This window comes from Enterococcus sp. NBRC 3427 (assembly GCF_007996925.1).
GTDB lineage: Bacteria > Bacillota > Bacilli > Lactobacillales > Enterococcaceae > Enterococcus_B > Enterococcus_B lactis.
This window is the reverse complement of sequence record NZ_BJLL01000013.1, coordinates 1-51,536: the sequence shown is the minus strand read 5'-3', so window position 1 is coordinate 51,536 and position 51,536 is coordinate 1. Positions and strand designations below refer to the sequence as shown.

Sequence of the window (51,536 nt, the reverse complement as noted above, 5' to 3'; positions counted from 1 at the left end):
GCTAGAATAACATCAAGGAATAATAAGTTTTGGTTTTCAGATAATAGTCGATAAGTTGTGTATTGGAATTTTAGATACAGTAATAAAGTATTTTTCATGAAATTTTGTGAGAATCACTATTACAAGTATCTTTAATAAAATTAATGGTTAAGGAGGAACTTAAAGTAGAATGTAAATGAATAGTTGTAGTCAGTCGATTGTGATACTAGACTCAAAGTTGCAGGAATAAGTTTTTCAATTTGTGATTGGAAGATAAAAAATGAAAAAGAAGGGCTTTTTTTTATACTTTGTTGATTGTAGTGTTTATTTTCCCTCTGTTTAGCCAAGTAACATTTTCTATGACTCAACCAGTTTCAAGTGAGGAACATGATAACCTTTTTCGTGCTACAGAAGAGTTTAAGAAATATCAGGAAAATATTGTTCCGGAGACTCCATTAGCTAGTGAGCCAATTACTGATATTGATGGAAACCAAATAGGATGGTATATACAGTACGAAGTTATGGTGGTAAATAATGACTCAATAGTAAAAAATACAGTAGGCTTAGAGCTAACACCGATTGAAAAGGTGAGTTCATTGTTAACGTATATTTATACTGATGAAAGTGACGAGACTGAGATCATTTTAACGGATTACTCAAAAATTGCTACTGATAAAAAGTATATATTGTGGATGTAGACACTAGTGAAATACTTTATGATATAGAAATTGATGAAAATTTACTAGATGTAGCACAAGAAATCGATCATCAAAAGCAGGAAGCTATTCGATATGCTGGTAGAAAAGGGAAAAGAAAATATTTATTACGTGAATGTAGCAAAAGTTAGAGAAGATGAAAATGAGTGGAAAGAATTCAAGAGTCGCTACTCAATTAACTCGACTCCGACATTTACAGTTTACAGAGAAGGATCGATAGAAAAAACTGTTTTTTGGACTAAAGAAAGTGGAATGTCTTTAGCTGAAGTAGAAGAGTTTTTGGATTATGTTAGTATGCAACAGTAAGGGAGTTCTTATTATGAAAAATTTTGACACATATTATGTTATTGTTTTTTCGATATCTTTGCTGTTAATATTACTAACTTTAATGCAGTATAAAGAGTATCCAGAGTATTTTATTTTAACTTTTGTATATTTAGTAAGTAGCTACACACTTCTATATAAATTCAGAAGTTCTTCTAGAGTTTCTAAAGTTTGTTTCTTAATTAGCTTATTGATTCTATAATATTTTTGATTTATATAGGAAATTAAAAATATTATAGAATCAACACTCAGAGAACGGGTTGGTTTTTAATAGATTTAATAAGTACTGATAATGAAATTTCTCCTGGTTGGGAAAACGAAGTTGGTTACCCTGTAGAAGAATTTTTTCAAGATTACTTTGCGGAGTATGCCTATAGGATAATGAGAGATTACGTAACAGATAAAACTCAAGAAGTCATCAATCAATCCCAGTCATTAAATGAATTATCTGATAAGGCGAAAGAAGAAGCAGTTGCCATTATTTCTTCAGGGATTAGTGACTATATTGATATGAGTGGTGAAATCAATTATGGCGATAAAGACAAAATTGTACGCATGATAAAAGCTTTTATCAAAACTTTTGATGTGAAGGCAGATCTTAAGTTTAATGATACTTACCTAGTAGGAAAATTAATTAATATCCTTGGGACAGAGAAAGATACGGAAACGTTTATTTCCTCTTTGTCTATGTTGTTTACAGATAAGCATTTTTCAACTCAGCTTGGTGGAGAGGAACTAGTGGAAATCTTTTAACCATTACGCCCAGCATTAATAAAAGTATATCAAAAAAGTACTCCTGATGATTTTTAAGATTGGTTTGAGAAATAATGTGAAAACACTATTTTTAATGTTAATTATAGATAGAGATGAACGCGTCATATGGTTAAAAGAATGAAAAAGTCAAAGATACACTGCTATATTTCACTAAGGATATAGCAGTGTATCTTTCATGTCGTTTCACTGGCAGTTTTTTATAAAAGGAGGTGTGCATTTCAGTTGCTTTTCTTTGGTAGTTAGTTGAATCGTTTAAGAATTAACGGATGTGGCAGACAGGTGCTCTGTCCAAAAACCAGTAAAATCTTTGATGGTTCCATCTTTATTTAGCTGTGCCTGTTCAAATACTGTTTTGTTTTTACCGAATGGATCAATTGCAATAATTGTTCCGATCCCCGCACGTTTGGCAGCAAGTAATCCTGAGTAAGCATCTTCGATAACAAGACAATCAGCCGGAGCTAAGCTCAGTTTGTCTGCCGCTTTAAGAAAAATATCCGGTTGCGGTTTCCCAGGGAAAGAGCCGTCGTCATAGACAATCTTGTCCCAGTCAAACCAGCGGGCTAAATCGAAAATATCAAAATAAAAAGCAACATTCTCTTTGACAGTAGCCGTGGCAATCGTTAATGGAATCTGTTGGTCAGTCAGCTGGTCAAGAGTCGCTTCAAGCCCTTTTGTCAACTGAAGCTCGTTTTCATTTTGCAAGCAAAGCATACGATAATAGCTTTCTTTTTCTTCTGACAATACGGCGATCTCAGAGGCGGTCAAATGCTCTGAAATGAAATGTTTCAAAATCTCCGTATTCGTCCGACCATGAATATTTTTTAAAATATCCTCGTCTGATAAACCATCTTTTGTATGATCATGTATCATATGCAGCCAAGCAGCTTCATGCAGATGAGAGTCCAAAAACATTGTTCCGTTGAAATCAAATATAATCCCTTTCATAGTTACGCTCCTATAGTGGTATTTTCGGTTGAATCAGCAATTTGCAGATCGACATATTGTGCATAGTGCTCTTGAACCTCCCGCGAGATCTGGCGATCCGTAATGAGCAGATCGAAATCATGCAAATTATAAAACACATAAAAATCATCTCGATTGAATTTTTTATTATCAACGAGTAGATATTTCTTACGGGAATTATTTAGAGCGATCTGCTGTGCTTCTCCTTCTTCGGTACTGTAAGTAGAGATCGCTTCGTTGTGAACGCCATTTGAACTGATAAATGCTTTTGTAAACTTTAGTCTTCTTAAATTGTCGTTGGTGATCGGTCCGACAAATGCGCCGGTATTTTTCCGGAAATCACCGCCAATCAGTAGAATTTCTGGTCCATCTGCTTGAGCAAGAATATCAAAAACTGGATAATTATTTGTAATGATCCGAATTTTCTTGTTCAGTAAATGCGTCGCCAATAGTTCGATTGTTGTACCTGGTCCTAAGAAAATCGTTTCTCCCTCGTGAATCAAGGAGGCTGCTGTGGCAGCAATTTCTTTTTTTTCTTGAATCTGCAGAGTGGCTTTTTCAGTGTGAGAAAGTTCTTGATCTAAAGTGTAGGAAAGACTTTGAGCCCCTCCATGGACACGCAGCAGCTTGCCCGATTTTTCTAATTCATCTAAATCTCTGCGAACGGTCATATCAGAAACATCTAATTGATTGATGATTTCATTAACGGTAAGGATTCCTTTTTTATTGACCATTTCTACGATAGTAAGCAATCTTTCTTTTTTCAACATTGTCTTCACCTCTAATTTAAGGATAATCTATCATATAAACGGACAACAGTCAATCTAATTCAAACAAAAGTAAACATTTAGGGTGGTTTTTATGTTTGTTACAATAGATTTTATTGCTGTTTTCTGGTTTTTATGATTATTTGTGTTTGTTTTTGTTGAAAAATGTTTTGGATGCGTTTACAATGCAATCAGTTAGAAAGAGCGAAAACTGATTATAGATTTGAGGAGAGATGTACATGCTTAAATTACCAGAAGATTTTATTTTTGGCGGAGCCACAGCAGCCTATCAGGTTGAAGGAGCCACTAAGGAAGGTGGCAAAGGCGCTGTTGCTTGGGATGACTTTTTAGAGGAACAAGGGCGATTCAGTCCCGATCCGGCAAGTGATTTTTATCATCAATATGCAAAGGACATTGAATTGTGTGAACGTTTTGGTGTAAATGGTCTAAGATTATCCATTGCTTGGAGCCGCATTTTTCCTGATGGAGCTGGGAAACCAAATCCAGAAGGAATCGCTTTTTATCATCGTGTGTTCGAAGAATGTAAGAAAAGAAACGTAACGCCGTTTGTGACGTTGCATCATTTTGATACCCCTAAACGTTTGTTTGACCATGGAGATTTTTTGAATCGAGAAACAATAGAAGCATTTGTTTCCTATGCCATTTTTTGTTTTCATGAATTCAAAGAAGTCAAGGTGTGGAGTACCTTTAATGAAATCTATCCAGTTGCAACCAATCAATATTTGTTAGGTGTTTTCCCACCAGGAATCAAATATGATTTTACAAAGATCGTCGCCTGTCTTCATAATATGATGGTTGCTCATGCCCGTGTAGTGAACTATTTCAAAGAAAACGAACTTCCGGGTGAAATTGGTGTAGTTCACTCATTAGAGACGAAATATGCGGCAACAGACGCGCCGGAAGATAAGCATGCTGCCTTTTTAGACGATGCATTGTCGATCCGTTTCTTATTAGATGCTACCTATTTAGGCTATTATTCAACTGAAACCTTGACTGCTCTTGATGAGATATGTGAAGCAAATCAGGCCAGCTATCATTTTCCTGAAGAAGATTTCGTTGAATTGAAAAAAGCATCCACGCGTAATGACTACTTAGGGATCAATCACTACCAATGCCATTTTGTCAAAGCTTACGATGGAGAAAATGCAATCCATCATAACGGTACGGGTGAAAAAGGGACCTCTGTTTATAAAGTGAAGGGAATCGGAGAACGTATTTATAAAGAAGGAATTCCTCGAACTGATTGGGACTGGCTGATTTATCCAGAAGGTCTATATGACTTGTTGCTGCGAATTAAAAGCGATTACCCACATTACAACAAAATCTATATCACTGAGAACGGGATGGGGTATAAAGATCAGTTTGAAGATGGCATTATTATGGATCAGCCGAGAATCGACTATTTGAGAGTCTATTTGGAATCCTTAAGCAAGGCGATAACAGCCGGGGTAAATGTGAAGGGGTATTTTTTGTGGTCGCTTATGGATCTTTTCTCATGGACAAATGGGTATAACAAAAGGTATGGCTTGTTTTATGTTGATTTTGAAACCCAGAAGCGTTACCCAAAAGAATCAGCTTACTGGTACAAGTTGGTCAGTGAAACCAAAACGATTATTTAATAAGTGATAATGGAGGAAGAAAAGATGAATAAAGAGGAATTACAAATGCTTGGTTTTGAGATCGTTGCATATTCAGGCGACGCTCGCAGTACATTATTGAAATTATTGAAAGAAGTAAGACAAGGAAACTTTGAACATGTTGATTCGGCGTTGAAAGAAGCCGACGAAAATTTAACCCTTGCACATAATTCGCAAACAAAAATTTTAGCGGAAGAAGCATCTGGGAAAGAGATGGAGATGGGATTCATTTTTATCCATGGGCAGGATCATTTAATGACCACTTTATTGCTGAGAGATCTGATTCAAGACTTTATTGTACTGTACAGACAGAATCAAGGATAGGAGAAGAACGCTATGGATGGAATCATTAAACAAATCGAAAAAGGGAAACCATTTTTTGAAAAAATCTCACGTAATAGTTATTTAGGAGCCGTTCGTGACGGATTTTTAACAGCGATGCCAGCTATTTTATTTTCAAGCATTTTCATTTTGATTGCTGCGGTTCCTGAGATTTTTGGTTACCAATGGCCTGAATCTGTCTCCACATGGCTATGGAAAGTCTATAATTATTCGATGGGTGTTGTAGGGTTACTCGTTTCAGCAACCACTGCTCGCTGCTTGGCTGATTCGATGAATCGTCGCTTACCGAAAAACAAAGTAATCAACACCACCTCTGTGATGCTGGCCTCTGTGGTAAGTTTCCTGTTGTTAAGCGTCTCTCCGATTGAAGGTGGATTTTCAACGGAATATATGGGGACAAAGGGACTACTGGCTTCCTTTGTCGCTGCATTTTTAACAGTTAATTTATATAAGTTTTGTGTGCTGAAAGATATTACCATTAAAATGCCTAAAGAAGTTCCTGGAACGATTTCGCAAACCTTCCGAGATATTTTTCCTTTCTCTTTTTCAGTATTTGCGGCCGTTTTAATTGATTTAGGCATTCGACAAATCTTCCAAATCTCATTTGCAGAAGCAATCATTACGGTGCTGCAGCCGCTATTTACAGCAGCTGACGGGTACTTAGGAATCGCTATTATCTGGGGAGCGATGGCGCTGTTTTGGTTTGTCGGTGTTCATGGACCGTCGATCGTGGAGCCGGCAATTGCGGCAATTATCTATGCCAATGTGGAAACCAATCTGCAATTGTTCAATTCCGGTGAACAAGCTTCTAAAGTACTGACGGTGGGTTTAGGGAATTTTGTAGGAACTATGGGAGGAACTGGGGCAACATTGGTTGTTCCTTTTATCTTCCTACTCTTTGCTAAGTCTAAGCAGTTGAAGGCAGTTGGGAAAGCTTCCTTTATTCCAGTAAGTTTCGCTGTCAACGAACCATTGCTATTTGCGGCACCCATGATTTTGAACCCTTATTTTTTTATTCCATTTTTGTTAACACCTGTTGTAAACGTTTGCTTGTTCAAGTTTTTTGTCGATGTATTGGGCATGAACAGCTTTATGTACGTTTTGCCTTGGGCAACTCCAGCACCGATCGGTTTGGTTCTAGGAACGGGCATGGGTATCTTAGCTTTTGTTCTAGCAGCGGTTCTAATCGTCGTTGACTTCCTGATCTATCTACCATTTTGCAAAGCATACGATGCTGTCTTAGTAGAGAAAGAAGCACAAAAAGCAGAGGTGATCGCAACCGAGGAAGGTGCTTCTGCCGATGTACGTGAGGAAGTACCTGTGGCAGCGAGTCAAGTTATCAGCGATGCAAATAAAGAAATCAATGTGTTGGTACTTTGTGCTGGCGCAGGGACAAGTGCGATGTTAGCTAATGCTTTAAAAAAAGGTGCATCTGAATCGAAAGCACCGATCAGTGCAATGGCGGGTGCTTATGGTTCTCATTACGAAATGCTGCAGGATTTTGATATGGTGGTCTTAGCACCGCAAGTCAATTCTTACTATGATGATATCAAAGAAGACACCGATCGCTTAGGAATCAAGCTGGTTGCGACAAAAGGAGCAGAATATATCGGATTAACGAGAGATCCTGAAAAAGCTGTTCAGTTTATTCTGAACCAATTTCAATAAAGGAGGAGCCATAATGAAAATGGGAATTTGGTTGCGTAAAGCTGTTTTATTTGCAGCTGTGTTAGGGGCTTTGGGGGCTGTTTCAAAAACTGTTGAAGCATCTGCCAGCGAATTTATTCGCGGAGCAGATATTTCGATCCTGTCAGATATGGAAAAATCTGGTGCAAAATATTATGAAGACGATATTTCAAAAGATGCCTTAGAGATTTTAAAAAATAATGGTGTCAACTATGTTCGACTGCGTTTGTGGCAGGATCCTTATAATAGTAATGGAGAAAGTTATGGAGCAGGGACAAATGATCTGGAAACGACGATTGACCTTGCAAAACGAGCAAAAAATCTGGGACTTAAGGTGCTGCTGGATTTTCACTACAGTGATTTTTGGGTTGATCCTGGGAAACAGAATCTTCCTAAAGCATGGCAAGGTCTGACCTTTGAAGAAATGAATACGGCATTGTACGACTATACAAAGAACGTTCTGTCGGAAATGAAGCAGCTGGACGTTTATCCTGATATGGTTCAGATCGGCAATGAACTGAATAGCGGAATGCTCTGGCCTTATGGCAAGTCTTGGGGAGAAGGCGGGGGAGAATTTGATCGATTGGCTGCTTTTTTGAAGTCTGGTATCCAAGCTGTTCGAGACACTCAACCTAAAACAACTCCAGTAATGCTCCACTTAGCTGATGGTGGCGATACAGGAGCATTTACTTGGTGGTTTGATGAAATCACGAGTCGAGGTGTGTCATTTGATTTAATTGGAGTGTCGTATTATCCGTATTGGCACGGTTCAATGAATGAACTTCAAACCAATATGAATGCGATCAGCCAACGGTATGGTAAAGAAGTGATCGTAGTTGAAACAGCTTATGGGCATACAACAGCGAATGCCGATACTATGCCAAATGCTTTTGGCGAAGCCGAAGCAGCTGCGGGGGGATATGAACCAACACCGACAGGACAAGCAGAGTATTTGCTGGATCTTGCCGATCGGATTCAGGCAGTACCGAATAATCGCGGGGCGGGCTTCTTCTATTGGGAACCTCTTTGGTACAACGGAAATGTGAGTTGGGCAACACAAGCAGGTATGAATTATCTCAGTGTTCAATCCACTATGGGAAACGAATGGGACAACCAAGCGATGTTTGATTTTGCTGGAAACGCCTTGCCAAGCTTGCGTGCGTTTAAACAAGCAGGGGCGCAAATAAATCTAGTTAAAAATGCAAGTTTCGAAAGCGATGGACCAACGACCAGTCCTTCCAATTGGCAAACCTGGTTTCAACAAGGAACCGCTAAGGGTACGATCAAAACGGAAGCGGGCACTTTTTTTGGGGACTACAAACTAACTTTTTGGCAGGATCAAGCATACGAGGCATCAGCTTATCAAAATGTTAGTGGCATAAGCAAAGGAACTTACACATTGAGTGCCTATGTAATGTCTGGGGGAGAGTTTGATACTAATCAGTTATATATCAAAAATTATGGTGGAGCGGAACTAAATACTGCGGTTGTTAAAACAAGTGAATGGACAAAAATTACAATCAAAGACATTCCAATTACAACAGGTGTTTGTGAAATTGGGGTTTATAGCAAGGCTTCAGGAAATGCTTGGACGAACGTTGATTTTGTTTCATTGGTGAAACAATAGACTGCGGATCGTTTCGATTCAAGATCGGAGGTTCCCTTCAGCCACATCGTTAGCGTAGAAGGCAGGAATCGAACCTGCACCTCGCCTTTGCCAAAAATAACCAGAAACGATTTCCAGTCATTTTTACCAAAACGAGTAAAGCACCAGACTTCATCTACACTTTGTATTATGCTAAAGAGAGTTCAACGATTTCGTAAGAAGCAATGAAAAAATTGCAAAAAGTTGTGCAGATAACATAAAGTTTGTTTAAGAAAGGGTAACCTTAGAATTCCGTCGTGAATATGATTTGAGCACTTAGATGGATAGAAAAAAGTTCTCGGAAAACAGTTCGTTTTTCGAGAACTTCTTTTTATGATAAGAATGAAACAAATTAACTTATATTATAGTCTCTTTTGGTAGGGAACCATCTTATTTTTAATGAAAATCAAGCATTTTAGCTATTGAAGAATGTTGATTTATAGGGATTCCCCCTCCATATTATGTTGGCTCTTTATTCCCACTCCACTGTTGCTGGTGGTTTAGAAGTGATGTCATACACGATACGGTTGACGTGGGCTACTTCGTTTACGATACGTACAGAGATTTTTTGCAAGACTTCCCATGGGATACGGGCAAAGTCAGCGGTCATTCCGTCGATTGAAGTTACAGCACGGATACCGACTGTGTAGTCGTAAGTACGTCCGTCACCCATAACACCGACAGAGCGGATCCCTGGAAGAACAGTGAAATATTGCCAGATATCACGGTCAAGTCCAGCAGCTGCGATTTCTTCACGCAAGATAGCATCAGATTCGCGTACGATTTCTAGCTTGTCTTCAGTGATTTCGCCAAGAACACGAATACCAAGACCAGGACCAGGGAATGGCTGACGCCAAACGATTGAATCAGGCATGCCTAACTGAGTCCCTAATTCACGGACTTCGTCTTTGAATAATGTGTTTAATGGTTCGATCAATTCAAATTGCATATCTTCTGGCAGTCCACCTACATTATGGTGAGATTTGATCGTCTGTGCTGTTTCTGTACCAGATTCGATAACGTCAGTATACAACGTTCCTTGTGCTAGGAAAGAGACGCCTTCTTCACCAGCAAGTTTTGTTGCTTCGTCATCAAAAACATATACGAATTCATTCCCAATGATTTTACGTTTTTGTTCTGGGTCAGATACACCTTTCAACTTGTCTAAGAAGCGATCTCTTGCATCGACTTTGATGATGTTCAAGCCGAATTTTCCGCCTAGACTTTCCATTACTTGTTCCGCTTCGCCTTTGCGTAGCAGACCGTGGTCAACAAAGATAGATGTCAATTGGTCACCGATCGCTTTTTGTAAAAGAACCCCAACGACACTAGAATCAACGCCACCTGAAAGACCAAGCAAGACTTTTTTGTCACCAACTTGTTCACGGATTTTTTCTACTTGCATATCGATAAAGTTATCCATTGTCCAGTTACCTTCACAGTGACAAACATCAAAGGCAAAGTGGCGCAGCAATTCGATTCCGTATTCGGAATGACGTACTTCTGCATGGAATTGGATACCATAAAAATTACGTGTTGTGTCTTGGATAGAAGCAATCGGACAATCTTTGCTTGTTCCGACTGTTTCAAAGCCTTCAGGAACTTTAGTTACCAAGTCACCATGGCTCATCCATACTGTTTGTTGTTTTGGTGTTTCTTTAAACAAGACAGCTTGATCGCTTGTTACTTCTAACAAGGCTTTCCCATATTCGCGGTTTTTAGCAGGCTCTACGGAACCGCCAAGTTTGTACGTGATCAATTGCATACCATAGCAAATCCCTAATACAGGAATACCTAAATTGAAGATCTCAGGATCGATCCCAAATGCATTCTCATCATATACACTGTTTGGTCCGCCAGAAAGAATGATTCCCTTTGGATTCATCGCTTTTACTTCTTCTGCAGTAATGCGGTGGCTCAATAATTCGGAAAAGACTCCAAGATCACGAATACGTCTTGTGATCAATTGGTTATACTGACTACCGTAGTCTAATACGATAATCTTTTCAACGTTCGTCATATCGGCAACGTTTGTCAAATTTATTACCCCTATCCCTTTAAATTTTATCTCAAAATAGTCAAACTATTTTAAAATGCTAATATTTTCGCATGAAAATCGAATCGATGATATGATTTTCAGTTTTATGGAGAATTATATCGGCTCTTCCTCGTGTAGGCAAGATATATTCCTGTAAATTTTTCAAATTCACATTTTTCCATACATCTTTTGCCATTTTAAAGGCTTCTTCACGATCTCCGATAGCAAAACGATAATAATAATTCTCTGGATTTTGGAAAGCCGTATCCAGTAACGCACCAAAACGATCCAAATACCATTTTTCGATCAGCACGGGATCGGCATCGACATAGACAGAAAAATCAAAAAAGTCGCTGACGTAGATTTGCTGATTCGCAGGTAATTGAAGCGTATTGATCCCCTCAACGATCAAGATATCAGGTTGCTGGATCAGCTCGTACTTATCTGGAATGATATCATATACATCATGTGAGTAAACAGGTACTTTTATCTCTTCCTGACCAGATTTTACACGATTCAAGAAGTCGATCAGCATCTCCATATCATAACTTTCAGGAAATCCTTTGCGATCCATGATTCCACGCTCTTTTAATATACGATTTGGATAAAGAAATCCATCAGTCGTGATCAGCTGAACATTTCTTCGTTTGAAGGTACGAGACAAAATCGTCTGCAGCAGTCTGGCTGTGGTACTTTTTCCAACGGCTACGCTTCCGGCAATCCCGATAATAAAAGGCGGTACTTCTACATATTTATGAAGAAATAAACCTTTACTCAAGAACAAAGATTCAAATTCTTTCATATATAGATATATCAGATGAGCAAGAGGTACGTAGATATCTCGAACATCCTGCATGGAAATGCGGTCATTCAAACTTTTGATATTATCTAGTTCATCTTGTGTCAAAGGTGCTTGCCCATTACGATAAAATTCTCGCCATTCTTCTCTTGCCACACGGTAGTAGTTCATTGGATCATTCATATTAGCCTCCTGCGTTCTCCCATCAATGGAACTATTTTAACACAAAATAAACACAAACCCCACCACTTAAGAGAGATTGCCAATCTTTTTGTACAATCTTTATAATAGAAAGAAAAGGAGTTTTATTCTTGACTTGCGCACGGATACATAAAAGGATAGACTGTTGACATGAAAGAAATGAGAAGGATGGAAGACATGACAAATCATTACTATTCTGAACGCCCAGATACGGCGCACGATTTTGAACAATGGGCTTTTGAGTTAAAAGGCAGAACCTTTCAATTTGTAACTGATTCTGGTGTATTTTCACGTGAAACAGTGGATTATGGTTCACGTGTCCTGATTGATGCTTTTGATTGGGAAGAGTTACCTGATGAAGGAAAGATCTTAGATGTGGGATGCGGGTATGGACCGATTGGGCTAGCTTTGGCATTTGCGACACAACGGTTTGTTGAAATGGTCGACATTAATGAGCGAGCTGTGAGTCTAGCGCAAGGAAACGCAAAGCGTAACCAAATCGAACAAGTGGACATCCATCAATCGAATATCTATGAAGTACTTCATGAAGAAACCTATGCAGCTATCGTCAGCAATCCGCCAATCCGTGCTGGAAAAAAAGTCGTACATGAAATCTTGACAGGCGCATATCCTCGATTGAAGCAGGGCGGTACACTGACAATTGTGATCCAGAAGAAACAAGGAGCGCCGAGTGCGCAAAAGAAGATGGAAGAAACATTTGGCAATGCAGAAATCGTTACAAAAGATAAAGGATATTATATCATCAAAAGTGTGAAAGAATAACTAGCTGAAAAATAATAGAGCGGCGAAAAAGTGGAACTGGGCGTGCATGTACGGGTACGTATCAGTTCTTTTTTTGTTGAGAAGTTTTTAAAAACAAAGAACTATTTTTTCTTCGAAAAGAAATAGTAGGAACAGAGTCGTTGTTTTTTACGATAAAATAAATAAGATACAGAACTTGTATAGAAGGCTGCCAAGTTGGTAGATAAAGGAGATTTTTATCAAAAAACATACTTTCTTTTTTTCTCTATTCTTTTCTTGGGGGGTTTGGTACACTGATAGGGAATTTAGATAGAAGGGAGCCACTAGGGTGAAGCTGACCATCAGAGATATCGCAGAAATGGCAGGGGTCTCAGTAACAACTGTCTCACAGATTTTGAATAACAAAGGAAGCCGATTTAGTGATAAGACAAGAAAAAAAGTGTTGTCGATCGTGAATGAACATCATTATAAACCCGATTATTTCGCCTCAAATGTAATCAATCGACATTCAAAGACCATCGGAATGATCGTCCCTGATGTCACCGATTTCTTCTTCTCCAAACTGATCGAAGGTGTAGAGAGCTATTTGAATCCTTTGGGCTATGTGATCATGTTATGCAATTCTCGTCATAGCCAAGAAAATGAGATCAAGTATTTACAAGAGCTTTCCCACCGCTCAGTGGACGGGATCTTGCTGGCAACACCAAATATTTTACCTGAGAAATACGCATTAGACAGCGGATTTTATCAAAAAATGCCGATTATTTTAATCGATCGCGGATTGAATCGTCGGGATAACGGACGGCTTATCGTAAAGGAATATGAGGGCGCCTATCAAGCCGTTTCACTATTTATTGAAAGCGGCCATACGAAGATCGGCATGCTGAAGGAAACCACTGGATACTATCAATTAGAAGAACGTTTCAACGGATATCGTCATGCGCTGAAAGATCATGGCCTGCCTTTTAATGGGAAATTTGTTGAACATGGAGAGTTGACTGTCCAAGGTGGATATACTGCATCAAAAAAATTACTCAAACATAAAGATATCACGGCTATTTTTTGCGGAAATGATGCCATGGCGATCGGATGCTATCAGGCGATAGATGAATTGGGCAAAAAAATCCCAGAAGATATCTCAGTCATAGGATTCGATGGATTAAAGCTCTCAGAATACATGATTCCGCAATTGACGACAGTGCAGCAACCAAGTTTTGATATTGGATTTTATGCTGCACGTTTCCTGATTGATACGATCGAATTTCCTCAAAGAAAAGTTCCGAACAAAGTGTTCGAAACAAAATTAATTATTCGTGAGAGCGTAAAAGTATTGACAAAGGGCTAACTCGGCGGTATATTGCTTATGTAATCATTTACAAAGGCGAGTTAGTGCTTTTTTTATTTTTAGTAAACCAGTTTACTAAAGTGGTTTACCTTTCCTAAAAATAATGTATAATACCGAATGAAGACAAGGAGGATCAGGCAATGCGAATGGTGGATCTGATTGAAAAAAAGAGGGATGGAAACGAGCTGTCGAAAGAGGAAATCGAGTACATCGTCACGAACTATACGAATGGAAAGATTCCAGATTATCAAGTCAGTGCATTATTGATGGCAATTTTTTATCAAGACATGACAAATGAAGAAATCACGAACTTAACATTGGCGATTGCTAATTCTGGTGATGTCATCGATTTGAGTTCTCTTGAAGGAATAAAGGTAGATAAGCATTCGACAGGTGGCGTTGGTGACACGACCACATTGATTTTAGCCCCCCTAGTAGCTAGTGTCGGAGTGACAGTGGCTAAAATGTCTGGACGCGGTCTAGGTTACACAGGTGGTACGCTAGACAAGCTAGAAGCAATTCCCGGATTTCAGATCGAGCTTTCGGATGAAGCATTCGTGCGCATTGTCAATGAAAGTAAAGTAGCAGTAATCGGTCAATCAGGAAACTTGGCACCGGCGGACAAAAAATTGTACGCTTTGCGTGACGTCACAGCGACCGTTGATTCTCTTCCGCTGATTGCTAGTTCGATCATGAGTAAGAAGATCGCGGCAGGAGCAGATGCAATCGTTTTGGATGTGACCACTGGAGACGGTGCTTTCATGAAGAATATCGAAGATGCAAGACGTCTGGCAAAAACCATGACAAGCATTGGCAAACTAGCGAACCGAGAAACAGTGGCGGTAATCTCGGATATGTCAGAACCTCTTGGCGAAGCAATCGGAAATAGTCTAGAAGTTGTCGAGGCAATCGAAACATTACAAGGAAATGGTCCAGAAGATCTAGTAGAAATGTGCTACGCTTTAGGAAGCCAAATGGTTGTTCTTGCTGGCAAAGCTAAAACAATCGATGAAGCAAGAACGTTGCTTCAAGAAGCTCTGGAATCAGGTAAAGCGTTAGCAAAATTCAAAGAAATGATCCAAAATCAAGGGGGAGACCCAACGATCGTGGAACAACCAGAACGAATTTTGACTGCACGTTACACAATGGAGCTTCCTGCTAAACAAAGCGGAGTCGTGTCAAAAATCGTGGCAAACGAATTAGGAATTGCTGCAATGATGCTAGGTGCTGGGCGTAAAACCAAAGAAGACGATATTGATCACGCCGTTGGATTGAAACTGCATAAAAAAATCGGGGACACTGTGACAAAGGGCGAGTCATTATTGACAATCTATAGTAATGATGAAGAAATCTCTTCGGTTATTGAATTATTATATAAAAATATTGAAATTGGCGAATCAGCAATGAAGCCAACATTGATTCATGACATTATCACAGAATAAAAGGAAAAAAGCGGATTTTACCGTTTGAAAGAAAAGGGGAAAAGAAATGGAACTAAACCGAATGATCGACCATACTATTTTGAAAGCAGACGCATCTAAAGAAGCTGTGATGCAAATTATCGAAGAAGCGAAAAAATATCATTTTTACTCTGTCTGCATCAATCCAGCATGGGTTGCGCTAGCAAAAGAACAATTACAAGGTGAACCAGTAGCCGTATGTACAGTGATCGGGTTTCCTTTAGGAGCAAACACATCCGAGACAAAAGCATTTGAAACGACAGATGCCATCAATAACGGTGCAGATGAAGTCGATATGGTCATCAATATCGGTGCGTTGAAATCAAAAGATGATCAAAAAGTTCAAAAAGATATCGAAGCAGTTGTTGAAGCAGCAAAAGATCGTGCACTTGTCAAAGTGATCATCGAAACATCTTTATTAGATAGAGAAGAAATCATCCGAGCATGCGAATTAGCAAAAGCTGCAGGCGCTGATTTTGTCAAAACATCAACTGGTTTCTCAACGGGTGGTGCAAAGGTAGAGGATGTCCGCTTGATGCGTGAAACGGTAGGACCTGAAATGGGCGTCAAAGCTTCTGGCGGTATCCATAACGAAGAAGAAGCAATGGCAATGATCGAAGCGGGTGCTACAAGAATCGGAACAAGCGCAGGAGTAGCAATCGTATCTGGTTCAACTGGCGAAAGCTATTAATTTTCAAAGGAGAAACTCATGGCAGAACTCAAACAAGAATGGATCAACACAGCTATTGAAGCGTTAGATAAAGCATACGTTCCTTATTCCCATTTTCCGGTAGGTGCTTGTCTCGTAACAGAATCAGGCAAGATTTATCAAGGAATCAACATCGAGAATGCATCATTTGGATTAACGAATTGTGCTGAGCGCACAGCTTTCTTCAAAGCCGTATCAGAAGGAGAAAGATCGTTTACCCATTTAGTCGTAGCAGGGCACACCCCTGATCCTATTTCTCCATGTGGGGCATGTCGGCAAGTAATGGCAGAGTTCTGCGCCCCTGATATGCCGGTTACGCTTGTGGGAGACGATGGTGTGACGAAGGCAACGACCGTTCGAGAACTACTGCCTTATGCATTTACTGAAAAAGATCTATAACTCATGTTCATTCAGTCAGCTGACTGTTGAAAAATAAAACAATTATTTTAGGAGGCTTTACAGAAATGAAAAAAGCAAAATTATTTGGTTTAGGTGCTGTCGCACTAGCAGCAGGGTTATTTTTAGGTGCATGCGGCAACAACGGCTCTACTGATTCATCCGGTGGCAAAAGCTCATCAGACGCAACAACTGCAGCATTGATCACAGATACAGGTGGTGTAGACGACCGTTCATTCAACCAGTCAGCTTGGGAAGGATTACAAAAATGGGGGAAAGATCAAGGTCTTTCACGAGGCAATGATGGCTTCCAATACTTCCAATCTTCAAACGAATCAGATTATATCCCAAATATCGACCAAGCATTGAATGCTGGATTCAAAACGATTTTTGGTATTGGTTACAAACTAAAACCAGCGATCCAAGAACAAGCAACAAACAATACAGGTACGAACTTCGTTATCATCGATGATGTGATTGACGGATTAGATAACGTTGTATCTGCAACATTCAAAGACAACGAAGCTTCTTATCTTGCAGGGATTGCAGCAGCTTACACGACTGAAACGAACGTAGTCGGCTTTATCGGCGGCGTAAAAGGTGAAGTAATCGATCGTTTTGATGCTGGATTCAAAGCCGGCGTTGATGCAGGTGCGAAAGAACTAGGAAAAGAAATCAAAGTATTGAACCAATATGCTGGTGACTTCTCTGCTCCAGATAAAGGACGTTCAATTGCTCAAGGTATGTATGCACAAAATGCAGATATCATCTTCCATGCTTCAGGTGGTACAGGTAACGGTGTATTCCAAGAAGCAAAATCATTGAACGAATCAGGCGACAAAAAAGTTTGGGTTATCGGTGTTGACCGCGACCAATCAGACGAAGGCGAATACACATTGAACGGCGAAAAGAAAAACTTCACATTGACATCTACACTGAAAGCAGTTGGAACAGTAGTGGAAGATTTGGCACAAAAATCAGCTGACGGTAAATTCCCTGGTGGTGAACACACTGTTTATGGATTGAAAGAAGACGGTGTTGGTCTAACAGAAGGACAACTTTCTGACGAAGCGAAAAAAGCAGTGGATGAAGCAAAAGAAAAAATCATTTCAGGTGACGTAAAAGTTCCAGAAACTCCTGAAGAAAACTAAAACCATTTCTATAGCCTTGTTAGACACATGTTTGACAAGGCTATGGTTTGATTAGAACAAGAATTGTTCATTTATCCAAGCTGCCTTGAGACAGTTTGGATAAGGGAACAACTCCCTGAAGTAATGTTTGTTTCAAAAGAAGAACGCTCACTAAGCGTGAATCTTAGTCAATCGTTGCCCTAGATAGAAATCGTTAGGATGTGAAAAAAAGGTGGTTCAAGAAAATATTGTCATAGAAATGCAGAATATTACCAAAGAATTTGGAACATTCAAGGCAAATGACAACATCAATTTACAAGTAAAGTCAGGAGAGATTCATGCGTTGCTTGGAGAAAACGGTGCTGGCAAATCTACATTGATGAACGTGCTTTCCGGATTATTAGAGCCGACATCAGGGAAAATTTTGATGCGTGGGAAAGAAGTACAGATCACAAGCCCGACAAAAGCCAATCAATTAGGGATTGGGATGGTCCATCAGCACTTTATGCTTGTTGATGCCTTTACTGTAACAGAAAACATCGTGTTGGGAAGCGAACCTAGTCGTGCAGGGATGCTTGACCATAAAAAAGCGCGAAAAGAGATCCAAAAAGTTTCTGAACAATATGGATTATCAGTCAACCCAGATGCTTATGTTCGTGATATTTCAGTTGGGATGGAACAACGGGTAGAAATTTTAAAAACACTTTACCGAGGAGCAGATGTACTGATTTTTGATGAGCCGACAGCTGTATTGACCCCTCAGGAAATTGATGAATTAATCGTGATCATGAAGGAATTAGTCAAAGAAGGCAAGTCAATCATTTTGATTACGCATAAGTTAGATGAAATCAAAGCAGTAGCTGACCGCTGTACAGTTATCCGCCGTGGAAAAGGAATCGGTACAGTCAACGTTAAAGACGTTACCTCACAGCAATTAGCTGATATGATGGTCGGAAGAACGGTTTCATTCAAAACGATGAAAAAAGAAGCGAAGCCTCAAGAAGTCGTTTTGTCTATTGAAAATCTAGTGGTGAAAGAAAATCGTGGATTAGAAGCCGTGAAAAACCTGAACTTAGAGGTTCGTGCTGGCGAAGTACTTGGTATCGCTGGAATCGATGGAAACGGGCAGTCGGAGTTGATCCAAGCTTTGACTGGTTTGCGAAAGGCAGAAAGCGGACATATCAAGCTAAAAGGGGAAGACATCACCAATAAAAAACCTCGAAAGATCACTGAACATGGTGTAGGACATGTGCCAGAAGACCGTCATAAATACGGGTTAGTCCTAGATATGACATTGTCTGAAAACATTGCCCTGCAAACGTATCATCAAAAACCTTACAGTAAAAACGGTATGCTTAATTATTCAGTGATAAATGAACATGCCAGAGAATTGATCGAAGAATATGATGTTCGAACAACGAATGAACTTGTTCCTGCAAAAGCTTTATCAGGCGGAAATCAGCAAAAAGCAATCATCGCTCGGGAAGTCGACCGAGATCCTGATCTGTTGATCGTTGCAAATCCAACTCGTGGACTGGATGTAGGTGCGATCGAATTTATTCATAAACGTCTGATCGAACAAAGGGACAAATACAAAGCAGTGTTATTGATTAGTTTCGAATTAGAAGAAATTTTAAATGTTTCGGATCGTATTGCTGTTATCCATGAAGGAGAAATCGTCGGGATCGTTGATCCGAAAGAAACATCTGAAAATGAATTAGGTCTATTGATGGCGGGCTATACCTTAGAAGAAGCACGAAAAGAGTTAGAAAAGGGGGCTGGCGCACATGAATGATCGCAGCGAGAAATTCCGTAATTTATTAGTGCCTGTACTTTCAGTTGTTTTAGGATTGATCTTAGGCGCGATATTGATGGCTGCTTTTGGTTTTCAGCCCATCCAAGGTTATTCTTCTATGTTAGATGCAGCTCTTGGTTCGCAAAGAGGAATCGGTGAAACATTAAGGCAAGCAACGCCGTTGATTTTTACAGCATTAGGGTTTTCTGTAGCTAACTCAGCTGGGTTCTTCAATATCGGGCTTTCTGGACAAGCGCTTTGCGGATGGATCGTCAGTGTCTGGGTGGCACTTGCTTTTCCAGATCTTCCAAAAGTCGTTTTGCTTCCATTGTGTGTGATCCTAGGTGCCTTAGCAGGTGCGATGGCAGCGGCTGTTCCTGGGTTGCTACGAGCATTTTTTGGAACAAGTGAAGTGATCGTAACGATCATGATGAACTATATCTTATTATACGTAAGCACATTTGCTTTACATGAAGTGATGCCTGAAAGCTACCGATCAAGTTTGGACTCTTCCAATATGATCAGTCAAAATGCATCGTTGCGGTTACCTTGGTTAACACAAGCTTTTGGCGGCTCTCGCGTAAACTCAGGTTTGTTTTTAGCAATCATCGCGCTTATTTTCGTTTGGCTATTGATGAAGAAAACGACTTTAGGATTTGAGATCCGTTCCGTTGGTTTGAATCCTTTTGCTTCTGAGTATGCAGGGATGAGCAGTAAACGTACGATCGTTTTGTCGATGGTCATTTCTGGCGCTTTGGCAGGGCTTGGCGGTGTGGTTGAAGGATTAGGAACGTATCAAAACTTCTTCGTTCAAACGACCTCGCTATCTATTGGATTTGACGGAATGGCTGTCTCCTTACTTGGATCTGGATCAGCAATCGGTATTCTTTTATCAGCGATTTTGTTCAGTATTTTGAAGATCGGCGGACTTGGCATGCAGACAGGAGCTGGTGTTCCGTTTGAGATCGTCAATGTATCAATTGCTCTGATTATCTTCTTTGTTGGGATCAATTTCTTGATTCGTTTCGTCATGGCTAAGTTCTTCCAAGGAAAAAAACAAGAAGAAATCGTTGCGACAATCGAAGCGAAGCCAACGAATCAAAACCATGAAGGAGGCGAACTATAATGTCGACTATCGAATTAATTGCCTTGATTCTTACTTCAACACTGGTTTATTCAACACCGTTAATTCTAACATCACTAGGCGGAACGTTTTCTGAACGCAGCGGGATCGTAAACGTAGGGTTAGAAGGAATCATGGTCATGGGTGCTTTTAGTTCCATCGTTTTCAACTTGACGATGAGCCCCTCACTTGGTTCCATGACGCCATGGATTGCTATTTTAGTGGGTGGCGTCGTAGGTATCCTATTTTCTTTGATCCACGCAGTAGCAACAGTCAGCTTGCGTGCTGACCATATCATCAGCGGTACAGTGATCAATCTGATGGCACCAGCTTTAGGTGTTTTCTTGATCAAAGCATGGTATGGGAAAGGTCAAACAGATAACATCACGCAGAATCTGGGATATTTCTCTTTCCCAGGTTTAGCAGATATTCCGGTCATTGGACCAATTTTCTTCAAAAATACATTCTTGCCTGCTTATTGTGCAATTTTGATTGCTGTCATTGCTTGGGTGATCATCTTCAAGACGAAATTCGGCTTACGCCTCCGTTCAGTTGGTGAAAACCCTCAAGCTGCCGATACATTAGGTATCAATGTATATGCTATGCGTTATTCAGGCGTGCTGATTTCAGGTTTGTTAGGCGGTATGGGCGGTGCTGTTTTTGCTCAGTCGATTTCCGGTAACTTTTCAGCTGGTACGATCGTCGGACAAGGGTTCATCTCTATGGCTGCTATGATTTTTGGTAAATGGAATCCTTTAGGCGCAATGGGTGCCTCACTGTTCTTTGGTTTTGCACAAAGCTTGAGTATCATCGGTGCACAATTACCAGTTATTTCTTCGATTCCACCAGTATTGCTGCAAATTGCTCCATATTTGCTGACAATCATTGTGTTGGTTGTTTTCTTAGGGAAAGCTTCTGGACCAAAAGCAAACGGGAAGAACTATATCAAATCAAAATAATCTTTTAGCGAATAAAAAGGGTGGGTTACGGGAAGTGTTTTTCGTCTCGCCCTTTTTGTTTTAAAGGTAATAAAAATAAAAAGAAAGAAGGAATAATCATGTTTAAACGCGTACATCTGATCGTCATGGATTCAGTAGGAATTGGAGAAGCACCAGATGCCGAGAAGTTCGGTGACGTTGGTTCTGATACATTAGGACACATTGCAAAAGAAGCAGGATTGAACATTCCGCATTTAGAGCAGCTTGGTTTGGGAACGATTCGTCCTCTTGAAGGTGTGGAATCAGTGAAAGATCATCAAGGCTATGCGACGAAATTAGAAGAAGTTTCTGTAGGGAAAGATACGATGACAGGCCATTGGGAAATCATGGGATTGAATATCAAGACGCCGTTTCGTGTGTTTCCGAACGGATTCCCTGATGATCTGATCAAACAAATCGAAGAGTTTTCTGGCCGTAAAGTCGTATGCAACAAACCATATAGCGGAACGGCTGTGATTGACGATTACGGTGAACACCAAATGAAAACAGGCGATTTAATCGTATATACTTCTGCCGATCCTGTCCTTCAGATCGCGGCACATGAAGAAATCATTCCTTTAGAAGAACTATACCGGATTTGCCAATTCGTTCGTGATATAACAAAAGATGACCCGTACATGATCGGTCGAATCATTGCACGTCCATATGTGGGAGAACCAGGAGACTTCACACGAACAAGCAATCGTCATGATTATGCGTTGGATCCATTCGGACACACCGTCCTCGATTCTTTGAAAGAAGCAGGAAAAGACGTGATTGCTGTTGGAAAGATCAACGATATTTTCAATGGACAAGGAATCACTGAATCTGTCCGCACGAAAAGTAATATGGATGGCGTCGACCAGTTGCTGAACGTTATGAAAAAAGAGTTTACAGGTATCAGCTTTACCAATTTAGTAGATTTTGATGCATTATACGGTCATCGCCGGGATGTAGTCGGTTATGCGCATGCGATTGAAGAATTTGACTTGCGGATCCCAGAACTGCTTGAAGCTATGGAAGAAGACGACTTGCTAATGATTACAGCCGATCACGGAAACGATCCGACATTTACTGGTACCGATCATACGCGAGAATATGTACCGTTATTGGTTTACAGTAAAAAAATGAAAGAACAAGGGGCGTTGCCTCAAGGATATTATTCCGATATCTCTGCAACGATTGCTGAGAACTTTAGTGTTTCTTCGACTGAAAATGGCGAAAGCTTCTTAAAATTATTAAAATAATCTTTTTAAAATAGGAGAAAGCAAATGACCAAGTTAAGCGAGATGTTACAAGAAACGACCCAGTTTATCCTTGATAAAGGAGTAAAAGAAATTGATTTTGGTTTGATCCTAGGTTCAGGATTAGGTGAATTAGCAGATGAAATCGAAGATGCTGTAATGATTTCTTATGATGAGATCCCGTTCTTTCCTGTTTCGACAGTAGTTGGACATGCAGGACAGCTAGTTTACGGATCTCTAGCAGGCAAGAAAGTGTTAGCCATGCAAGGAAGATTCCACTACTATGAAGGTCATTCCATGCAAACAGTGACCTATCCAGTACGTGTGATGGCCGGACTAGGTGCCCATTCAGTCATTGTGACCAACGCATGTGGCGGTGTCAATGAATCCTTCGTACCAGGAGATTTGATGCTGATTACCGATCACATCAATTTTACTGGTGAAAATCCTTTGATCGGCCCGAATGAAGATGAAATGGGTCCTAGATTCCCAGATATGAGTCAAGCTTATACGCCTGACTATCAAACAACAGCAAAAGCAGCAGCAGAAAAACTAGGTTTGGATCTTAAAGAAGGCGTATATATGGGCTACTCTGGACCAACTTATGAAACGCCTGCTGAGATTCGGATGTCTCGGACAATAGGAGCCGATGCAGTAGGGATGTCGACTGTTCCAGAAGTCATCGTAGCAGCTCACAGCGGATTAAAAGTGTTAGGAATCTCTTGTATTACCAACTTAGCAGCAGGCATGCAAGCGAATCTGAGCCATGAAGAAGTTGTAGAAACAACTCAGAGAGTCAAACAATCTTTTAAAGCATTGGTTAAAGAAACATTGACACTATTGTAATAGGAGGAACAATAAAATGAGTGTGCATATCGAAGCGAAAGAAGGCGAGATCGCCGATAAGATTTTACTTCCGGGAGACCCTTTGCGAGCTAAATATATTGCGGAGACTTTTTTAGAAGAACCAGTTTGTTACAATCAGGTCCGCGGCATGTTAGGCTTTACCGGCAAATATAAAGGAGAACGTATTTCTGTTCAAGGAACAGGGATGGGGATGCCATCAGCCACTATCTATGCCCATGAATTGATCCAGTCATATGGCGTAAAGAAATTGATCCGAGTAGGTACATGCGGGGCATTGTCAAAAGATGTCCATGTTCGTGATTTGGTACTAGCGCAAGGCGCAGCGACTAGCTCTTCGATGATCGAAAAAAATTTCCAAGCCTTTCATTTTCCACCGATCAGTGATTTCAATCTATTACTGAAAGCATATGAGATAGCTAAAGAAAAAGGCTATACGGTTCATGTAGGAAATGTCCTTTCGGAAGATTCTTTCTACAAAGATGATTTGACAGAGACATTCCAATTAGCTGAACTTGGCGTCTTAGGAGTGGAAATGGAAGCAGCGGCTCTTTATTACTTAGGCGCGAAATACCATGTGCAGACATTAAGTTTGATGACCGTTAGCGACCATTTGATTACTGGGGAAGAAACAACAGCTGCAGAACGTCAATCGACGTTCAATGAAATGATCGAAGTAGGATTGGAAACGGCGATTCAATGGTAAAGTAATAGCTAAATAGCAAGAAAGTGTGACTGCCTAAACTTCTATTAATAGAAATTTGGCAGTCACATTTTTTTGCAGAAACTGTCTCACATAACCTGAAATCAATGACAACCGTTGCTTCAGTTACTTCGAGAGTCCTCCTAAAGTCAACCATTTGAATGTCTAAAATGTGAATCGACATCCCTTTTAAATTGCAGACGAATGGCACAATCTTAATCAAATAAAAAAGAACAGAAAGAAGCAAGTTACGCTCTTTCTGTTCCGAACTAGGCCACCAACAGGATGTGACAAATGAGTCATCTCCTGTTGGTGGCTTCGTCTAGATGAATACCTTAATCATTCAATTGCTCATGTGATGATGCTTGAAGAATGAAAAATTCAACTTAAATCAAGTCTGCATCAATAATAAGTGTTTCGAATAATACAGCGTGCTCAAGTGAGGTGCCTGATCCAGGACGTCCTGGTAGGCGATATACTTCTACTCGCTGTCCTGCTTTTCCAGGAATTCCGTGACGTATTTGAATATTACCATCAACTATTCTTGGAATGCTATAGTATGCTGTGCCGTCAAATGTTCCAAAACGATATCTTCCATCAATGTAAACGACCCATCTGTCTTGATTATTGTGAAAAAGTTCAGGTGTCAATGTTAAATAAGCAAATGCTTGAGAGCCTTCTCGCCCTACAGACAACATGTTTGTTTCTGTTACGCCTGTTTCCACTTGGATATTGTCATATTTCGCCCAACCATTCCATGTAGAAGCAAATCGTATAAGGTATGTATTTTCATCGTCTGGAGTCGTAAAAGTAAGTTTGCTACGTTCCCAGTTCTCATTCTTATGTTCACTACTCTCTAATACATCAAAACCGACATCATGATTCATGATCCCTAATTCAACACGTCCTGGTGCTGATTCGCTTGCTGCAACATCATAACTAAATGTATACGTGGTACTTGGTTTTAATGTCACGTATTGATGAACATTTTCACCATTTTTTGCTAAAGCAAAGTTATTTCCATTAACGGTTTGAAGTGTGGGATTATTTGGCTCTTGGCCACTAGTGATCCAATGATCAAACCCGTCATTAAAGTCACCATTATGGATATACAATTGTTGCTCAATGGCCTGTTTACTTGTACTAACGAAGTCAGTTGTTGATAGACTTGTTGCGAATGTCGAAACGGATCCTCCTAAACTCAAAAATACCATACCTGCTGCCATCACTGTTTTTAAATTACTTTTGATCATCTTGTATCTCCTCACTCTATATTTTTATTTTTTGATTTTGTTTGTAAGATGCAGCCGTGTAGTCTGTCTGTATCTCACAAATTAATCATAACCGAGAAAATAGCGGTCGTGTAAACACTTTTTTCTATATAACATTTATTATTAGAAAAAAATGATAAAAAAATAGTTTTATGAGGTTGACTTTTATCTAAACTTCATTTATTAGCAACATAAGAAAAGATGGAGAGTTGTGGTGATAGCTCATACAAATGAAAACTTCCTCTTAGAAACAGGATAAAAGAATGAAATTTAAATAAGTTTCTACAAAAAATGTTCGCTCCACATCTGAATGATTGTCAGACATTCTTTTTTCTCTCAATGCTACGCCTTCTCTCTTCATTTTTTGTTTATTCAAACAGTACTTACTATTATAATCATATAGTTATTATGTAAATTGATGTCATTCGCATTAGATAGCCAAGACTACCGTCTTCCAATATCTAAAAAAACAGCCCCTTCATCTCTTACAATAATAGGAGGTGAGAGGGCTGTCTTATTTACAATAGAGTATCTATTATAGGTAGTATTTTTTAGCCACTGTTAAGTCATCATTTAATTCATAAACAAGTGGTTGACCTGTTGGGATTTCAAGATCCATGATGTCTTCGTCAGAGATACCTTCGATATGTTTAGCTAGAGCGCGTAATGAGTTACCGTGTGCAGCTACTAAAACAGTTTTGTTGTCTAGTAATGCTGGAGCAATTTCATCTTGCCAGAATGGCAAAGCACGTTCTAATGTCACTTTCAAGTTTTCGCCACCAGGAATATCGCGTTTGTCTAACATTGCGTAACGACGGTCGTTTGCTGCAGAACCTTCGTCAGTTTCTTCCATTAATGGAGGAAGAGTATCGTAAGAACGACGCCAGATGTGTACTTGTTCGTCGCCGTATTTTTCAGCTGTTTCTTTTTTGTTCAAACCTTGTAATTTACCATAGTGACGTTCGTTCAAGCGCCATGATTTGATTTGTGGTACCCAAAGTTGATCTGAATATTCTAAGATCAAGTTACATGTTTTGATTGCACGAGTTAAAACAGAAGTATAGGCAACATCAAATTCGATTCCAGCTTCTTTGATTTTGCGTCCGCCTTCTTTTGCTTCTTCGATTCCTTCTGGTGCTAGGTTTACATCAGCCCAACCAGTAAATTGGTTCAATGCATTCCATTCACTAAGACCGTGACGAGAAAAAACTAATTTTGGCATGTTTAGCTCTCCTTTAAGATAGGTTTATATTTCTGAAAATTTCAGTTCTGTTTTATTGTACAATTTTTTGGAAGAGATTTCCATCGAAAAATTGGATAAGATTCTATGAGAAAACGAGTAGAGAAGATAAAAAAACGAACAGCTGCGAAAGCACTGTTCGTTTTTAGGCATTAGATGCATAATTGCTCGATTTCTTTTTCAGGCAAATTGATATATTTATAACATGTTCCAACTGAAACACCGCATTTTGAAGAAATAAATTGGATTGTTTCTTTTTTTTCATAATAGAGACGTCGGATTTTTTTGATCGTTTTTGCATCGATTTTTGGTCTTCCGCCGATTTTTCCTTTTTTACGAGCTTCATCTAATCCAACTAATGTACGTTCTTTGATCAATGCGCACTCCATGTTTGCCAGGTTTTCCATCAATTGGAAATAGATTTTTCCCATTTCGCGCGTATCGATTCCTTCATCAATGCTAATCAAGTGCAGCCCGCGGTCTTTGAATAATTGCGTAAGTTCTGTTAATTGCCGTGTAGATTTGCCCAATCGATGAAGTTGGCAGACGACTAGTGCATCGCCTTGCTGCATGTCAGCAATCACTGACTCCAAATGAACAGCAGTAGCATCGTTTTGTTCCACTTCATATGTCTCATGGAAAATTTCTTGACAACCAAAGTCAGATAATTGTTCAACCTGAGTTGTTAAATCAACATCATTTATGGTTGTGCGTGCATAACCAATAATTTTCATGGTGATTCCTTTCTAGCAGTGATTTTCTAACTGGATATAACAGTAAAAATGTAGCATAAAGTACGTCAAAAAGATAGTTTTTTCGCAAATTTTCCGCTGTCTTTTTTTATTGGATAATCAAGCAGTTTTTCTTTATTTATGGCGGATGGCATCAAGAATCTCAACACCTTTTTCTGAACCTACCACAACTTTTGAAACCATATTTAGGAAAAGTCCATGTTCGACTACCCCAACAAGTTCATCTAAATAGGTAGCTAAGCTTTCTGGTTGTTCAATAACTTCTAGATGCAGATCAATGATATAATGACCACCATCTGTGGTTAGGACTTCGCCGTTTTCGTCTGTACGCAAAACAGGTTGGAATCCTTTTTCGTCAAAAATATGAAGTAGCTGTTGGGAGCCATAAGGGATGACTTCAACTGGGAGTGGGAACTTCCCAAGTTTATGGACTAATTTAGAAGAATCAACGATCCAAATCGTTTCTTTTGAGTACGTAGCGACTATTTTCTCGAAAAGCAAAGCAGCACCGCCGCCTTTTATCCCTTGAAAATCAGCACTGATTTCATCAGCACCATCTATCGTCAGATCGACTACTGGGACTTCGTCAATACTCTTTAGCGGTATTCCTAATTTTTCCGCCTGTTCTTTTGTCGCATTTGAAGTAGTGACTCCTGTGATACGTAATCCTTCTTCACGCATACGGCGACCAATCTCTTCTACCATATAATAGGCGGTTGAACCGGTCCCGAGACCAACGATCATCCCGTCCTTTACGAATTTCGCGGCTTCAATGCCAGCTAATTGTTTTAAATTCATCTTTGCATCCACCTTTTTTTAATTTGAGCTTCGTGCTTTCCTCACTATTTTAGCGTGCTTTACGGCAAAAAGATACCATTCTTTTTTATTGCAATAAAGCTTTTTCAAAAAAATTTACATCTCTTGTTGACATGTTTTTTCATTCGTGATATTCTAACAAAGGTGCTTTATCTACAGGTTTCTGTGAAGAAACGTGCTGACTGTTTATCAAAGCATATTTGATAAGGATGCAGACATTGCATTTATTTTTTATCGCAAAAAAAGAACCACCTGGATGTGTGGAACTAGACGCAAATCGTGGGAAGGAGGAAACAAGGAATGCCTACAATTAACCAATTAGTACGTAAACCTCGTAAATCAAAGGTGGAAAAATCTAATTCACCTGCTTTGAACAAAGGATATAACAGCTTTAAGAAAACTCAAACTAACGTAAACTCACCTCAAAAACGTGGGGTAGCAACTCGTGTGGGTACAATGACACCTAAAAAACCGAACTCAGCTTTACGTAAATATGCACGTGTTCGTTTGTCAAACTTAATTGAAGTTACTGCTTATATCCCAGGGATTGGTCATAACTTACAAGAACACAGTGTTGTATTATTACGCGGTGGTCGTGTAAAAGACTTACCAGGGGTACGTTACCATATCGTTCGCGGTGCTTTAGATACTGCTGGTGTTAACGACCGTAAACAAAGCCGTTCTAAATACGGAACTAAAAAACCTAAAGCTTAATTTTAATTATTAAACAAATGAAACTTGCTTCTATTATATAGAAGTAATTACTATGAACAATATTTCGGAAGGAGGAGTTACGGATGCCACGTAAAGGTCCTGTTGCAAAACGTGATGTTTTACCAGATCCTATTTATAACTCAAAATTAGTAACTCGCTTGATCAACCGTGTAATGGTTGACGGAAAACGCGGGATTGCAGCTAACATTATCTATAATGCCTTTGACTTGATCAAAGAATCTACAGGTAACGATCCATTAGAAGTGTTTGAACAAGCAATGAAAAACGTTCAACCTGTTCTTGAAGTTAAAGCACGTCGTGTTGGGGGTTCAAACTACCAAGTACCAGTTGAAGTTCGCCCTGAACGCCGCGTTACTCTAGGTCTTCGTTGGGTAGTAAACTACGCTCGCTTGCGCGGTGAACACACAATGGAAGAACGCTTAGCAAAAGAAATCATGGATGCTGCAAACAACACAGGTGCTTCTGTTAAAAAACGTGAAGACACTCATAAAATGGCTGATGCCAACCGTGCGTTTGCTCACTATCGCTGGTAAGATTCTCTCTGTTTGGTCGGCTTTTATAAGCCGACCTCAGATAGTGTCCTTATTTTTAGCAACTAGATAGTAAAGAGAGGAGAAACAAGGAGAATGACCAGAGAATTTTCTTTACACAACACTCGTAATATCGGTATCATGGCCCACATCGATGCTGGTAAAACGACTGCTACTGAACGTATCTTGTACTATACTGGTAAAATCCATAAAATTGGTGAAACTCATGAAGGAGCTTCACAAATGGACTGGATGGAACAAGAACAAGAACGTGGGATTACGATCACTTCTGCTGCTACTACAGCACAATGGAAGGGTCACCGAATCAACATCATCGACACACCAGGACACGTAGACTTCACAGTTGAAGTTGAACGTTCATTGCGTGTACTTGATGGTGCTGTAACTGTTCTTGATGCACAATCAGGTGTTGAACCTCAAACTGAAACAGTTTGGCGTCAAGCAACAACTTACGGTGTACCTCGTATCGTATTTGCAAACAAAATGGATAAGATCGGTGCTGACTTCTTATATTCAGTATCAACTTTACATGACCGTTTGCAAGCAAACGCTCACCCAATCCAATTACCAATTGGTGCGGAAGACGACTTTACAGGAATTATTGACCTTGTAACAATGAAGGCTGAAATGTATACAAACGATCTTGGAACAGAGATCGAAGAAACAGAAATTCCTGAAGAATACCGCGAATTAGCTGAAGAATGGCGCGAAAAATTGGTTGAAGCTGTAGCTGAAACTGATGAAGAACTTACTTTGAAATACTTAGAAGGTGAAGAAATCACTGAAGCTGAGTTAAAAGAAGGTATCCGCCGCGCAACAGTTAACGTAGAATTCTACCCAGTACTATGTGGTTCAGCATTTAAGAACAAAGGGGTTCAATTACTATTGGACGCTGTTCTTGATTACTTGCCATCACCGTTAGATATCCCAGCTATCAAAGGGATTGACCCTAAAACTGATGAAGAAGTAGAACGTCCTGCAGACGACAGCGCTCCTTTCTCAGCTTTAGCATTTAAAGTTATGACTGACCCATTCGTAGGTCGTTTAACTTTCTTCCGTGTGTACTCTGGTGTTTTAAAATCAGGTTCATACGTACAAAACGCAACAAAAGGCAAACGCGAACGTGTTGGTCGTATCCTACAGATGCATGCCAACTCTCGTTCAGAAATCTCTGAAGTTTACGCTGGAGATATCGCTGCTGCTGTTGGTTTGAAAGACACAACTACTGGGGACACACTATGTGATGAAAAGAATCTAGTTATTCTTGAATCAATGGAATTCCCAGAACCAGTTATCCAAGTCGCTATTGAACCTAAATCAAAAGCTGACCAAGATAAAATGGGTGTGGCTTTACAAAAACTATCTGAAGAAGATCCTACTTTCCGTGCTGAAACAAACGTGGAAACAGGCGAAACAATCATCGCTGGTATGGGTGAACTTCACTTAGATATCATCGTTGACCGTATGCGTCGTGAATTCAAAGTTGAAGCTAACGTAGGTGCGCCTCAAGTATCTTACCGTGAAACTTTCCGTGCTGGCACTCAAGCCGAAGGTAAGTTTGTACGTCAGTCTGGTGGTAAAGGTCAATACGGTCACGTATGGATCGAATTTACACCAAACGAAGAAGGTGCTGGTTTCGAATTTGAAAATGCGATCGTTGGTGGGGTTGTTCCTCGTGAATACATTCCAGCTGTTGAAACTGGTTTGAAAGATGCTATGGAAAATGGTGTCTTAGCTGGCTATCCATTAGTAGATATCAAAGCTAAACTTTACGATGGTTCATACCATGATGTCGATTCAAATGAAACTGCCTTCCGTGTTGCTGCTTCTATGGCATTACGTGCAGCAGCTAAGAAAGCTAATCCAGTAATCCTTGAACCAATCATGGCTGTAGAAGTTGTTATCCCTGAAGATTACTTAGGTGATGTTATGGGTCACGTAACTGCTCGTCGTGGACGTGTTGAAGGTATGGAAGCTCGCGCTGGCGGCCAACAAGTTGTTCGTGCGATGGTTCCACTTGCTGAAATGTTTGGTTATGCTACAACTCTTCGTTCTGCTACTCAAGGTCGTGGTACATTTACAATGACATTTGACCACTACGAAGATGTACCAAAATCAGTACAAGAAGAAATCATTAAGAAAAACGGCGGAAAAGCTGAATAATTTCTTAAAACCGGATAGTCCTGCAAAGAGATTATCCAAAGAGACTATATTTTTAATATAGTTTCGTGTAAAATAATTATCGATGATATGGGCATGTGGTGTACCTCGTGTACATCATATACCTATCAGACAAATAAAAAATATATTGTATTTTTAGGAGGACATTTTAAAATGGCAAAAGAAAAATTTGACCGTTCTAAACCACACGTTAACATTGGTACTATCGGACACGTTGACCATGGTAAAACTACATTAACAGCTGCAATCACAACTGTACTATCTAAGAAAAACGGCGGCCAAGCTATGGCTTACGATCAAATCGATGGTGCTCCAGAAGAACGCGAACGCGGAATCACAATCTCAACAGCTCACGTTGAGTACGAAACTGACGCACGTCACTATGCTCACGTTGACTGCCCAGGACACGCGGACTACGTTAAAAACATGATCACTGGTGCTGCTCAAATGGACGGAGCTATCTTGGTAGTTTCTGCTGCTGATGGCCCTATGCCTCAAACTCGTGAACACATCCTATTGTCTCGTCAAGTTGGTGTTCCTTACATCGTTGTATTCTTGAACAAAGTAGACATGGTTGATGACGAAGAATTACTAGAATTAGTTGAAATGGAAGTTCGTGACCTATTAACAGAATACGAATTCCCTGGTGACGATGTTCCTGTAGTTGCTGGTTCAGCTTTGAAAGCTCTAGAAGGCGACGCTTCATACGAAGAAAAAATTCTTGAATTAATGGCTGCAGTTGACGAATACATCCCAACTCCAGAACGTGAAAACGACAAACCATTCATGATGCCAGTTGAAGACGTGTTCTCAATTACTGGTCGTGGTACTGTTGCTACAGGTCGTGTGGAACGTGGACAAGTTCGCGTTGGTGACGAAGTTGAAGTTGTTGGTATTTCTGAAGAAACTTCAAAAACAACAGTTACTGGTGTTGAAATGTTCCGTAAATTGTTAGACTACGCTGAAGCTGGAGACAACATTGGTGCTTTACTACGTGGTGTTGCACGTGAAGACATCCAACGTGGACAAGTTTTGGCTAAACCAGGTACAATCACACCTCATACAAAATTCTCTGCAGAAGTATACGTGTTGACAAAAGAAGAAGGTGGACGTCACACTCCATTCTTCACTAACTACCGTCCACAATTCTACTTCCGTACAACTGACGTAACAGGTGTTGTTGAATTACCAGAAGGAACTGAAATGGTTATGCCTGGCGACAACGTAACAATGGAAGTTGAATTAATCCACCCAATCGCTATCGAAAACGGTACTAAATTCTCAATCCGTGAAGGCGGACGTACAGTTGGTGCCGGTGTCGTTACAGAAATCAAAGCTTAATTGAATTAAGCAAAACTAAGCAACATTTATTCGGACGTAATCGCTCGGAATGAAGATCTCAGGATCTTTGTTCCGAGCTTTTTTATTTATTGCAGGCTCAGGAAAGAAAAGACAGGGCATTATAATAGAAGGAACGCGAAATAAAAGAGTTAGTGTTTTCTAAATGAAACTTTATGAAAACAAAATATTTTTTACAAGAAAAAGCCTTGCGTTGTGAGTTTATATATATTATAATGACAAAGGTGCGTTTACTTTAGTGAATTGCACAGACGTAATCAGATTGATTTCGTCGGCTAAGAAACGAGAGGTTGCGACACGCCCGGACGCTTTGCCACGAACGAGCGTGACGGAAATTTTCGTGGAGCTATGTCTACTTTTCAAAATAGGCGAAGGAGGGAACAAGATGGCAAAACAAAAAATTCGTATCCGTTTAAAAGCGTATGAACACCGTATTTTAGATCAATCAGCGGATAAAATCGTGGAAACTGCAAAAAGAACTGGAGCTAGCGTGTCTGGTCCAATTCCATTACCAACTGAACGCAGTCTTTACACAATCATCCGTGCGACTCATAAATACAAAGATTCACGCGAACAATTCGAAATGCGTACACACAAACGTCTTATCGACATTGTGAACCCAACACCAAAAACTGTTGATGCTTTGATGAAGCTAGACTTACCATCTGGTGTAAACATCGAAATCAAATTATAAAACTAAAACAAAAATAATGGAGGTGTACTCATGACCAAAGGAATCTTAGGGAAAAAAGTGGGAATGACACAAATCTTCACTGAATCTGGTGAATTAATTCCAGTTACTGTTGTAGAAGCTACGCCAAACGTAGTACTACAAGTGAAAACAATGGAAACGGATGGCTACGAAGCTATTCAAGTTGGTTACCAAGATATGCGTGAAGTTTTATCAAACAAACCTGCGAAAGGTCATGTTGCAAAAGCAAACACGGCTCCTAAGCGCTTCATTCGTGAATTCAAAAATGTTGAGCTAGGAGAATATGAAGTAGGAAAAGAAATTACAGTAGATGTTTTCCAAGCAGGAGACATTATTGATGTAACAGGTACTACGAAAGGTAAAGGATTCCAAGGGGTTATCAAACGCCATGGACAAAGCCGCGGACCAATGGCTCACGGTTCTCGTTACCATCGCCGTCCTGGGTCAATGGGTCCAGTTGCACCTAACCGTGTATTCAAAAACAAACGTCTTGCTGGCCGTATGGGTGGCAACCGCGTAACTATCCAAAACTTGGAAGTTGTACGTGTAGATGCAGAAAGAAATGTTATCTTAATCAAAGGTAATGTTCCTGGAGCGAAAAAATCTTTAATCACTATCAAATCAGCTGTGAAAGCTAAATAATTGTAGGAAGAAAGGAGGAACTAAGGAATGCCGAATGTAGCATTATTCAAACAAGATGGAAGCCAAAACGGTGAAATCACACTTAACGAAGAAATCTTCGGAATTGAACCTAATGAAAGTGTTGTTTACGATGCAATCGTAATGCAACGTGCGTCATTAAGACAAGGAACACACGCGGTTAAAAACCGTAGCGCTGTTCGTGGCGGTGGACGTAAACCATGGCGTCAAAAAGGAACAGGTCGTGCACGTCAAGGATCTATCCGCTCACCACAATGGCGTGGAGGTGGCGTAGTCTTTGGACCAACACCACGTTCTTACAGCTACAAACTTCCTAAAAAAGTTCGTCGTTTAGCAATGAAATCTGTATTGTCAGAAAAAGTTGCTGAAAACAACTTGGTAGCAATCGAAGGCTTGAACTTCGACGCACCAAAAACAAAAGAATTCAAACAAGTTCTTGCTAACTTATCTATCGACTCTAAAGTATTGGTTGTTCTAGAAAAAGGTAACGACTTTGCTGCTTTATCAGCACGTAACTTACCAAACGTTTCTGTAGTAACTTCTGATAATGTGAGTGTGCTAGACGTTGTATCAAATACAAAAGTGTTAGCAACACAAACTGCTCTTACTCAAATTGAGGAGGTGCTTGCATAATGAACTTACTAGACGTAATCAAACGCCCAGTGATCACTGAAAAATCAATGCTTGCCATGGATGACAAGAAATACACTTTTGAAGTGGACACTCGCGCAAACAAAACTTTAGTAAAACAAGCGGTAGAAGCTGCTTTTGACGTTAAAGTCAAAAACGTGAACATCGTGAACGTACGTGCGAAATTCAAACGTATGGGCAAATATGCAGGATATACAAAAAAACGTCGCAAAGCGATCGTTACATTGACTGAAGATTCAAAAGAAATCCAATTATTCGAAGCTGCTGAATAAGCACTAATAGATAACTCATTAAATTAGGAGGGAAAAACGTGGCGATTAAAAAGTACAAACCTACCTCAAATGGTCGTCGTAACATGACAGGTTCTGATTTTGCTGAAATCACAACATCAACACCTGAAAAATCATTGTTACAACCATTGAAAAACCATGCTGGACGTAACAACAACGGCCGCATCACTGTACGTCATCAAGGTGGCGGACACAAACGCCAATATCGCGTGATCGACTTCAAACGTAACAAAGACAACGTTGTTGCAACTGTTCAAACGATCGAATATGATCCAAACCGTTCAGCTAACATCGCGTTAGTACACTATGAAGATGGAGTGAAAGCTTACATCTTAGCACCTAAAGGACTAGAAGTGGGTATGAAACTTGTTTCAGGTCCAGAAGCAGATATCAAAGTCGGAAATGCTCTTCCATTAGAAAACATTCCAGTTGGTACTGTTATCCACAACATTGAAATGAAACCTGGTAAAGGTGGACAATTGATCCGTTCTGCTGGTACAAGTGCTCAAGTACTTGGTAAAGAAGGCAAATACGTATTGATCCGCTTGAACTCTGGTGAAGTTCGTATGATCTTAGCTGCATGCCGCGCAACAATCGGTTCTGTAGGTAACGAACAACACGAATTAATCAACATCGGTAAAGCTGGACGCTCTCGTTGGATGCGTAAACGCCCAACTGTACGTGGTAGCGTAATGAACCCTAATGATCACCCACACGGTGGTGGTGAAGGTAAAGCTCCTATCGGACGTAAAGCACCAGTTTCTCCTTGGGGTCAACCAGCTCTTGGTTACAAAACTCGTAACAAAAAAGCTAAATCAGACAAACTTATTGTTCGTCGTCGCAAAAATAAATAATTACTTTGACCATGTGTCGCACATTTTGAGAGGAGGTTCACCATGGGTCGTAGTTTAAAGAAAGGACCTTTTGTCGATGAGCATTTAATGAAAAAAGTTGAAGCTCAAGCAGGGGTTGAAAAGAAAAAAGTTATCAAAACTTGGTCACGCCGTTCAACAGTTTTCCCAAGTTTTGTTGGATATACCATCGCAGTTTATGATGGACGTAAACATGTACCAGTTTACATCCAAGAAGACATGGTAGGACACAAATTAGGTGAATTTGCACCTACAAGAACTTATCGTGGACATGCTGCTGACGATAAGAAAACGAAACGCTAATTTGAGGGGAGGATAAATCCAAATGGCAGAACAAATCACATCAGCTAAAGCAACTGCAAAAACAGTTCGCACTTCACCTCGAAAAGCCCGTTTAGTAATTGACCTTATCAGAGGTAAAAGTGTCGCAGATGCAATTTCAATCTTGAAATTCACACCAAACAAATCTGCTGGAATCATTGAAAAAGTATTGATGTCAGCAGTTGCGAATGCAGAAAATAACTTTGACTTAGATGTTGAAAACTTGGTAGTAACCGAAGCTTTTGTTAACGAAGGACCTACAATGAAACGTTTCCGTCCTCGTGCAAAAGGATCAGCTTCTCCAATCAACAAACGTACAAGTCATATCACGGTAGTCGTATCAGAAAAATAAGGAGGGATAATCAGTGGGTCAAAAAGTACATCCAATTGGAATGCGTGTAGGCATCATCCGCGACTGGGATGCTAAATGGTATGCTGAAAAAGAGTATGCTGAGTTCTTACACGAAGATTTAAGAATCCGTAAATTTATTTCAACTAAACTTGCTGATGCTGCTGTATCAACAGTTGAAATCGAACGTGCAACAGGTCGCGTAAACATTTCAATTCACACAGCTAAACCAGGTATGGTTATTGGTAAAGGCGGTTCTGAAGTCGAAAGCCTAAGAAAAGAATTAAACAAATTAACTGGTAAAAGAATCCACATCAACATCGTGGAAATCAAAAAACCAGATCTAGATGCAAAATTAGTAGGTGAAGGAATCGCACGTCAATTAGAAAACCGTGTTGCTTTCCGTCGCGCTCAAAAACAAGCGATCCAACGCTCAATGCGTGCTGGCGCTCAAGGGATCAAAACTCAAGTATCTGGTCGTCTAAACGGAGCAGATATCGCTCGTTCAGAAGGATACTCAGAGGGAACTGTTCCTCTTCATACTTTACGTGCGGACATTGATTACGCATGGGAAGAAGCAGATACAACATACGGAAAACTAGGAGTTAAAGTGTGGATCTATCGTGGAGAAATTCTTCCAACTAAAAAAAACACTGAGAAAGGAGGGAAATAATCATGTTAGTACCTAAACGTGTAAAACACCGTCGTGAATTCCGCGGAAAAATGCGCGGGGAAGCTAAAGGCGGAAAAGAAGTAGCATTCGGTGAATACGGTTTGCAAGCTGTTGATTCACATTGGATCACAAACCGCCAAATCGAAGCTGCTCGTATCGCAATGACTCGTTACATGAAACGTGGTGGGAAAGTATGGATTAAAATTTTCCCTCACAAATCTTATACTGCCAAAGCAATTGGGGTACGTATGGGTTCTGGTAAAGGGGCACCTGAAGGATGGGTTGCACCAGTAAAACGTGGTAAAATCATGTTTGAAATCGCAGGCGTTCCTGAAGAAGTAGCTCGTGAAGCGTTACGTCTAGCTTCTCACAAATTACCAATGAAAACTAAGATCGTAAAACGTGAGGAAATGGGTGGTGAATCGAATGAAGGTTAAAGAAATCAGAGAATTAACCACTGCCGAAATGCTTGATCAAGAAAAACAATTAAAAGAAGAATTGTTTAATCTTAGATTCCAATTAGCAACAGGTCAATTAGAAAACACTGCACGTATTAAAGAAGTACGTAAATCGATTGCACGCATCAAAACTGTGTTGCGTGAACAAGCTAAGTAATTATGGAAGGAGGCCATTAAGCGTATGACTGAAGGAAGAAATCAACGCAAAGTTTATCAAGGTCGCGTGGTTTCAGACAAAATGGATAAAACAATTACCGTTGCTGTCGAAACAAAGAAAAACCACCCTATCTATGGCAAACGCATGAACTATTCTAAGAAATACAAAGTGCATGATGAAAACAACACAGCAAAAGTTGGCGACATCGTGAGAATTATGGAAACTCGTCCATTATCAGCTACAAAACGTTTCCGTTTGTTGGAAGTAGTCGAAGAAGCAGTTATTATCTAATAACACGAGATTTTCCTATATAGATTGAATGCAAAATCTGAAAGGAGGATACACAACGTGATCCAAGCAGAAAGTCGTTTAAAAGTCGCTGATAACTCAGGCGCACGTGAAATTTTGACGATCAAAGTCCTTGGTGGATCTGGTCGTAAAACTGCTAACATCGGTGATGTGATCGTTGCTACGGTTAAACAAGCAACGCCAGGTGGGGTTGTCAAAAAAGGTGACGTCGTTAAAGCCGTTATCGTTCGAACAAAATCAGGAGCTCGTCGTACAGACGGTTCATATATTAAATTTGATGAAAATGCTGCAGTGATTATTCGTGATGATAAAAGCCCTCGTGGAACACGTATCTTTGGGCCAGTTGCACGTGAACTACGTGAAAACAACTTCATGAAGATCGTTTCACTAGCACCAGAAGTTTTATAATCTTGAGACACTTATCAAAGGAGGTGCGAAACAGTTATGTTTGTTAAAAAAGGCGATAAAGTTAAAGTTATCACTGGAAAAGACAAAAACAAAGAAGGCGTTGTACTAGCAGCGTTCCCGAAAAAAGATAAAGTTATTGTCGAAGGTGTAAATGTCGTTAAAAAACACCAAAAACCTTCTCAAGCTGCTCCTCAAGGTGGAATTGTTGAGATGGAAGCGCCAATTCATGTTTCTAACGTGATGGTGGTTGACTCTACTGGTGTAGCTGGCCGAGTTGGCTACAAAGAAGTAGACGGCAAAAAAGTCCGTGTTTCTAAAAAAACCGGTGAAGTTTTAGATAAATAAAAGTTTAAGGAAGGAGGGTCTTACTGAATGAACCGCCTAAAAGAAAAATATCTTAAAGAAGTAACTCCATCATTGATGGAAAAATTTAACTATAGCTCTGTTATGCAAACACCTAAAGTTGAAAAAATCGTCATCAACATGGGTGTTGGTGATGCGGTATCAAACGCTAAAAACTTAGATAAAGCAGTTGAAGAATTAACTTTGATCACTGGTCAAAAACCAATGATTACAAAAGCTAAAAAATCAATCGCTGGATTCCGTTTACGTGAAGGAATGCCAATTGGTGCAAAAGTTACATTGCGCGGAGAAAGAATGTACGAATTCTTAGACAAATTGGTTTCAGTTTCACTACCACGTGTACGTGACTTCCATGGTGTAAGTAAAAAAGCCTTTGACGGTCGTGGAAACTATACTTTAGGTATTAAAGAACAATTGATCTTCCCAGAAGTAGATTATGATTTAGTAGATAAAGTACGTGGTATGGACATCGTTATTGTAACAACAGCAAACTCTGATGAAGAATCTCGTGAGTTGTTGACACAATTAGGCATGCCATTCCAAAAATAATTAAAGGAGGCGAACTACGTGGCTAAAAAATCAATGATTGCTAAAAACAAACGTCCTGCAAAATTTTCAACACAAGCTTATACTCGTTGCGAACGTTGCGGACGTCCACATTCAGTTTATCGTAAGTTCCATCTTTGCCGTATTTGCTTCCGCGAACTTGCCTATAAAGGTCAAATTCCCGGCGTGAAGAAAGCTAGCTGGTAAAAAGTAAATTCGCATAAGAAGGAGGTAAAAGATCAATGGTCATGACAGATCCAATTGCAGATTTTCTAACTCGTATCCGTAACGCAAACATGGTTAAACATGAGTCTTTAGAAGTACCTGCATCAAAAATTAAACGTGACATCGCTGAAATCTTGAAACGTGAAGGTTTCGTTCGTGATGTTGAATACATCGAAGATGACAAACAAGGCGTGATCCGTGTTTTCCTAAAATTTGGTAAAAACGGCGAACGTGTTATCACAAACTTAAAACGTATCTCTAAACCAGGTTTGCGTGCTTATGTCAAAGCTGACGAAGTACCAAAAGTATTGAACGGTTTAGGTATCGCAATCATTTCGACTTCTGAAGGTGTTGTCACTGATAAAGAAGCTCGTGAAAAAAATATCGGCGGCGAAGTTATCGCTTACGTATGGTAATCAAGTAGAATCTACAAGGAGGTGTCTTTAAGTGAGCCGTATCGGAAATAAAGTCGTTGTTATCCCTGAAGGAGTAACAGTTACTCAAGAAGGAAACAACGTTACAGTTAAAGGACCAAAAGGTGAATTGACTCGTACTTTCTCAGCAGATATCAAAATGAATATCGAAGGAAACGAAGTGACTTTCACTCGTCCAAACGACAGTAAAGAAATGAAAACAATTCATGGAACAACTCGTGCGAACTTCAACAACATGGTTGTAGGTGTCAGCGAAGGTTTCCAAAAAGCGTTAGAACTAATCGGGGTTGGGTACCGTGCACAATTACAAGGATCAAAACTTGTATTGAACGTTGGTTACTCACATCCAGTAGAAATCACACCACCAGCTGGAGTAACTGTTGAAGTACCAGCTAACACACAAGTAATTGTTAAAGGTGCGAACAAAGAAGAAGTTGGCGAATTAGCTGCAAATATTCGCGGAACTCGTCCTCCAGAACCTTATAAAGGTAAAGGTATTCGTTATGTTGGCGAATATGTACGCCGTAAAGAAGGTAAAACTGGTAAATAATCGTTTAGAAAAATTGCATAGAAGCCAGCAGCAGGAAAAAGGCATTTGGCTGAAGTTTACCTTCAAAAAAATAAATTTTTACTTGTGCCGCAGCTTCTATTTTTCGAAACGTATTTACTGCTTGAAATAGTAGTACAATAAAAATAAAGAGGTGACAATTGTGATTACAAAACCAGATAAGAACAAAACACGTCAAAAGAGACATCGTCGTGTACGTAACAATATCTCTGGTACTGCTGAGCGCCCACGCTTGAACGTTTTTCGTTCTAACAAAAACATCTACGCTCAAATTATTGATGACGTAGCGGGTGTAACGCTAGCAAGTGCCTCTACCTTGGATAAAGAAATTTCAGGTGGAACAAAAACAGAAGCAGCACAAGCTGTCGGTAAACTAGTTGCTGAACGTGCAGCTGAAAAAGGCATTAAAGTAGTAGTCTTTGACCGTGGTGGATACCTTTACCATGGCCGTGTGCAAGCTTTAGCTGAAGCTGCTCGCGAAAATGGACTAGAATTTTAGAAGAAGGAGGAATACCATTCATGGTTTATATCGATCCAAAACATTTGGAATTAGAAGACCGCGTTGTTGCAATTAACCGTGTAACAAAAGTTGTTAAAGGTGGACGTCGTCTACGTTTTGCTGCTTTAGTTGTTGTCGGTGACAAAAACGGACACGTAGGATTTGGTACAGGTAAAGCTCAAGAAGTTCCTGAAGCAATCCGTAAAGCAATTGAAGATGCGAAGAAAAACTTAGTTGAAGTACCTATGGTTGGTTCAACAATCCCACACGAAGTAATCGGTGCTTTTAGTGGTGGTAGAATCCTAATGAAACCTGCTGTAGAAGGTTCTGGGGTTGCTGCTGGCGGACCAGTTCGTGCCGTATTAGAATTAGCTGGGGTAGCAGATATCACTTCTAAATCTTTAGGCTCAAATACACCAATCAACGTTGTTCGCGCAACAGTTGAAGGTTTGAAACAATTGAAACGTGCAGAAGAAGTTGCAGAACTTCGCGGCAAATCAGTTGAAGAATTAATCGGATAAGGAGGACAACAATAATGGCTGAATTAAAAGTTACTTTAAAACGCAGTATTATCGGACGTCCTCAAAACCAACGCGATACAGTTAAAGCGTTAGGTCTTACAAAGATTAACAGTTCAGTGGTTAAGCCTTCTAATGAAGCAATTAAAGGCATGATCAATACTGTTTCTCACCTAGTGGACGTTGAAGAAGTTTAATTAAAAAAATCAGAACTAGAATATTAAGGAGGTGCCAAACCTATGAAACTTCATGAATTAAAACCTGCTGAAGGTTCACGCCAAGTACGTAACCGTGTTGGTCGTGGTACTTCATCTGGTAACGGAAAAACTGCCGGACGCGGACAAAAAGGACAAAAAGCCCGTTCAGGCGGTGGTGTGCGTTTAGGATTTGAAGGGGGACAAACACCATTGTTCCGTCGTTTACCAAAACGAGGATTCACAAACGTGAACCGTAAAGACTATGCAGTCATCAATCTTGATGTATTGAACCGCTTTGAAGACGGAGCTGAAGTAACTCCTGTTGCCTTAGTTGAAGCTGGAATCGTGAAAAACGAAAAAGCTGGAATCAAAGTATTAGCTAACGGGGAACTAAACAAGAAATTAACTGTGAAAGCAGCAAAATTCTCTAAAGCAGCTCAAGAAGCAATTGAAGCGGCTGGTGGATCAATCGAGGTGATCTAATGTTTAGACTATTAAAAGATGCTTTTAAAGTAAAAGACATTAGATCAAAAATCCTATTTACTGTATTTGTGTTGTTTGTATTTCGCCTAGGTGCACATATCACTGTACCAGGCGTAAATGCTGCTTCATTGCAAAACCTTTCTTCTTTGCCATTTTTCAACATGTTGAACTTGGTAAGTGGTAGTGCGATGCAAAACTTCTCCATTTTCTCAATGGGGGTTTCACCATACATTACTGCTTCTATCGTCATTCAGCTTCTTCAAATGGACATCGTGCCTCGATTTGTTGAATGGTCGAAACAAGGGGAAGTGGGTCGTAAAAAATTGAATCAAGCCACTCGATATCTGACATTAGTATTGGCATTTATCCAATCTGTCGGTATCACTGCTGGATTCAACCAATACGCTCAATTAGGTTTCGTGAATAATCCTAACGTAGCAACTTACGTAACGATCGGTTTGATTCTAACAGCCGGTACGATGTTTGTTACTTGGCTAGGAGAACAGATCACAGAAAAAGGTATCGGAAATGGCGTATCAATGATCATTTTTGCAGGTATCATTTCTAGATTGCCTGAAAGTATCAGAGAAATTTATGAAGATTACTTTATAAATATCGATCCTTCAGACATATGGAAATCTGCTATTTTTGTGGCCATTTTATTAGTAGCGGTCTTATTGATCGTGACATTCGTAACATTTTTCCAACAAGCTGAACGCAAGATCCCGATCCAATATACGAAACGTGTCGCTGGCGCGCCTACAAGCAGCTATCTGCCGTTGAAAGTAAATGCAGCTGGAGTTATTCCAGTTATCTTTGCTAGTTCGTTTATTGCTACGCCAAATGCTGTTTTACAAGCATTGAGTGGTAGATTCGGTTCTGAAAACTGGTATAAAGTGATGATGGAGATCTTTAACTATAATACAGCACCTGGTGCTACGATTTATACGATTCTGATCGTTGCCTTCACTTTCTTCTACGCCTTTGTACAAGTAAACCCTGAGAAATTAGCGGAAAACTTGCAAAAGCAAGGAAGTTATATACCAAGCGTACGCCCTGGTAAGGGGACTGAAGAGTATGTCTCAAGATTACTGATGCGTTTAAGTACAGTTGGTGCAGTCTTCCTTGGTTTAGTGGCATTGCTTCCAATCATTGCTCAAATGGTTTGGGATCTTCCACAATCAATCGGATTAGGCGGTACAAGCTTACTGATCGTTATCGGTGTAGCTTTAGAAACTGCGAAACAGTTAGAAGGCTTAATGCTGAAACGTAAATATGTTGGATTCATTGAGTAAGAAAGCGTGTTGAGGTTCTTCCTCAACACACGTTCTCACACATTTATTAGGAGGGAAAACAATGAACCTCATTTTAATGGGGCTGCCAGGCGCAGGTAAAGGAACACAAGCTGAAAAAATCATTGACGCTTATGGTATTCCGCACATCTCAACAGGAGATATGTTCCGCGCAGCGATGCAAAACGAAACAGCTCTTGGCCTGGAAGCAAAGTCTTATATGGATAAAGGTGCATTAGTTCCTGATGAAGTAACAAATGGAATCGTGAAAGAGCGATTAGCTGAACCAGATACAGAGAAAGGCTTCTTATTAGACGGCTTTCCACGTACACTAGATCAAGCAAAAGCTCTGGACGTAATGCTAAAAGATTTGAATAAAAAAATTGATGCTGTCATCGATATCCATGTTGGTGAAGAAATCTTGGTCGAACGTCTAGCCGGCCGATTTATCTGCAGCAATTGTGGAGCAACTTACCATAAAATTTTCAACCCTACAAAAGTTGAAGACACATGTGATCGTTGCGGTGGGCATGAATTCTATCAAAGAGAAGATGATAAACCTGAGACGGTTAAAAATCGTCTGGCTATCAACATCAAAAATAGTGAACCAATCTTGGCTTATTATAAAGAACAAGGTTTGCTAAACACTATTGATGGTGCTCGTGAAATCGATGCTGTATTTGCAGATGTACAAAAAATCATTGAAAAATAGCACGATTGCCCGTAGCCGACTTGCATTATGCAGTTACTCTTGTCAAGTTCAATAAATTATGATAGAATATGTCAGTCCGACTTCTAGAGAATCCTCTAGATGATCCATTTTGAGAATTTTGAGGTGGGAACTGCAGTTTCCGCCATTTTATCGTGTGAAAATGCGAAACAAGTACAAGGAGGTACTGTGCGTGGCAAAAGAAGATATGATTGAAGTCGAAGGTACAGTCGTCGAAACTTTGCCGAATGCAATGTTTAAAGTTGAACTAGAAAACGGACACCAAGTTCTTGCTACTGTTTCAGGTAAAATTCGTATGCATTACATCCGTATCTTACCTGGTGACAAAGTAACGGTTGAATTGTCTCCATACGATCTTAACCGTGGCCGTATTACTTATCGCTTTAAATAATTGTACTCCGTAAAACTACAGGAGGTATTATCATGAAAGTAAGACCATCAGTAAAACCAATGTGCGAACATTGTAAAGTAATTCGTCGTAAAGGACGCGTTATGGTGATTTGCCCAGCAAATCCAAAACATAAACAACGTCAAGGATAATTGGAGGTGCTATAAATATGGCTCGTATTGCAGGAGTAGATATTCCTCGTGATAAACGTGTGGTAGTTTCACTTACTTATATCTATGGTATTGGTAACACTACTGCTAAAAAGATCTTAGCTGATGCTGGTGTATCTGAAGATGTTCGCGTTCGTGAATTAACGAATGAACAAACAGATGCTATCCGTGCAGAAGTAGATAAATTAAAAGTTGAAGGGGATCTTCGTCGTGAAGTGAACTTGAACATCAAACGTTTGATGGAAATCGGTTCTTACCGTGGAATCCGTCATCGCCGTGGATTGCCTGTTCGTGGACAAAACACGAAAAACAATGCACGTACTCGTAAAGGCCCAGCTCGCGCTATCGCTGGCAAGAAAAAATAATTCTTAAGTGAAGGAGGTTAAAACTTCATGGCAGCAAAAAAAGTGAATCGTAAACGCCGTGTGAAGAAGAATATAGAAGCAGGTATTGCACATATCCATTCTACATTCAATAACACTATCATCATGATCACTGATACTCACGGAAATGCATTAGCGTGGTCATCAGCTGGTTCATTAGGTTTCAAAGGAAGCAAAAAATCAACTCCTTTTGCCGCTCAAATGGCAGCAGAAACTGCTACAAAAGCAGCAATGGAACACGGATTAAAGACTGTTGAAGTAACAGTTAAAGGACCTGGTTCTGGACGTGAAGCAGCAATTCGTTCATTACAAGCTACAGGTTTAGAAGTGACTGCAATTCGTGACGTGACTCCAGTTCCTCATAATGGTGCCCGCCCTCCAAAACGCCGTCGTGTTTAATGAGTGCCGCTCATTTTGAGTTTTATCAGTAACGTCATTGAACAAGACACTTTTCGTTTTGAAAGGGGTAAAGATAAGAATGATTGAGTTCGAAAAACCAAGAATCGCAAAAATTGATGAAGAAAAAGATTATGGCAAGTTCATCGTTGAACCTCTTGAAAGAGGGTATGGGACTACTTTAGGGAATTCCCTACGTCGTATTTTATTATCTTCTTTGCCAGGTGCTGCCATCACTAATATTCAAATCGATGGTGTACTGCATGAATTCTCTACCATCAAAGGTGTTAGAGAAGACGTCACTCAAATCATCTTGAACATTAAAGGCTTAGCGCTGAAAATGTATGGCCAAGAAGAAAAAACCCTTGAAATCGATATTACCGGACCTGCTACAGTAACTGCTGGCGATATTATCGTTGATAGTGATGTAGAAATTCTTAACAAAGATATGTACATCTGTAGTGTCTCTGAAGGAGCTACGTTCCATGCTCGCTTAACAGTGAAACCTGGACGTGGTTATGTTCAAGCAGATGAAAATAAAAAAGAAGATATGCCAATTGGCGTTCTTCCAGTCGATTCAATCTACACACCTGTTCGTCGTGTGAACTATCAAGTTGAGAACACACGTGTTGGACACCGTGAAGATTTTGATAAATTGACGATGGAGATTTGGACAGATGGTTCAATCGAACCGTTGGAAGCAATGAGTTTATCTGCGAAAATCATGACTGAACATTTGGATATTTTTGTGAACTTAACTGATGAAGCAAAAAATGCTGAAATCATGGTCGAAAAAGAAGAAACACAAAAAGAAAAAATGTTGGAAATGACGATCGAAGAGTTAGACTTGTCTGTTCGCTCTTACAATTGTTTGAAACGTGCAGGAATCAATACTGTACAAGAACTTACAAATAAATCTGAGCCTGAAATGATCAAAGTCCGTAACTTAGGACGTAAATCATTAGAAGAAGTTAAAGCAAAATTGCACGACTTAGGTTTAGGTTTACGTAAAGAAGATTAAAACCTTTTACGAAGGAGGGAAACCAACGTGAGTTATCGTAAACTAGGACGCACATCTAGCCAACGTAAAGCGATGTTGCGTGATTTAACAACTGATTTATTAATCAACGAACGTATTGTGACTACTGAAGCTCGTGCGAAAGAAGTTCGCTCAACTGCAGAAAAAATGATCACTTTAGGTAAACGCGGAGATTTGCATGCACGTCGTCAAGCTGCGGCTTTCGTACGTAATGAAGTTGCCAGCGTGCGTGAAGAAAATGAGGACATCGTCATTGAATCAGCTTTACAAAAACTATTCAACGATATTGTACCTCGTTACGCAGAACGTCAAGGCGGATACACACGCATTTTGAAGACAGAACCAAGACGCGGTGATGGTGCACCAATGGTTGTCTTAGAACTTGTCTAAAATCACACTAATAACATCACTTTATAGATGATTCTTTTAGAGTGTTATGATGTTGGAAGATATTTTTCCGAGTCTAGCTCAGCGCTGCTCCTCAAGCGAATATCGCTTGGGGAGTAAGCACTCATCATAAAGTGTTTTTTTATACCTTTAATTAACTGTCATGACAGCTCTGCTTGAAGGCATAAAAAAACATTTTAAGCGAGAAATAATTGAAAATTTTGTCTTTTTTTGATAGTGTTAGTAGGAACTTTAGGATGAAGAAGGAGTAATCATGGAGCCAATTATTGAATTAGAGAAAATAAATTACAAATACCAGCCAGATGATCTTCGCCCCGCATTGAAAGATGTCTCCTTTACAATTGATAAAGGTGAGTGGATCGCTATTATTGGACACAACGGTTCAGGAAAATCGACACTTGCCAAAACAATCAATGGGCTACTTCTGCCAGAATCAGGGGTCGTGAAAGTCGGAAATCAAGTATTGGATGAAGAAAACATTTGGACGATCCGGCAAATGGTTGGAATGGTTTTTCAAAATCCAGACAATCAGTTCGTTGGTTCGACAGTAGAAGATGACGTTGCGTTTGGTCTTGAAAATCAAGGGATTCCCAGAGAAGAAATGCTGATACGTGTGAAAGATGCACTTGAGAAAGTTAGAATGGCTGAGTTTGCTACACGCGAGCCTGCTCGTTTATCAGGAGGACAAAAACAGCGTGTTGCTATTGCCGGCGTGGTTGCCTTACGACCTGATATCATTATTTTAGATGAAGCAACAAGTATGCTAGATCCAGAAGGCCGTGAAGAAGTGATTTCTACGATCAAGAAGATCAAAGAAGAAAGTCAATTGACCGTTATATCTATCACTCATGATATTGATGAGGCAGCTAATGCCAATCGGATACTAGTGATGAGGCAAGGAGAACTTGTCCGTGAAGGTACACCAAAAGAAATCTTTTCTGCGGGTCCTGAACTGATCGATTTAGGTCTAGATCTACCATTTCCTGAAAAACTGAAACGTGCACTGAAAGAACGTGGGGTAGATGTGCCAAGTGAATATATGACAGAAGAAAGGATGGTGGATTGGTTATGGACATCCGTTTTGAACAAGTAGACTTCACTTATCAGCCGAATACACCATTTGAACAACGGGCCTTATTTGACATCAATATGACGATCAAAGAAAACAGTTATACAGCATTAGTAGGGCATACCGGAAGCGGGAAATCAACTTTACTCCAACATTTGAATGCGCTTGTTAAGCCAACAAGCGGTACCGTCCATATTGGAGAACGCGACATTCAGCCAGATACGGATAATAAAAATCTAAAGCCTATCCGAAAAAAAGTCGGCATCGTCTTTCAGTTTCCAGAAGCACAGCTATTCGAAGAAACAGTGGCAAAAGATATTGCCTTCGGTCCTAAAAACTTTGGTGTCAGTGAAGAAGAAGCGGTGATACTAGCAAAAGAAACATTAGAACAAGTTGGACTGGATGAAAGCTATTTGGAACGTTCACCATTTGAACTTTCAGGAGGGCAAATGCGTAGAGTAGCAATCGCTGGTGTGCTTGCCATGAAGCCTGAAGTACTTGTATTGGATGAACCAACGGCAGGACTTGATCCTCAGGGCAGAAAAGAAATGATGGAGATGTTTTGGCGTCTTCATAAGGAACAACAGATTACTATTGTTTTAGTGACGCATTTAATGGATGATGTAGCTAATTTTGCAGACTATGTCTATGTACTGGAGAAGGGGCGAATCGTTAATAGCGGGCAGCCCAAAGAGGTTTTTCAAAACATCGAATGGCTAAAAGAAAAACAGTTAGGTGTACCTACTGCCACAGAATTTGCAGAAGAATTAATGGCTAAAGGGATGGACTTCACTACCTTACCTTTGACAGCTGAAGAATTAGCAGACGCCATCGTCCATTCTGCTGGAGGAAATGCCCATGATGAATAAATTGATATTTGGTCGTTATATGCCAGGAGATTCCTTGATCCATCGATTGGATCCCCGAGCCAAATTATTAGCCAGTTTTTATTTTATTGGTATCATTTTTTTAGCAAATAATTGGGAAACATATCTTGTATTGGCAGTTTTCACATTATTTTCTGTCTTCTTATCAAAAGTAGACTTGAAATTTTTTATCCGAGGTATTCGCCCATTGATTTGGCTGATCCTCTTTACTGTAGCTTTGCAAGTCTTGTTTACTAGTGGCGGAGAAACTTATTGGAGTTGGGGTGTTTTCCATATCACTGAATTTGGGGTGATGAACGGTCTCTTTATTTTCTGCCGATTCGTGTTGATTATTTTTATGTCGACGCTGCTCACGCTTACTACACCGCCTTTGGAATTATCTGATGCGATTGAGTACTTGCTTCGACCATTGAAAGCCGTACGGTTCCCAGTCCACGAAATTTCTTTGATGCTGTCGATTGCGCTTCGTTTTGTGCCTACATTGATGGATGAAACAGAAAAGATCATGAACGCTCAGCGCGCGCGTGGTGTTGACTTTGGTGAAGGCAATCTAGTTCAGAAAATGAAAGCAGTCATTCCTTTGCTGATACCTTTATTTGTCAGCAGTTTCAACCGAGCGGAAGATCTTGCGACCGCTATGGAAGCAAGGGGCTACAAGGGCGGGGAAGGAAGAACGAAATATCGTGTCTTGCATTGGCATAATAGAGACACGATGGTTATCATTGCTTTTATATTATTAACCGTGCTGCTGATCTTTTTAAGAGGATAAACGTTCAGTGGACCGCTATCTATCCTTTTCTTGCTAATCTATTTGCAAGAAAGGATGCGTGCAGTGTATGACAAGAAACATTAGGGTCTGTGGCAGACTAATGTCACAGGCCTCTTTCTTTTATTTGAAAAAAAGAACAAACAACATTATCTGGAAAAACCACTATTTCTAGACAACTTTTTAGAAACAAAGGAGAGAAAACCATGGTACGTTACAAAGCAATCATTGCATACGACGGAACAAATTTTAATGGGTTCCAGAAACAGCCAAATGGACGTACTGTTCAAGAAGAAGTAGAAAAAACATTACAAAAAATGGCAAATGGGAAAGAAATCACGGTCTTTGGTTCGGGAAGGACAGATGCCGGAGTACATGCAATCGGGCAAGTGATCCATTTTGATTATCCAGAAGAACGTCCGTTAGAACGAATGCGTTTTGCGTTAGATACCCAGTCACCAGAGGATATCGCTGTAAGACAAGTAGAAATCGTTTCAGAAGAATTCCATGCAAGATATTTGGTCAAAGAAAAAACTTATCAATTCCGAGTGGATATAGGCAAGCCACGCAGTCCCTTTCGACGTCATTATGCCAGTTATTATCCTTACCCACTTGATTTGGAAAAAATTCAGCGGGCACTACCTGATTTATTGGGGACCCACGATTTCACCTCTTTTTGCGCATCAGGAAGCTCGATAGAGGATAAAGTACGTACGATCTATGAGGCTAAGATGGAGGTCAATGAAACAAAAGACGAACTGTTGTTTACTTTTAGGGGAAATGGCTTCTTGTATAAGATGATACGTATCTTAGTAGGAACGCTATTGAAAATTGGTAATGGCCGATTGCCTGAAGATAGTATCCCAGCGATTATTGCGAAAAAAGATCGTAATGCAGCAGGACCTACAGCACACCCTGAAGGACTTTATTTGTATGAAGTGAAATATGAATAAGAGGTTGTGAAAAAGCTGCCCTGCATCAAGCAATAAGAACAGCCAAACCAAAATAGC

64 protein-coding genes are annotated in these 51,536 nt (G+C 40.0%); 56 read left to right on the top strand and 8 right to left on the bottom strand.

Going from position 1 to position 51,536, the window contains the following annotated elements:
* Window positions 1-338: 338 nt before the first annotated feature.
* The 3 genes from ESP02_RS04970 (at window position 339) to ESP02_RS04955 (ending at window position 1,772) form a co-directional block, all read left to right on the top strand.
* Complete coding sequence (locus ESP02_RS04970) at window positions 339-677, top strand: hypothetical protein (protein ID WP_002288643.1); 339 nt, start codon at window positions 339-341, stop codon at window positions 675-677.
* Window positions 678-770: 93 nt separating this feature from the next.
* Complete coding sequence (locus ESP02_RS04965; RefSeq protein ID WP_002288642.1) at window positions 771-1,001, top strand: DUF6568 family protein; 231 nt, start codon at window positions 771-773, stop codon at window positions 999-1,001.
* 399 nt (window positions 1,002-1,400) lie between these two features.
* Entirely contained in the window at window positions 1,401-1,772 is a 372-nt protein-coding gene (locus ESP02_RS04955; RefSeq protein WP_002288640.1) for a hypothetical protein, read from the top strand.
* A gap of 273 nt (window positions 1,773-2,045) precedes the next feature.
* Here ESP02_RS04955 and ESP02_RS04950 read toward each other — a convergent pair whose 3' ends face one another.
* Both ESP02_RS04950 and ESP02_RS04945 read right to left on the bottom strand, forming a co-directional pair.
* A complete protein-coding gene (locus ESP02_RS04950) occupies window positions 2,046-2,738 on the bottom strand; it encodes an HAD family phosphatase (protein ID WP_002288638.1) in 693 nt (230 codons plus the stop codon).
* A gap of 2 nt (window positions 2,739-2,740) precedes the next feature.
* Entirely contained in the window at window positions 2,741-3,526 is a 786-nt protein-coding gene (locus ESP02_RS04945) for a DeoR/GlpR family DNA-binding transcription regulator (RefSeq protein WP_002288637.1), read from the bottom strand.
* 236 nt (window positions 3,527-3,762) lie between these two features.
* Between ESP02_RS04945 and lacG the strand changes: the two genes are divergently transcribed.
* From lacG to ESP02_RS04925, 4 genes are read left to right on the top strand one after another with little or no spacing between them, the layout of a single operon-like run.
* Window positions 3,763-5,163: a 6-phospho-beta-galactosidase gene (lacG, locus tag ESP02_RS04940; RefSeq protein ID WP_002288636.1), complete on the top strand. Its 1,401-nt coding sequence runs from the start codon at window positions 3,763-3,765 to the stop codon at window positions 5,161-5,163.
* A 24-nt stretch (window positions 5,164-5,187) separates the two neighbouring features.
* Entirely contained in the window at window positions 5,188-5,505 is a 318-nt protein-coding gene (locus ESP02_RS04935) for a PTS lactose/cellobiose transporter subunit IIA (RefSeq protein WP_002288635.1), read from the top strand.
* A gap of 12 nt (window positions 5,506-5,517) precedes the next feature.
* Window positions 5,518-7,191, top strand: a complete 1,674-nt coding sequence (locus tag ESP02_RS04930; protein ID WP_002288634.1) for a PTS lactose transporter subunit IIBC — start codon at window positions 5,518-5,520, stop codon at window positions 7,189-7,191.
* Between the two features lie 13 nt (window positions 7,192-7,204).
* Window positions 7,205-8,836, top strand: coding sequence for a glycosyl hydrolase 53 family protein (locus tag ESP02_RS04925; protein ID WP_002288633.1), 1,632 nt, complete (start codon window positions 7,205-7,207; stop codon window positions 8,834-8,836).
* A gap of 490 nt (window positions 8,837-9,326) precedes the next feature.
* Here the strand turns inward: ESP02_RS04925 and guaA are convergent, their stop codons facing one another.
* Both guaA and coaA read right to left on the bottom strand, forming a co-directional pair.
* Entirely contained in the window at window positions 9,327-10,892 is a 1,566-nt protein-coding gene (gene guaA, locus ESP02_RS04920; protein WP_002298578.1) for a glutamine-hydrolyzing GMP synthase, read from the bottom strand.
* 58 nt (window positions 10,893-10,950) lie between these two features.
* A complete protein-coding gene (gene coaA, locus ESP02_RS04915) occupies window positions 10,951-11,874 on the bottom strand; it encodes a type I pantothenate kinase (protein ID WP_002288627.1) in 924 nt (307 codons plus the stop codon).
* 195 nt (window positions 11,875-12,069) lie between these two features.
* Between coaA and ESP02_RS04910 the strand changes: the two genes are divergently transcribed.
* The 12 genes from ESP02_RS04910 (at window position 12,070) to deoD (ending at window position 24,403) form a co-directional block, all read left to right on the top strand.
* Window positions 12,070-12,675, top strand: a complete 606-nt coding sequence (locus tag ESP02_RS04910) for a class I SAM-dependent methyltransferase (RefSeq protein ID WP_002309852.1) — start codon at window positions 12,070-12,072, stop codon at window positions 12,673-12,675.
* Between the two features lie 307 nt (window positions 12,676-12,982).
* Window positions 12,983-13,999 (top strand): LacI family DNA-binding transcriptional regulator, encoded by a 1,017-nt coding sequence (locus tag ESP02_RS04905; protein WP_002291103.1) that lies wholly within the window; start codon window positions 12,983-12,985, stop codon window positions 13,997-13,999.
* Window positions 14,000-14,139: 140 nt separating this feature from the next.
* The gene (locus ESP02_RS04900) at window positions 14,140-15,441 is read left to right on the top strand and encodes a pyrimidine-nucleoside phosphorylase (RefSeq protein ID WP_002312334.1); all 1,302 of its coding nucleotides are present in this window, start codon (window positions 14,140-14,142) and stop codon (window positions 15,439-15,441) included.
* A 46-nt stretch (window positions 15,442-15,487) separates the two neighbouring features.
* Window positions 15,488-16,150, top strand: coding sequence for a deoxyribose-phosphate aldolase (gene deoC, locus ESP02_RS04895; RefSeq protein ID WP_002373136.1), 663 nt, complete (start codon window positions 15,488-15,490; stop codon window positions 16,148-16,150).
* Window positions 16,151-16,168: 18 nt separating this feature from the next.
* Window positions 16,169-16,567 carry a cytidine deaminase gene (locus tag ESP02_RS04890; RefSeq protein WP_002373137.1) on the top strand — a complete coding sequence of 133 codons (399 nt, stop codon included), beginning with the start codon at window positions 16,169-16,171 and terminating at the stop codon, window positions 16,565-16,567.
* 65 nt (window positions 16,568-16,632) lie between these two features.
* The gene (locus tag ESP02_RS04885; protein WP_010731713.1) at window positions 16,633-17,715 is read left to right on the top strand and encodes a BMP family protein; all 1,083 of its coding nucleotides are present in this window, start codon (window positions 16,633-16,635) and stop codon (window positions 17,713-17,715) included.
* A gap of 211 nt (window positions 17,716-17,926) precedes the next feature.
* Window positions 17,927-19,489, top strand: coding sequence for an ABC transporter ATP-binding protein (locus ESP02_RS04880; RefSeq protein ID WP_002373139.1), 1,563 nt, complete (start codon window positions 17,927-17,929; stop codon window positions 19,487-19,489).
* Complete coding sequence (locus ESP02_RS04875) at window positions 19,482-20,615, top strand: ABC transporter permease (RefSeq protein WP_002291115.1); 1,134 nt, start codon at window positions 19,482-19,484, stop codon at window positions 20,613-20,615. The genes ESP02_RS04880 and ESP02_RS04875 overlap by 8 nt, the downstream gene beginning before the upstream one ends.
* Complete coding sequence (locus tag ESP02_RS04870; protein ID WP_002309847.1) at window positions 20,615-21,571, top strand: ABC transporter permease; 957 nt, start codon at window positions 20,615-20,617, stop codon at window positions 21,569-21,571. Before ESP02_RS04875 ends, ESP02_RS04870 begins: the two co-directional genes overlap by 1 nt.
* A 98-nt stretch (window positions 21,572-21,669) precedes the next feature.
* Window positions 21,670-22,836, top strand: a complete 1,167-nt coding sequence (gene deoB / locus ESP02_RS04865; RefSeq protein ID WP_025478380.1) for a phosphopentomutase — start codon at window positions 21,670-21,672, stop codon at window positions 22,834-22,836.
* Between the two features lie 24 nt (window positions 22,837-22,860).
* The gene (locus ESP02_RS04860) at window positions 22,861-23,679 is read left to right on the top strand and encodes a purine-nucleoside phosphorylase (protein ID WP_002373143.1); all 819 of its coding nucleotides are present in this window, start codon (window positions 22,861-22,863) and stop codon (window positions 23,677-23,679) included.
* Window positions 23,680-23,695: 16 nt separating this feature from the next.
* On the top strand, window positions 23,696-24,403 hold the full coding sequence (deoD, locus tag ESP02_RS04855; RefSeq protein ID WP_002373144.1) for a purine-nucleoside phosphorylase: 708 nt from the start codon (window positions 23,696-23,698) through the stop codon (window positions 24,401-24,403).
* A gap of 383 nt (window positions 24,404-24,786) precedes the next feature.
* Here the strand turns inward: deoD and ESP02_RS04845 are convergent, their stop codons facing one another.
* The 4 genes from ESP02_RS04845 to rpiA form a co-directional block, all read right to left on the bottom strand.
* The gene (locus tag ESP02_RS04845; RefSeq protein ID WP_002373145.1) at window positions 24,787-25,653 is read right to left on the bottom strand and encodes a carbohydrate binding domain-containing protein; all 867 of its coding nucleotides are present in this window, start codon (window positions 25,651-25,653) and stop codon (window positions 24,787-24,789) included.
* Between the two features lie 553 nt (window positions 25,654-26,206).
* Window positions 26,207-26,893 (bottom strand): 2,3-diphosphoglycerate-dependent phosphoglycerate mutase, encoded by a 687-nt coding sequence (gene gpmA, locus ESP02_RS04840; RefSeq protein WP_002294321.1) that lies wholly within the window; start codon window positions 26,891-26,893, stop codon window positions 26,207-26,209.
* A 170-nt stretch (window positions 26,894-27,063) separates the two neighbouring features.
* Window positions 27,064-27,645, bottom strand: coding sequence for a recombinase family protein (locus tag ESP02_RS04835; protein ID WP_002290435.1), 582 nt, complete (start codon window positions 27,643-27,645; stop codon window positions 27,064-27,066).
* Window positions 27,646-27,777: 132 nt separating this feature from the next.
* The gene (gene rpiA, locus ESP02_RS04830; RefSeq protein ID WP_002309842.1) at window positions 27,778-28,461 is read right to left on the bottom strand and encodes a ribose-5-phosphate isomerase RpiA; all 684 of its coding nucleotides are present in this window, start codon (window positions 28,459-28,461) and stop codon (window positions 27,778-27,780) included.
* Window positions 28,462-28,779: 318 nt separating this feature from the next.
* Here rpiA and rpsL point away from each other — a divergent pair, with 318 nt between their 5' ends.
* The 37 genes from rpsL to truA all read left to right on the top strand — a co-directional run bounded on the left by rpsL (window position 28,780) and on the right by truA (window position 51,479).
* Window positions 28,780-29,193, top strand: coding sequence for a 30S ribosomal protein S12 (gene rpsL / locus ESP02_RS04825; RefSeq protein WP_002294318.1), 414 nt, complete (start codon window positions 28,780-28,782; stop codon window positions 29,191-29,193).
* 83 nt (window positions 29,194-29,276) lie between these two features.
* Window positions 29,277-29,747 (top strand): 30S ribosomal protein S7, encoded by a 471-nt coding sequence (gene rpsG / locus ESP02_RS04820; RefSeq protein ID WP_002290440.1) that lies wholly within the window; start codon window positions 29,277-29,279, stop codon window positions 29,745-29,747.
* A gap of 93 nt (window positions 29,748-29,840) precedes the next feature.
* Window positions 29,841-31,928, top strand: a complete 2,088-nt coding sequence (gene fusA, locus ESP02_RS04815; RefSeq protein WP_010731719.1) for an elongation factor G — start codon at window positions 29,841-29,843, stop codon at window positions 31,926-31,928.
* A gap of 171 nt (window positions 31,929-32,099) precedes the next feature.
* Window positions 32,100-33,287: an elongation factor Tu gene (gene tuf, locus ESP02_RS04810; RefSeq protein ID WP_002373149.1), complete on the top strand. Its 1,188-nt coding sequence runs from the start codon at window positions 32,100-32,102 to the stop codon at window positions 33,285-33,287.
* A 403-nt stretch (window positions 33,288-33,690) separates the two neighbouring features.
* The gene (gene rpsJ, locus ESP02_RS04805) at window positions 33,691-33,999 is read left to right on the top strand and encodes a 30S ribosomal protein S10 (RefSeq protein ID WP_002290443.1); all 309 of its coding nucleotides are present in this window, start codon (window positions 33,691-33,693) and stop codon (window positions 33,997-33,999) included.
* A 30-nt stretch (window positions 34,000-34,029) separates the two neighbouring features.
* Window positions 34,030-34,659 carry a 50S ribosomal protein L3 gene (gene rplC, locus ESP02_RS04800; protein ID WP_002290445.1) on the top strand — a complete coding sequence of 210 codons (630 nt, stop codon included), beginning with the start codon at window positions 34,030-34,032 and terminating at the stop codon, window positions 34,657-34,659.
* A 27-nt stretch (window positions 34,660-34,686) separates the two neighbouring features.
* The gene (rplD, locus tag ESP02_RS04795; RefSeq protein WP_002290446.1) at window positions 34,687-35,310 is read left to right on the top strand and encodes a 50S ribosomal protein L4; all 624 of its coding nucleotides are present in this window, start codon (window positions 34,687-34,689) and stop codon (window positions 35,308-35,310) included.
* Window positions 35,310-35,600, top strand: a complete 291-nt coding sequence (gene rplW, locus ESP02_RS04790) for a 50S ribosomal protein L23 (protein WP_002290449.1) — start codon at window positions 35,310-35,312, stop codon at window positions 35,598-35,600. The genes rplD and rplW overlap by 1 nt, the downstream gene beginning before the upstream one ends.
* A 38-nt stretch (window positions 35,601-35,638) precedes the next feature.
* The gene (rplB, locus tag ESP02_RS04785) at window positions 35,639-36,472 is read left to right on the top strand and encodes a 50S ribosomal protein L2 (protein ID WP_002290451.1); all 834 of its coding nucleotides are present in this window, start codon (window positions 35,639-35,641) and stop codon (window positions 36,470-36,472) included.
* 42 nt (window positions 36,473-36,514) lie between these two features.
* The gene (gene rpsS, locus ESP02_RS04780; RefSeq protein WP_002288655.1) at window positions 36,515-36,793 is read left to right on the top strand and encodes a 30S ribosomal protein S19; all 279 of its coding nucleotides are present in this window, start codon (window positions 36,515-36,517) and stop codon (window positions 36,791-36,793) included.
* A gap of 22 nt (window positions 36,794-36,815) precedes the next feature.
* Window positions 36,816-37,163 carry a 50S ribosomal protein L22 gene (gene rplV, locus ESP02_RS04775; RefSeq protein WP_002290452.1) on the top strand — a complete coding sequence of 116 codons (348 nt, stop codon included), beginning with the start codon at window positions 36,816-36,818 and terminating at the stop codon, window positions 37,161-37,163.
* Between the two features lie 13 nt (window positions 37,164-37,176).
* Window positions 37,177-37,833 (top strand): 30S ribosomal protein S3, encoded by a 657-nt coding sequence (gene rpsC, locus ESP02_RS04770; RefSeq protein WP_002288659.1) that lies wholly within the window; start codon window positions 37,177-37,179, stop codon window positions 37,831-37,833.
* Between the two features lie 2 nt (window positions 37,834-37,835).
* A complete protein-coding gene (rplP, locus tag ESP02_RS04765; protein WP_002288661.1) occupies window positions 37,836-38,270 on the top strand; it encodes a 50S ribosomal protein L16 in 435 nt (144 codons plus the stop codon).
* A complete protein-coding gene (rpmC, locus tag ESP02_RS04760) occupies window positions 38,260-38,448 on the top strand; it encodes a 50S ribosomal protein L29 (protein WP_002288664.1) in 189 nt (62 codons plus the stop codon). The genes rplP and rpmC overlap by 11 nt, the downstream gene beginning before the upstream one ends.
* Window positions 38,449-38,472: 24 nt before the next feature.
* Complete coding sequence (gene rpsQ, locus ESP02_RS04755) at window positions 38,473-38,739, top strand: 30S ribosomal protein S17 (protein WP_002288668.1); 267 nt, start codon at window positions 38,473-38,475, stop codon at window positions 38,737-38,739.
* A 57-nt stretch (window positions 38,740-38,796) separates the two neighbouring features.
* On the top strand, window positions 38,797-39,165 hold the full coding sequence (gene rplN / locus ESP02_RS04750) for a 50S ribosomal protein L14 (protein ID WP_002288669.1): 369 nt from the start codon (window positions 38,797-38,799) through the stop codon (window positions 39,163-39,165).
* A gap of 36 nt (window positions 39,166-39,201) precedes the next feature.
* Window positions 39,202-39,510, top strand: a complete 309-nt coding sequence (gene rplX, locus ESP02_RS04745; protein ID WP_002288670.1) for a 50S ribosomal protein L24 — start codon at window positions 39,202-39,204, stop codon at window positions 39,508-39,510.
* 27 nt (window positions 39,511-39,537) lie between these two features.
* Window positions 39,538-40,077 (top strand): 50S ribosomal protein L5, encoded by a 540-nt coding sequence (rplE, locus tag ESP02_RS04740; RefSeq protein WP_002288671.1) that lies wholly within the window; start codon window positions 39,538-39,540, stop codon window positions 40,075-40,077.
* Window positions 40,078-40,095: 18 nt separating this feature from the next.
* Window positions 40,096-40,281, top strand: a complete 186-nt coding sequence (locus tag ESP02_RS04735; protein ID WP_002288673.1) for a type Z 30S ribosomal protein S14 — start codon at window positions 40,096-40,098, stop codon at window positions 40,279-40,281.
* A gap of 35 nt (window positions 40,282-40,316) precedes the next feature.
* On the top strand, window positions 40,317-40,715 hold the full coding sequence (gene rpsH / locus ESP02_RS04730; protein WP_002288675.1) for a 30S ribosomal protein S8: 399 nt from the start codon (window positions 40,317-40,319) through the stop codon (window positions 40,713-40,715).
* Window positions 40,716-40,746: 31 nt separating this feature from the next.
* A complete protein-coding gene (rplF, locus tag ESP02_RS04725) occupies window positions 40,747-41,283 on the top strand; it encodes a 50S ribosomal protein L6 (RefSeq protein WP_002309839.1) in 537 nt (178 codons plus the stop codon).
* Window positions 41,284-41,443: 160 nt separating this feature from the next.
* On the top strand, window positions 41,444-41,800 hold the full coding sequence (gene rplR, locus ESP02_RS04720; RefSeq protein WP_002288679.1) for a 50S ribosomal protein L18: 357 nt from the start codon (window positions 41,444-41,446) through the stop codon (window positions 41,798-41,800).
* A gap of 20 nt (window positions 41,801-41,820) precedes the next feature.
* Entirely contained in the window at window positions 41,821-42,321 is a 501-nt protein-coding gene (gene rpsE, locus ESP02_RS04715) for a 30S ribosomal protein S5 (RefSeq protein ID WP_002288681.1), read from the top strand.
* A gap of 14 nt (window positions 42,322-42,335) precedes the next feature.
* Window positions 42,336-42,515 carry a 50S ribosomal protein L30 gene (rpmD, locus tag ESP02_RS04710; protein WP_002290455.1) on the top strand — a complete coding sequence of 60 codons (180 nt, stop codon included), beginning with the start codon at window positions 42,336-42,338 and terminating at the stop codon, window positions 42,513-42,515.
* A gap of 42 nt (window positions 42,516-42,557) precedes the next feature.
* Window positions 42,558-42,998, top strand: coding sequence for a 50S ribosomal protein L15 (gene rplO / locus ESP02_RS04705; RefSeq protein ID WP_002288687.1), 441 nt, complete (start codon window positions 42,558-42,560; stop codon window positions 42,996-42,998).
* Window positions 42,998-44,293, top strand: coding sequence for a preprotein translocase subunit SecY (secY, locus tag ESP02_RS04700; RefSeq protein WP_002288688.1), 1,296 nt, complete (start codon window positions 42,998-43,000; stop codon window positions 44,291-44,293). Before rplO ends, secY begins: the two co-directional genes overlap by 1 nt.
* Before the next feature lie 61 nt (window positions 44,294-44,354).
* Complete coding sequence (locus tag ESP02_RS04695; protein ID WP_038398325.1) at window positions 44,355-45,002, top strand: adenylate kinase; 648 nt, start codon at window positions 44,355-44,357, stop codon at window positions 45,000-45,002.
* A 190-nt stretch (window positions 45,003-45,192) separates the two neighbouring features.
* A complete protein-coding gene (gene infA / locus ESP02_RS04690) occupies window positions 45,193-45,411 on the top strand; it encodes a translation initiation factor IF-1 (RefSeq protein ID WP_002288695.1) in 219 nt (72 codons plus the stop codon).
* A 32-nt stretch (window positions 45,412-45,443) separates the two neighbouring features.
* A complete protein-coding gene (rpmJ, locus tag ESP02_RS04685) occupies window positions 45,444-45,560 on the top strand; it encodes a 50S ribosomal protein L36 (protein WP_002288710.1) in 117 nt (38 codons plus the stop codon).
* Between the two features lie 17 nt (window positions 45,561-45,577).
* Complete coding sequence (gene rpsM / locus ESP02_RS04680) at window positions 45,578-45,943, top strand: 30S ribosomal protein S13 (protein ID WP_002288713.1); 366 nt, start codon at window positions 45,578-45,580, stop codon at window positions 45,941-45,943.
* Window positions 45,944-45,970: 27 nt separating this feature from the next.
* Window positions 45,971-46,360, top strand: coding sequence for a 30S ribosomal protein S11 (gene rpsK, locus ESP02_RS04675; protein ID WP_002288714.1), 390 nt, complete (start codon window positions 45,971-45,973; stop codon window positions 46,358-46,360).
* A gap of 79 nt (window positions 46,361-46,439) precedes the next feature.
* The gene (locus tag ESP02_RS04670; protein ID WP_002288715.1) at window positions 46,440-47,378 is read left to right on the top strand and encodes a DNA-directed RNA polymerase subunit alpha; all 939 of its coding nucleotides are present in this window, start codon (window positions 46,440-46,442) and stop codon (window positions 47,376-47,378) included.
* Between the two features lie 27 nt (window positions 47,379-47,405).
* Window positions 47,406-47,786, top strand: coding sequence for a 50S ribosomal protein L17 (gene rplQ, locus ESP02_RS04665; RefSeq protein WP_146925996.1), 381 nt, complete (start codon window positions 47,406-47,408; stop codon window positions 47,784-47,786).
* A gap of 271 nt (window positions 47,787-48,057) precedes the next feature.
* Window positions 48,058-48,897 (top strand): energy-coupling factor ABC transporter ATP-binding protein, encoded by an 840-nt coding sequence (locus ESP02_RS04660; RefSeq protein WP_002290456.1) that lies wholly within the window; start codon window positions 48,058-48,060, stop codon window positions 48,895-48,897.
* Window positions 48,873-49,742 (top strand): energy-coupling factor ABC transporter ATP-binding protein, encoded by an 870-nt coding sequence (locus ESP02_RS04655; protein WP_002373152.1) that lies wholly within the window; start codon window positions 48,873-48,875, stop codon window positions 49,740-49,742. Before ESP02_RS04660 ends, ESP02_RS04655 begins: the two co-directional genes overlap by 25 nt.
* Window positions 49,732-50,529: an energy-coupling factor transporter transmembrane protein EcfT gene (locus tag ESP02_RS04650; RefSeq protein WP_002315505.1), complete on the top strand. Its 798-nt coding sequence runs from the start codon at window positions 49,732-49,734 to the stop codon at window positions 50,527-50,529. The genes ESP02_RS04655 and ESP02_RS04650 overlap by 11 nt, the downstream gene beginning before the upstream one ends.
* A gap of 203 nt (window positions 50,530-50,732) precedes the next feature.
* Window positions 50,733-51,479: a tRNA pseudouridine(38-40) synthase TruA gene (gene truA / locus ESP02_RS04645; protein ID WP_002373153.1), complete on the top strand. Its 747-nt coding sequence runs from the start codon at window positions 50,733-50,735 to the stop codon at window positions 51,477-51,479.
* Window positions 51,480-51,536: the final 57 nt, after the last annotated feature.

Excerpts from the sequence above, each read along its gene's own strand:
- ESP02_RS04885 (WP_010731713.1), top strand. The coding sequence starts at position 16,633 with ATGAAAAAAGCAAAATTATTTGGTTTAGGTGCTGTCGCACTAGCAGCA.
- rplC (WP_002290445.1), top strand. The coding sequence starts at position 34,030 with ATGACCAAAGGAATCTTAGGGAAAAAAGTGGGAATGACACAAATCTTC.
- rplE (WP_002288671.1), top strand. The coding sequence starts at position 39,538 with ATGAACCGCCTAAAAGAAAAATATCTTAAAGAAGTAACTCCATCATTG.
- ESP02_RS04925 (WP_002288633.1), top strand. The coding sequence starts at position 7,205 with ATGAAAATGGGAATTTGGTTGCGTAAAGCTGTTTTATTTGCAGCTGTG.
- ESP02_RS04650 (WP_002315505.1), top strand. The coding sequence starts at position 49,732 with ATGATGAATAAATTGATATTTGGTCGTTATATGCCAGGAGATTCCTTG.
- ESP02_RS04890 (WP_002373137.1), top strand. The coding sequence starts at position 16,169 with ATGGCAGAACTCAAACAAGAATGGATCAACACAGCTATTGAAGCGTTA.
- rpsG (WP_002290440.1), top strand. The coding sequence starts at position 29,277 with ATGCCACGTAAAGGTCCTGTTGCAAAACGTGATGTTTTACCAGATCCT.
- rpsQ (WP_002288668.1), top strand. The coding sequence starts at position 38,473 with ATGACTGAAGGAAGAAATCAACGCAAAGTTTATCAAGGTCGCGTGGTT.
- fusA (WP_010731719.1), top strand. The coding sequence starts at position 29,841 with ATGACCAGAGAATTTTCTTTACACAACACTCGTAATATCGGTATCATG.
- ESP02_RS04945 (WP_002288637.1), bottom strand. The coding sequence starts at position 3,526 with ATGTTGAAAAAAGAAAGATTGCTTACTATCGTAGAAATGGTCAATAAA.
- deoB (WP_025478380.1), top strand. The coding sequence starts at position 21,670 with ATGTTTAAACGCGTACATCTGATCGTCATGGATTCAGTAGGAATTGGA.
- rplO (WP_002288687.1), top strand. The coding sequence starts at position 42,558 with ATGAAACTTCATGAATTAAAACCTGCTGAAGGTTCACGCCAAGTACGT.
- ESP02_RS04870 (WP_002309847.1), top strand. The coding sequence starts at position 20,615 with ATGTCGACTATCGAATTAATTGCCTTGATTCTTACTTCAACACTGGTT.
- rpsL (WP_002294318.1), top strand. The coding sequence starts at position 28,780 with ATGCCTACAATTAACCAATTAGTACGTAAACCTCGTAAATCAAAGGTG.
- ESP02_RS04860 (WP_002373143.1), top strand. The coding sequence starts at position 22,861 with ATGACCAAGTTAAGCGAGATGTTACAAGAAACGACCCAGTTTATCCTT.
- ESP02_RS04950 (WP_002288638.1), bottom strand. The coding sequence starts at position 2,738 with ATGAAAGGGATTATATTTGATTTCAACGGAACAATGTTTTTGGACTCT.
- ESP02_RS04930 (WP_002288634.1), top strand. The coding sequence starts at position 5,518 with ATGGATGGAATCATTAAACAAATCGAAAAAGGGAAACCATTTTTTGAA.
- rpmJ (WP_002288710.1), top strand. The coding sequence starts at position 45,444 with ATGAAAGTAAGACCATCAGTAAAACCAATGTGCGAACATTGTAAAGTA.
- secY (WP_002288688.1), top strand. The coding sequence starts at position 42,998 with ATGTTTAGACTATTAAAAGATGCTTTTAAAGTAAAAGACATTAGATCA.
- rpsJ (WP_002290443.1), top strand. The coding sequence starts at position 33,691 with ATGGCAAAACAAAAAATTCGTATCCGTTTAAAAGCGTATGAACACCGT.
- ESP02_RS04970 (WP_002288643.1), top strand. The coding sequence starts at position 339 with ATGACTCAACCAGTTTCAAGTGAGGAACATGATAACCTTTTTCGTGCT.
- ESP02_RS04935 (WP_002288635.1), top strand. The coding sequence starts at position 5,188 with ATGAATAAAGAGGAATTACAAATGCTTGGTTTTGAGATCGTTGCATAT.
- rpiA (WP_002309842.1), bottom strand. The coding sequence starts at position 28,461 with ATGAATTTAAAACAATTAGCTGGCATTGAAGCCGCGAAATTCGTAAAG.
- rpmC (WP_002288664.1), top strand. The coding sequence starts at position 38,260 with ATGAAGGTTAAAGAAATCAGAGAATTAACCACTGCCGAAATGCTTGAT.
- rpsH (WP_002288675.1), top strand. The coding sequence starts at position 40,317 with ATGGTCATGACAGATCCAATTGCAGATTTTCTAACTCGTATCCGTAAC.
- deoC (WP_002373136.1), top strand. The coding sequence starts at position 15,488 with ATGGAACTAAACCGAATGATCGACCATACTATTTTGAAAGCAGACGCA.
- rplV (WP_002290452.1), top strand. The coding sequence starts at position 36,816 with ATGGCAGAACAAATCACATCAGCTAAAGCAACTGCAAAAACAGTTCGC.
- ESP02_RS04900 (WP_002312334.1), top strand. The coding sequence starts at position 14,140 with ATGCGAATGGTGGATCTGATTGAAAAAAAGAGGGATGGAAACGAGCTG.
- lacG (WP_002288636.1), top strand. The coding sequence starts at position 3,763 with ATGCTTAAATTACCAGAAGATTTTATTTTTGGCGGAGCCACAGCAGCC.
- rplD (WP_002290446.1), top strand. The coding sequence starts at position 34,687 with ATGCCGAATGTAGCATTATTCAAACAAGATGGAAGCCAAAACGGTGAA.
- gpmA (WP_002294321.1), bottom strand. The coding sequence starts at position 26,893 with ATGCCAAAATTAGTTTTTTCTCGTCACGGTCTTAGTGAATGGAATGCA.
- rplX (WP_002288670.1), top strand. The coding sequence starts at position 39,202 with ATGTTTGTTAAAAAAGGCGATAAAGTTAAAGTTATCACTGGAAAAGAC.
- truA (WP_002373153.1), top strand. The coding sequence starts at position 50,733 with ATGGTACGTTACAAAGCAATCATTGCATACGACGGAACAAATTTTAAT.
- ESP02_RS04695 (WP_038398325.1), top strand. The coding sequence starts at position 44,355 with ATGAACCTCATTTTAATGGGGCTGCCAGGCGCAGGTAAAGGAACACAA.
- rplW (WP_002290449.1), top strand. The coding sequence starts at position 35,310 with ATGAACTTACTAGACGTAATCAAACGCCCAGTGATCACTGAAAAATCA.
- ESP02_RS04845 (WP_002373145.1), bottom strand. The coding sequence starts at position 25,653 with ATGATCAAAAGTAATTTAAAAACAGTGATGGCAGCAGGTATGGTATTT.
- rpsS (WP_002288655.1), top strand. The coding sequence starts at position 36,515 with ATGGGTCGTAGTTTAAAGAAAGGACCTTTTGTCGATGAGCATTTAATG.
- ESP02_RS04835 (WP_002290435.1), bottom strand. The coding sequence starts at position 27,645 with ATGAAAATTATTGGTTATGCACGCACAACCATAAATGATGTTGATTTA.
- rpmD (WP_002290455.1), top strand. The coding sequence starts at position 42,336 with ATGGCTGAATTAAAAGTTACTTTAAAACGCAGTATTATCGGACGTCCT.
- rplP (WP_002288661.1), top strand. The coding sequence starts at position 37,836 with ATGTTAGTACCTAAACGTGTAAAACACCGTCGTGAATTCCGCGGAAAA.
- ESP02_RS04875 (WP_002291115.1), top strand. The coding sequence starts at position 19,482 with ATGAATGATCGCAGCGAGAAATTCCGTAATTTATTAGTGCCTGTACTT.
- ESP02_RS04965 (WP_002288642.1), top strand. The coding sequence starts at position 771 with ATGCTGGTAGAAAAGGGAAAAGAAAATATTTATTACGTGAATGTAGCA.
- ESP02_RS04955 (WP_002288640.1), top strand. The coding sequence starts at position 1,401 with ATGAGAGATTACGTAACAGATAAAACTCAAGAAGTCATCAATCAATCC.
- coaA (WP_002288627.1), bottom strand. The coding sequence starts at position 11,874 with ATGAATGATCCAATGAACTACTACCGTGTGGCAAGAGAAGAATGGCGA.
- ESP02_RS04660 (WP_002290456.1), top strand. The coding sequence starts at position 48,058 with ATGGAGCCAATTATTGAATTAGAGAAAATAAATTACAAATACCAGCCA.
- ESP02_RS04670 (WP_002288715.1), top strand. The coding sequence starts at position 46,440 with ATGATTGAGTTCGAAAAACCAAGAATCGCAAAAATTGATGAAGAAAAA.
- rpsE (WP_002288681.1), top strand. The coding sequence starts at position 41,821 with ATGGTTTATATCGATCCAAAACATTTGGAATTAGAAGACCGCGTTGTT.
- ESP02_RS04655 (WP_002373152.1), top strand. The coding sequence starts at position 48,873 with ATGGACATCCGTTTTGAACAAGTAGACTTCACTTATCAGCCGAATACA.
- ESP02_RS04910 (WP_002309852.1), top strand. The coding sequence starts at position 12,070 with ATGACAAATCATTACTATTCTGAACGCCCAGATACGGCGCACGATTTT.
- tuf (WP_002373149.1), top strand. The coding sequence starts at position 32,100 with ATGGCAAAAGAAAAATTTGACCGTTCTAAACCACACGTTAACATTGGT.
- deoD (WP_002373144.1), top strand. The coding sequence starts at position 23,696 with ATGAGTGTGCATATCGAAGCGAAAGAAGGCGAGATCGCCGATAAGATT.
- rpsM (WP_002288713.1), top strand. The coding sequence starts at position 45,578 with ATGGCTCGTATTGCAGGAGTAGATATTCCTCGTGATAAACGTGTGGTA.
- rpsK (WP_002288714.1), top strand. The coding sequence starts at position 45,971 with ATGGCAGCAAAAAAAGTGAATCGTAAACGCCGTGTGAAGAAGAATATA.